We start from the raw sequence: 56470 nt of genomic DNA on the forward strand, positions 1-56470 counted from the left end.
GCGCCGGCCTGACCCTCTACGCCGTCCTCCGCGAACTCCAGACCCTCCTCAGCATCTGGACCGGCGCATGCCACACCTGCAAACGCCCCTACCCCGCACCGACCTAACAAAGCCCTACTAGGAGCGCCCTGAACAACTCGGGCCTACTGCGCGACGCCCAGGCAGCGCCCTCGCCGCGTTGGACGTCCGCACCGATACAACAGCGGTATCGGCGCGAACGTCCGCCTTGCGATGACACCGCCTGGACGCCGCTCGCTACGGCCGGAGTTGTTCAGGACCCTCCTTAGCCGCGCAGCCGGTCACCCCCGGTCCCGGCCCCGCACCGGCTGGCCCGCGCTCTCCCGGCTGCCAGCGCGCGTGCGCATGGGGTCGGGTGCGCCCGCCTCCGGGAACCTGTGCAGGAACTCCTGCTCCAGCGCGAGCATCCGCTCCGTGTGCGCGCGCAGGGCGGACTCGCTCCCGCCGAGGACGGTGTCGTGGCGGGTCTCGTGCAGGTGGGCCAGCTCGCGGCGGAGGGCGTCGTCGGCGAGCCGGTCCGGGGAGATGCCGTGCGATCGATCCGTCATGGGGCAGGGGTGCCCACCCGGCGCGCTCCCATGCGGCAGTATCGAACGGGTGATCGTGCGACTGTCGAACGCGGGCGCCGTCGTGCAGGACCCCGACGACCTCGCCGACCTGCGCCTGAACACCGACCTCGACCCCGACGACCTCCGGAAGGTCCTCGCCACGACGGGCACCGGGGAGCTCTCGGACGACCACACCGCGCTGCTGGACGTGGCCGTGCTGCGGTCGCTCGCCGTGCTGCGACCGACCGCTCCTGGCTGGTCGACCCGGTGGAAGGCCATGATCGAGGACGCCCGTGGCCAGGGCCTGCTCTCGGCCGACGGGCGGTCGGTGCGGGTTCCCGTCAGCCGAGCGCCGCGATGATCCGCTCCGGGGTGAGGGGAAGGTCACGCACCGGAACGCCGAGCGCGTCCCGCACGGCGTTCGCGAGCGCGGCCGCGGTGGGTCCCTGCGCCGCCTCGCCCGCACCGAGGCTCGGCTCGCCGGGCCGGTCCGTGACCTCCACCGTGACCGGCGGCACCTGGCTGAACCGCAGGATCGGATAGCTCGACCAGTCCGTGCTGCTGGGGCCGTCCCGGTCGAAGCGGACCTGCTCCAGGAGCGTCCAGCTCGTGGCCTGCACGGCGCCGCCCTCCATCTGGTTCACCAGCCCGTCGTGGCTGATCACGCGGCCCGCGTCGACGGCGACGACGAGCCGGCGCACGCGCACCTCGTGCGCCGCCTCGATCTCGGCGACCACCGCGCAGTACGCACCGATGCCCTTGTAGCGCGCCACCGCGATGCCGTGCCCGCCGTGCGGCCCGGCGTCCCGCTCGGCCCAGCCGGCGACCGCCGCGGCCCGCTCGAGCACCGCGCGCGCCCGTGGATCGGCCAGGTGCGCCCGCCGGTACGCGAGCGGATCGGCACCGGCCCCGGCCGCGAGCTCGTCCATGAACGACTCGATCGCGAACACGTTGAGGAACGCGCCCAGCGACCGCAGCGCCGACGCGCGCGGTGCGGCCGCCCGGCTGAGGTGGCCGACCACCCGCCGGGCCGGGAACGCGTAGATCGGGTCGGCGTTGCGCAGCGCCCCGCCGGCCGGCAGCGGGGGATCGGCCGCCGGCGCCGTCGCGCGGCCCGCGACGTCGGCCGCGGCCCGCAGGTCGGGGGTTCGGCCGGAGCCGGGCCGGGAGGTGTGCCCCTGGCTCCAGGTCTCGTGCCGCCACGTCCGCACGCACCCGTCGGCGTCGACGCCCGCGGCCAGGTCGGCCACCATCGCGGGCCCGAACGGTGCCGCGCCGAGCTCGTCGGCCCGGCTCCACACCACCTGCACGGGCCGGCCCGGGACGGCCCGCGCGAGCAGCACCGCGTCGAAGGCGGCGTCGTCGGCGCCGTTGTGGCCGTAGCAGCCCGCCCCCTCGACGTGCCGCACGACGACGTCGTCGGGGGACAGGTCCAGCGCACCGGCGATCGCCCGCCGCAGCGGGTGCACGCCCTGGGTGTGGCTCCACACCCGCACCCTGCCGTCGGTCCAGAGCGCGACGCCGCAGCTCGGCGCGACGGAGGCGTGTGCGAGGAACGGCCTGCTGTAGGACGCCCTGACGTCGGTGACCACCCCGCTGGTGGCCGGGCCGGGCTCGTCGATCACCACGGTGTGCTCGGTGGCCGTGTCCCGCAGCCACCGCCGCACGTCGCCGACATCGGGCGCAGGCGCGACGTCCCAGCGCGCCGTCGACGCGAGCGCGGCGGCCGCGCGGACGGCGACCTCCTCGCGCTCGGCGACGACGCCGAGGAAGCCGCCGTCGCGCACGACCGCCGTCACGCCCACCGCCGCGCCCGGATCGACCCCGGTCAGCACGGCCCCCGTCGCGGGCGGACGCACCACCCGCCCGTACAGCTGGCCGGGGAGCCGCAGGTCGTGCACGTAGCGCGGCCTGCCGAGGACCTTGCCCGGGAGGTCGAGCCGGGGCAGGTCGGGGCCGCTCGGGCCCGGCGGCTTCGGCCGGACGTGCCCGTCGGCCGCCCGGTCGAGCAGCCGGGTGGCGTCGAGCTGCCAGTAGCCGATGCCGCTGCCGTCGGGCGCCCGGACGTGCCCGTCCCGCACCACGAGCCGGGCGACGGGGACGTGCAGCCTCGCCGCCGCGGCGGCGACCAGCGCGGCGCGGGCCTCGGCGCACGCCTGCCGCAGCGCGGCGCCCGCGTCGGACAGCGACATGCTCCCGGCCGTGACGCCCCCGTCCGGGCCGCGATCCGTGCGCGCGGCCGGCACCCGCACCCGGGCCGGGTCGACGTCCAGCTCGTGGGCGGCGATCGCGGCGAACGCCGTGAGGACGCCCTGGCCCAGCTCGACCTTCCCGGTCGTCACCACGACCACGCCGGGCTCGGAGAGGTCGAGCCACGCCCCGAGCCGGGGCTTCGCGGCGAGCGCACGCGGGACCCTCACCGGGCCTCCGTCCGCTCGGCGGCGCGCAGCACGGCCCGCACCATCCGGTTGTGCGCCCCGCACCGGCACAGGTTGCGGTCGAGGTGGGCGCGCACGGCCGTCTCCGTGGGCCGCGGCACCGCGGCGAGCAGTGCCGCGGCGTTCACGAGGATCCCCGAGACGCAGTACCCGCACTGCGCGGCCTGCCCCGCGAGGAACTCGTCCTGCAGGGGATGGGGCCTGCCACCGCCGAGACCCTCGACCGTGACGACGTCCCTGCCCGCCACCGACTCGACCGGTGTGTCGCAGGACGGGACCGGCTGCCCGTCGACCAGCACCATGCACGCGCCGCAGTCACCGCTGCCGCAGCCGAACCGGGTGCCGAGCAGGCCGAGGTCGCCGCGCAGGACGTACAGCAGGGGCGTGCCCGGCTCGGCCGGGGTGGTGACCGGGCGACCGTTCGCGCGGAAACCGACGGGGAGGAACCGGTCGTCGACGACGCCGTCCGCGAGCACGGTGTCGACGTCGAGCGGCGGGCCCGCTCCGTGCCGGTTGCGCAGCTCGACGAGCGTGGCGAGCGCCGCCCGGTCGACCCGCCCGTCGGGGACGAGCCCCTCGGCCGGGTCGGTGAGGGTGGCGACGTAGCGGGCCGCCGAGCGCGCGTCGAGCGCCAGCCTGCGGCTCGCGGCGGCCCGTGCGACGTCGCGCAGCTCGCCGGCGACCAGCCGCGCCGCGGTACCGATGAGCACGCCGGCGAGCGCGGCGAACGCGCTGCCGTCGGCATCGACCGCGGGCCCGTGGGCGGCGAGGACCGTGCCGAGGTAGGGGCCGATGGCGGTGGCCCTGGCCAGCCGGCGGGCCCCCGCGGCCTCCGCGCGCAGGTCGCTGCCCGCGTTCAGCACGGTGACCGCGCACCGGCCTGCGAGCAGCGCGTCCGCGCGGCGCGGCGTGGCGCCGAGCGCCTCCACCGGGCAGTCGCCGACCGCGCGCAGGCCCTGGCGGGCCAGCAGCTCGACGGCGACGAACGCGAATCCGGACCCCGGGACGTCGACGGCGAGGGTGCTGCCGCGCAATCCGGGCACCGACCGGCCCGGGGCGGCGAAGAGCGACAGCCCGAGTCCGCGGTCGACGGCGGCGAGGACGCGGACGTCGCCGGTGCGCCCCAGCGGGTTGTCGGCGACGAACCGGTAGGCGAGCACGTTGTCCGGGCTCGTCAGCGCTGCGTCGAGGTCGCCGGCCAGCAGCTCGGCGAACTGGGCGGGCGACGAGGTGGCCGGCACCTCCTCCACGGCCAGCCCGGCCGCGTGCAGCGCGCCGGTGACCCGCGCGACCTCCAGCAGCACGGATGGGCTGAACGTGCCCAGTCGGAGCAGGGTGGTCATACTTCCGCACCTTAGCCGGACCCGATCGAGCCGCAACCGATTGCTGTCCAACCGCCTGCAGGCTCTTGACACGATCGGATGCCACCACCACGATTCGGGATCGCAATCGGTTGCAGTGCTGGAATCGTTGCAGGGCCGGACCCCAGGAGGCGTCGTGCTCACCCGACCCCGCTCCCGGCTGCGCGCGGCCGGGGTCGCCGCCGTCCTCGCCGCGGCCGTCAGCATCGCCCTCGCCGCCTGCGGCACCCCGCCGTCCGAGGGGAACGCCGACGGGCCGGTCACCATCGGGGTCTCGCTGCCGCTCACCGGCGACTTCTCCCAGCCCGGCACCCAGGCCGAGCGCGGTTACCGGGTGTGGCAGGACATCGTCAACGCCCAGGGCGGCCTGCTCGGCCGTCCCGTGGAGCTCAGCATCACCGACGACGCCAGCAGTCAGGACACCACCGTCGCGAACTACACGCGACTCATCACCCAGGAGCGGGTGGACCTGCTGCTCGGCACGTTCTCCTCGCTGCTGAACTTCGCGGCGTCGGCGGTGGCCGAGCGCAACGGGATGCTCTTCGTGGAGCCGGCGGGCGGGGCGCCCACCATGTTCGAGCGCGGTTTCAGGTACCTGTTCTTCGCCCAGCCGGCCACCGCGCCGCGCCAGGCCGAGATCTTCGTGGAGTGGATCGCCTCGCTGCCCCCGGACCAGCGGCCGAAGACCGCCGCCTACCCCGTGCAGGACGACCCGTTCACCACGCCGGTGATCGACACCATGCAGCAGGGCCTCGAGGCGCTGGGCGTGCAGACGGTCTACAGCTCGGTCTACCCGGCCGACACCACCAACTTCCAGCCGGTCGCGAGCGCCATCGCCGCGGCGCGGCCGGACCTCGTGGCCCAGGGCGCGGTGTTCGAGGACGGCGTCGGGCTGGTCCGGTCGCTGCAGCAGTTGGGCTACTCGCCGCCGATCCTCTTCCAGACCTCGGCGCCGAGCAACGCGGGTCAGTACAGCGACGGCGTCGGCGTCGCCAACACCGAGGGCGTCTTCTACACGGTGAGCTGGAACGAGCGCGCGAGCACGCCCCGCAACGCCGACTTCGTGAAGCGCTACGCCGAGATGTACGACGGCGAGACGCCCGCCGAGGACGCCGCCGACGCCTTCGCCGCCGGGCAGGTGCTGCAGGCCGCCGTCACCGCCGTCGGGCGGATCGACCAGACCGTCCTCGCCGACTGGCTGCGCGCCAACCAGGTGGAGACGATCCTCGGCACGCTGAGCTGGGACGACACCGGCGCACCGGAGTCGAAGTTCCTGCTGGCCCAGTGGCAGTCCGGGCAGGTGGAGATCGTCGCGCCCGCCGACCGGGCCACGACCGACCGGATCGTGCATCCCAAGCCGGCGTGGGCTCAGGGTCAGTAGTGCAGCTCGTCCAGGCGATCGTCCTCGGGGTCCTCATCGGCGGGGTCTACGCCCTCATGGCGTCCGGGCTCGCGCTCGTCTTCGGCGTGCTGCACGTGATCAACGTGGCGCACGGCGCGTTCCTGATCCTCGTCGCGATGCTCACGTGGTGGCTGTGGTCGACCACCGGCATCGACCCGATCCTCACGTCGCTGGTCATGACCCCGCTGATGTTCGGGGCCGGGTGGCTGCTGCACCGCACCGTCGTCTCGCGTATCCGGGGCTCGTCGGCGTCGATGTCGGTGCTGCTCACGTTCGGCATCGCGCTCGCCATCGAGGGCGTCCTCAACGTCACGGCGGGCAACAAGTTCCGCTCGGCGACTCCCGCCTACTTCCAGGAGTCGTTCTTCGTCGGCGGGATCGCGCTCCCGAAGCCGCACGTCTACGGCTTCCTGACGGCGCTCGTCGTGCTGGGCCTGCTCTACGTCGTGCTCACGCGCACCTGGACCGGGCGCGCGATCCGGGCCACGGCGCAGAACCCCACCGGCGCCGCGCTCGTCGGGGTCGGCGCGGCCGGCACCGCGGCGCTCGCGTTCGCGATCGGGGCCGCGACCACCGGCGTCGGCGGGTCCATCCTGTCGGTGCTCTACCCGTTCTTCCCGGCGTCGCACTACGACTGGATCTCCCGGCTGCTCGGGATCATCGTGCTCGGCGGGCTGGGCAGCCTCCCCGGCGCCCTGGTCGGCGCGCTCGTCCTCGGGCTCGCGGAGACGCTGACCGCCACCTATGTGTCGTTGCAGTGGTCCACGCTGGTGTTCTACGTCGTGATCATGGCCGTGCTGCTGGTCCGGCCGCAGGGCCTGTTCGGGTCCCGGCTGCGTGAGGACGTGGCGACGTGAGGAGACTCGCGGATCCACGCGTGTTGCTGGTCCTCGCGCTCGTGGCGTACCCGCTGATCCGGCCCTACGACGCCTATCCGCAGGTCGTGCTGCTGATGGCGTTCCTGCTCGCCACCCAGGCCGTCGGCTGGAACATCATCTCCGGCTACGCGGGCTACGTCTCGCTCGGACACAGCGTGTTCCTGGGGCTCGGCTCGTACACGGCCGGGATCGTCGGCGCGCGGACCGGGCTGAACCCGTTCCTGCTGGCGCCGCTGGGCGGGCTCGTGGCGGTCGGGGCGGCGGTGCTGGCCGGGTCGGTGGTGCTGCGCACGCGCGGGCACCCCTTCGTGATCATCACGATCGCGCTGCTGCTCTCCACCCAGGTGATCGCCACCAACTGGGACGCGCTGACGAACGGCTCCGACGGCATCACGCTCGCGCTGCCCACCTGGTCGCGCGACATACTGAACCTCCCCTTCTACTTCGCTTTCCTCCTGCTGATGCTCGCGAGCATCGGGTTCAGCGCCTGGATCCGGCGCACGAAGTTCGGCACCGGCCTCGTCGCGATCCGGGAGGACGAGGGCAAGGCCGCGGCGATCGGCGTCGACACCACCCGCTACAAGATCGCGGCCTACGGCGCGAGCGTGTTCGTCAGCGGGATGGCGGGCGCGGTCTACGCCTACTTCCTGACGTTCCTCAACCCGATCGGCGCGTTCAGCATCCTCGGCAGCGTCACGATCGTGCTCGCGGCGCTCGTCGGCGGCCGGGGCACGCTGTGGGGGCCGGTGATCGGCGCGTTCGTCGTGCAGATCGCGAGCGAGCTGGCCACCGTCTACGGCGGCGGCACGCAGAGCCGGGTGCTCGTCTTCGGGCTCGCGCTGGTGCTGGTGGTGCTGTTCCTGCCGGCGGGGCTGCTGCCCACCGTCGAGGCCTGGTGGCGCCGCCGGCACCCGCAGGAGGTGACCTACACCGACCACGCGGGCGCGCTGGCCAAGCGGCAGCTCACGGTCCGGGCCCCCGCGCCCGAGCGGCCGGCCGGGCCGCTGCTGGAGGTGCGTGGCGCCACCAAGCGCTTCGGCGGCCTGGTCGCCGTGGACGGGGCCGACCTGCGGGTGGACGCGGGCAGCATCACGGCCCTGATCGGGCCCAACGGCTCGGGCAAGACCACCCTGTTCAACCTGGTCACCGGCGCCATGCGGGCCGACGCGGGGGAGGTCTGGTTCGACGGGCGGCGGATCGACCGGCTGCCGCCGTGGCGGCGCGGACACGCCGGGTTGGGACGCACGTTCCAGGTGACGCGGCTGTTCAAGGCGATGACCGTGCTGGAGAACGTCGTGGCCCCGATGCCGGACGCGCGCTGGCGGAGCATGCTCGCCGGCGCGGTGAGCGGCCACGAGGCGGAACGGGCGCGCGAGCTGCTCGCGTTCGTCGGGCTGGAGCGGTTCGCCGACCAGCCTGCGGGCGCGCTCTCGTACGGCCAGCAGAAGCTCGTCGAGCTGGCCCAGGTGCTGATGATGGAGCCGAAGCTCGTGCTGCTCGACGAGCCGGCGGGTGGGGTCAACCCCGGTCTCGTGGCGAGGCTGGCCGAGATCGTGCGCGATCTGAACTCGCAGGGCGTCACGTTCCTCGTCGTGGAGCACAACATCCCGCTGGTGCTCGACCTGTGCGACCCGGTGGTGGTGTTCGAGCGCGGCCGCCCGATCGCGGAGGGCCCGCCATCCGTGATCCGCACCGACCCGGTGGTCCTCGATGCGTACCTGGGCCACGACTGGTCCGACCACGAGGCGGTGCCCCGATGACGCCGCTGCCGTGCCGCAGCAAGGTGGCTGTGCTGCGGCTCCACCGGAGTGAGGCCACCTTGCTGCGATTCGAGAGCGGGGAAGCACCGTGCTGACGCTCGCGGGGGTCACCGCGGGGTACGGCGGGGGCGACGTCCTGCGGGGCGTCGATCTCGTCTGCGCAGCCGGCTCGATCACGTGCATCGTGGGCCCCAACGGTGCCGGGAAGTCCACGGTGCTGCGGGTCGTCTCGGGGCTGTTGCGGCCGCGGGCCGGGGAGGTCGGGTTCAGCGGGCGGCCGATCGGCGGCCTCCCGCCCGAGGAGGTGCTGCGCCGCGGCGTGGCGCAGGTGCCGCAGTCGCAGGCGCTCTTCCCCAGCATGACCGTGCGCGAGAACGTCCTGATGGGCGGCTACCTGATCCGCCGCGACCGGGCCCTGCTGCGCAGCCGCTACCGGGCGATCGAGCGGCGTATCCCGATCGTGGCCGAGCGTGCGGGGGACGCGGCCGGCAACCTGTCGGGCGGCCAGCGGCGGATGGTCGAGATCGCCCGCTGCCTGATGCTCGCGCCCGGCTTGATCCTCTTCGACGAGCCGTCGCTCGGGCTCGATCCGCGCAGCCTCGCCGCTGTGGCCGCGCTGATCCGGGAGCTGAACGCGGAGGGGGCGACCGTGTTGCTGGTCGAGCAGAACGTCCGGCTCGGGCTGGGCCTGGCGAGCCACGGCCTCGTGCTGGAGGGCGGCCAGGTCCGGCTCCACGGCACCGCGGCCGAGGTACTGGCGCACCCCGAGATCGCCGACCTCTACCTCGGCGGGGCGCCACGATGACCGGTGACGAGCGGGTGGCGTCCGCGATCGCGAACTGGGGCCCGCGGTTCACCACGAACGGCGTGGCGGTCGCCGACTTCGAGCGGATCACCCGGCAGGTGCGGGACTGGGACGGCTGGTGCGCCGCCTGGTCGGCCGCGGGCGACGGGCACGAGGCGCTCGGCATCGAGGCACAGGCGGAGGGGCGACTGCTCTCCGCCGGTCAGCACTTCGCGCAGGCGGCCGTCTACCACCACTTCGGCAAGTTCCTGTTCGTGCAGGATCCGGAGCAGATGCGCACGGCGCACACCGCGGCCGTGCGCTGCCTGGACGCCGCGCTGCCGCACCTGCGCCCGCCCGGCCGCAAGGTCGCGATCGCCGGCGGGTACGTCGGGGTGCTGCGGCTGCCGGACGGCGCCGGGCCGCACCCGGCCGTCGTGCTGATCCCAGGCCTGGACTCGGCCAAGGAGGAGTTCCGCTCCACCGAGGCGCTGTTCCTGGAACGGGGTGTGGCCACCTTCAGCGTCGACGGGCCGGGGCAGGGCGAGTCGGAGTACGACACCCCGATCCGCGGCGACTGGGAGGAGCCGGGCGCGGCGATCCTCGACGCGCTCGCCGCGCAACCCGGCGTCGACCCGGAGCGGATGGGCGTGTGGGGTGTGAGCCTGGGCGGCTACTACGCGCCGCGGGTCGCGAGCGGGGACCCGCGCGTGCGGGCGTGCGTGGCGCTCGCCGGACCCTACGACTTCGGGGACTGCTGGGACCGGCTGCCGCCGCTCACCCGCGAGGCGTTCCGGGTGCGATCCCGCTCGGCGGACGACGGTGCGGCGCGCCGGGTCGCGCACACCCTCAGCCTCGCCGGTCGGGCGGAGAAGATCACCTGCCCGCTGCTCGTCGTCACCGGGAAGCGGGACCGACTGATCCCGTGGCAGCACGGCGTCCGGCTCGCCGAGGAGGCGCCCGCGGGCACGCTCCTCCTGTTGGAGGAGGGCAACCACGGCTGCATGAACGTGGCGGCGCAGCACCGCCAGCGCACGGCGGACTGGGTGGCCGCGCAGTTCGGCGAGGGATAGGCCGTGCCGTCAGGACGGCGGTGCCGTCGAGTCCCGCACGACGAGGCGCAGCGGCAGGCTGATCGTCTTCGCGACGGCCGGCGCGCCTTCGATCTGCTCCAGCAGCAGGCGCGCGGCCTCGACGCCGAGCTCGTGGGTGGGCACGTGCACGCTCGTGAGGGCGGGGCGCAGCTCGTCGAGGAACGGCATGTCGTTGAACCCGGTGAGCGAGACGTCCTCCGGGCAGCGCAGCCCGGCGGCCCGGATCGCCCGCAGCGCGCCCAGCGCGATCAGGTCGTTGCCGCCCACCACCGCCGTGGGGCGCTCGCCCGCCTCGGTGAGCAGGGCGACCATCGCGCGTTCGCCGGCGTCGGCGGTGTAGGACTCGCACTCGACGAGCCGGGCGTCGAGCTCGTGGGCGGCCACGGCGTGCCGGTAGGCCTGGCTGCGCCGCAGGCCCGTGGAGAGCCCAGCGGGGCCGGCGAGGTGCACGATCCGGCGGTGGCCCAGCGCGACGAGGTGGTCCACGGCGGCCGTCATGCCCGCCGGGTCGTCGCCGGTGACGAGCGGGTAGAGCGCGTCGTCGGTGCCCCGGTTGACCAGCACGGCGGGGATGCCGCGCTCGTGTGCGGAGACGAGCAGGGGGTGATCGCGGCGTCCCGTGGCCAGGATGAACCCGTCGGCCTGCCGCCCCAGCAGCGCCTCGAAGTGGGCGGCCTCGCGGTCGGGTTCGTTGTCGGTGTTGGCGACGAGCGCGGTGTAGCCACGGGGGAAGAGCACGTTCTCGATGCCGCGGACGACCGGCGGGAAGAGCGGGTTGGTGAGGTCGGGGATGAGCACGCCGACGGTGTGGGTGCGGCTCGTGCGCAGGCTGCGGGCGGTGGCGTTCGGGGTGTAGCCGAGCTGCCGGGCCGCCGCCAGCACCCGGCGGGCGGTGGCCTGGTTGACCTGGCCGCTGGTGAGCGGGTTGAGCGCGCGCGAGGCCGTGGCCTTGTGGACACCGGCCACGCGCGCGACGTCCGACATCGTCGGGCGCTTCGTCATGTCGCCACGGTACCGCAGCAACCGATTCGCATCAGAAGCCCGGCCACCTTCGATTGACAGCCCCTCTGGCTAGGGGCAAAGTCGACCGCAACCGATTGCAGTACGAGCGCGATGGGAGCCCGACCCATGACAGCTGTCCGGATCGGCTGGATCGGCACCGGCCGGATGGGAGCCGCACTCGTCGCGCGGCTGCTCGACGCCGGGTGCGACGTCGCGGTCTACAACCGCACCGCCGCGAAGGCGCAGCCACTCGCCGAGCGGGGCGCCGAGGTCGTCGCCCGGCCCGCCGACCTCGCCGACCGCGACGTCGTCTTCGTGATGGTGGCGGCCTCGGCCGACCTGGAGGAGGTCACCAGCGGCGACGGCGGCGTCCTCACCGCGCCCGACCACGCGCCGGGCGTGCTCGTCGACTCCTCCACGGTGTCGGTGGAGGCCTCCGCGGCCGTCCGGGCAGAGGCGGCCGAGCGCGGCACCGAGTTCCTCGCGGCGCCGGTGAGCGGCAACCCCAAGGTCGTCGCGGCCGGGCAGCTCACGTTCGCCGTGTCCGGGCCGCGGACGGCGTACGACCGGGTGGAGCCGCTGATCGCGCTGCTCGGCCGCGGGTCCACCTACGTCGGCGACGGGGAGGTCGCGAGGCTGGTGAAGATCTGCCACAACGTGCTGCTCGGCGTCGTCACCCAGTGCCTCGCCGAGATCACCGTGCTGGCCGAGAAGGGTGGCACCAGCCGGGCGGCGTTCCTCGAGTTCCTCAACGACTCGGTGCTCGGTTCCACCTTCACCCGGTACAAGTCGCCCGCGTTCGTGAACCTCGACTTCGCCCCGACGTTCACGATGCCGCTGCTGCGCAAGGACTTCGACCTGGGCCTCGACGCCGCCCGCGAGCTGGAGGCGCCGATGCCGGTGGCGTCGGCCGCCGCCCAGCTCGTGGCGTCGGCGGTGGGGGCGGGGCACGTCGACGAGGACTTCGCCGCGCTGCTGCTGGAGCAGGCGCGCCGGGCGGGCATCGCGCTCGAACCGGAGGACGTTGCCGTGGACGACGGGCTGGGGTCGTGAGCCGGCCGATCGCGGCGCCCGGGCACGGTGGCGTCGACTTCGAGACGCGGGTCGACTTCGCCCGCCTGCGCGAGTACCGGCTCGCGCGGGCGCGGGCGGCACTGGAGTCGAGCGAGTGCGGGGCGTTCCTGCTGTTCGACTTCTACAACATCCGCTACACCACGCAGACCTGGATCGGCGGGGCGCTCGGCGACAAGATGACCCGCTACGCGCTGCTCACCCGCGGCGGTTTGCCGGTGCTGTGGGACTTCGGCTCGGCGGCGCGGCACCACCAGCTGTACGCGCCGTGGCTGCGGCCGGAGAACTGCCGGGCGGGCATGCTCGGGCTACGCGGCGCGATCGCGCCCGATGCCGGGCTGATGGAGTCGGCGGTCACCCAGATCGCGGGCATGCTGCGCGACGCGGGCGTGGCCGACGCGCCGGTGGGCGTCGACATCGTGGAGCCGCCGTTCCTGTTCGAGATGCAGCGCCAGGGTCTGCACGTCGTCGACGCCCAGCAGCTGATGCTGGACGCCCGGCAGATCAAGTCGCCCGACGAGATCATGCTGCTGGCCCAGGCCGCCGCGATGGTCGACGGCGTCTACCAGGACATCGTCGAGGCGCTCAAGCCCGGCGTGCGCGAGAACGAGATCGTGGCGCTCGCGAACAAGCGGCTCTACGAGATGGGCGCAGACCAAGTGGAGGCGATCAACGCGGTGTCGGGGGAGCGGTGCAACCCGCACCCGCACAACTTCTCCGACCGCCTGATCCGCCCCGGCGACCAGGCGTTCTTCGACATCATCCAGTCCTACAACGGCTACCGCACCTGCTACTACCGCACGTTCGGCGTCGGCAGCGCCACCGCCGCACAGCACGACGCGTACACCAAGGCGCGGGAGTGGATGGACGCCTCGCTCGAGACGGTCAAGGCGGGCGTCGGCACCGACGAGGTGGCGCGGGTGTGGCCTGCGGCCAGCGAGTTCGGCTTCGCCGACGAGATGGCGGCCTTCGGCCTGCAGTTCGGCCACGGCCTCGGCCTCGGCCTGCACGAGCGGCCGATCATCTCCAGGCTCAACAGCCTGGAACACCCCATCGAGATCCAGACCGGGATGGTCTTCGCGCTGGAGACCTACTGCCCGGCGACGGACGGCTTCTCCGCGGCGAGGATCGAGGAGGAGGTCGTGGTGACGGAGGAGGGCCCGAGGGTGCTGACGCAGTTCCCGGCGCAGGAACTGTTCATCGCGAACAGGTATTAGCCCCGATCGCGGCATAGTGCTCATGTCGGGCCGAACACCTGGGCCGGGGTCGTGCCCAGCACCCTGCGGAAGGTCGCCACGAAGGCGCTGGGAGTGCGGTAGCCCACCCTCGTGGCCACGACACCCACGGGGAGCCCGGTCGCCAGGAGCCGCAGGGCCGCGCGGATGCGCGCCCGCGTGCGCCACTCGCGCAGCCCCCAGCCGGTGGCCTCGTGGAAGAGGCGGTGCAGCGTGCGCGGGCTGGTGCCGGCGAGCCGGGCCAGCGCGTCCACCCCGCGGTCGTCGGCCGGGTCGGCGAGCAGGGCGTCGGCCACCCGGCGGGCGCGCTCGTCGGTGGGCAGGGCGAGCTCGACCGACGCCACCGGGGCGGGCACGAGCTGGTCGAACAACACGGCCTCGGCGCGGGCGCGCTCGCCGTCACTCAGCCCGGCCCGGCCGAGGTGCCCGATCAGCGCGGCGAGCAGCGGGGTCGCGGCGAGGACGGTGGGGTGGTCGAAGCCCGTCGGTGCGCGGGCGGGACGCAGGTAGAGGCTGTGCATCGCGGTGGCGGTGGCAGCGGCGGTCGTGTGCAGGACGCCGGCCGGGATCCAGAGCGCACGCGTGGGCGGGAGTGCCCACGTCGTGTCTTGCGCGGAGATCGACAGCACCCCGCGCTCGGCCCATGCGAGCTGGTGGGTCGGGTGCACGTGCTCGGCGAACCGGTGGCCGCGGGCGAGCGCGAACCGGCCGACGAGCGCGGCGCCCAGCGGCGGGTCGAGAAGGCCGGACGGATGGCCGGAACGCGACACAGGACGGCAGGCTAGCCGGTGCCGGACGGCGCCGCCCGGTCCTAGCCTCCCGGGGGTGCCGATGAACCTGCTGCACCGCCGGATCTGCCGCTCCGACTCGTGGGCCACCCGGATGCACGGTGAGGTGCTGCCGTGGGTGTGCCGGACGGTGCCGCTCGACGGCGACGTCCTCGAGATCGGGCCGGGCTACGGGGTGACCACCCGCTGGCTCACGGAGAAGGGTGGGCGCCTCACCGCCGTGGAGGTGGATCCGGACCTGGCCGCCGGCGTTCGCGCGAGCTTCGGGGACCGCGTCGACGTGCGCACCGGGGACGGGGCGGACCTGCCGTTCCCCGAGGCGTCGTTCGACACGGTCGTCTGCTTCACGATGCTGCACCACGTGCCGTCGCCGCTGCAGCAGGACCGGCTGTTCGCCGAGGCGGCCCGCGTGCTGCGGCCCGGTGGCGTGTTCGCGGGCCTCGACAGCCGGCTCAGCCTGCGGTTCCGGCTGCTGCACGTCGGAGACACGATGACGGTCGTCGACCCGGCCGGTCTGCCCGACCGGCTCCGCGCGGCGGGTCTCGCCGACGTCGAGGTCGACACGGCGCCGAGGGCCTTCTGCTTCCGGGCGGTGCGCTAGATCCAGCCCTGTTCCTGGGCGGTGCGGTAGGCCTCGGCGCGGGTGGGGACGGCGAGCTTCGCGGTGATCGCGGCGAGGTGGTTGCGGACGGTGCCCTGGGACAGGTGCACGCGGCGGGCCACGGCGGCGACCGGGGTGTCGGCGCCCGCCGCCTGCAGGACGTCCAGCTCGCGGGGGGTGAGCGGGCAGGGGCGGGCGGTGAGGGCGTCGGCGGCCAGTGCCGGGTCGACGTAGCGGGCGCCGTGGTGCACCCGCCGGATCACGTCGGCGAGCGTGCCGCCCGGCGAGCCCTTCGGGAGGAACCCCTTGGCGCCGGCGGCGAGCGCGCGCTGCAGGTGCGGCGGGCGGCCGTGCCCGGTGAGGATCACGACCGCACAGGACGGAGCGGCGGTCGCCAGCTCCGCGGCCACCGCGATGCCGTCGAGCCCCGGCATCTCCAGGTCGACCACCGCGACGTCGGGGCGGTGTGCCACGGCCGCGTCGACGGCGCCCCGGCCGTCGCCCGCCTGCGCGACGACCTCCAGATCGGGCTCGAGGCCCAGCAGGGCGGCGATCGCGGTGCGGATCAGCTCCTCGTCGTCGGCGAGCAGGACGCGGATCGCCCCCGGGTTCATCATGGCGTGGGCACCGGTAGGACCGCGTCCAGGGTGAATACCCCGTCCGACACCTCCGTGCGCAGCCGCCCGCCGGATCGCGCGAGCCGGTCGGACAGGCCCTGCAGCCCGGAGCTGTGGGCGTCGGGACGCGCGTCGCCCGCGCCGTCGTTCGCGACGGTGAGCCGCACGTCGTCCGCGTCCCGCACGAGGTCGATCGTGCACCACCGCGCCCGGCTGTGGCGCAGCACGTTCGTGCCGGCCTCGCGCACGGCCGCGGCGAGGCCGGTGGCGACGGCGTCCGGGAGCGGGCCGGGATCGCCGGTCACCGTGCACCGCACCCCCGACGAGCCCAGCACCCGCGCGACGGCCTGCAGCTGGGCACCGAGGTCGACCGCCCGGTAGCCGTGCACGACCTGGCGCATCTCGGCGAGCGCCGCGGCCGCGAACTCGCGCACCTCGCCCGCCTCCCGGCCGGCGCGCTCCGGGTCGACGGCGGCGAGCCGCTGGGCGAGCTCGGCCTTCAGGGCGATCACCGAGAGGTGGTGGCCGAGCAGGTCGTGCACGTCGCGCGCGAACCGCAGCCGCTCCTCGGTGATGGCCAGCCGGGCCCGCGCCTCGCGCCCGTCGCGGGCCTCGAGGACCAGGTGCCACAGCACGACGGGCAGCCCGTGGATCGCGAGCAGGCTCACGCCGATCCCCGCCGTGATCACGGCGAACACGCCGGGGGATCCCCCGGTCGCGGCCCCTGTCACGGCGGACACCGCGGTGGCCAGCACGCTGATCCCCGCCGCGAGGGCGGTGCGCACCAGCAGCGGGACCGACGCGACCACCGAGGCCCCCAGCCACGCCCAGGTGTCCCAGCCCTCCGCGTCCTGTGTCCCGACCGGCGCCGCGAGCGGCACCGAGACGAGCGCGGCCACCAGGAAGGCGACGACGTAGCGGCGGCGCGTCCGCTCGGCGAGGCCCGGGGTGGCCGCGGCGTAGAGCGCCGCCGCCTGCGTGACCGCCACGGCGAGGATCCCGGCGCTGCCGAGCGCCTGCCACAGGGGGCGGGCCTCGAAGCGCACCACCCCGATCCCCGGCCAGATCACCGTGGACGCGACCGCGACCACCAGCGATCCGAGCACGGCCGCCCGCGCCCGGCCGAGGCGGGGGTCGGCTGCTGGCGGCGGGTCGGACGGCACGACGGGATCATGCCCGGTGGTTGCCCCGGTCGTCGCCGGCTACCGCCGTGGCATGGCCACTTCGACCCCCCTCACCGCGCTCGCGCTGAACTGCACGCTGACCCCGTCCCCCGGCGGGTCGAGCACCGAGGTCATGACCGACCAGGTACTCGAGGCGCTCCGCGAGCACGGTGTGGAGGGCCGCAGCGTCCGGGTCGTCGACCTCGACGTGAAGCCCGGCATCGAGGCCGACATGGGTGCGGGTGACGCGTGGCCGGGCATCCGGCAGCAGATGATCGAGGCGGACATCCTGGTCGTCGCGACGCCGACGTGGGTCGGGCACCGCAGCAGCGTCGCGCAGCGGGTGGTGGAGCGGCTCGACGCCGAGCTGTCCGCCACCGACGACGAGGGCAGGCTCGAGACGTTCGGGAAGGTCGCGCTCGCCGTCGTCGTCGGCAACGAGGACGGCGCCCACGCGATCACCGCGGGCCTGTACCAGAGCCTCAACGACGTCGGCTTCACGATCCCGGCCCAGGGCGGGGTGTACTGGAACGGCGAGGCGATGACCACCACCGACTACAAGGACCTCGACGAGACGCCGAAGGCCGTGGCGACGACGACGAAGACCCTCGCCGCCAACGCCGCGCACCTCGCGCGGCTGCTGAAGCAGGACCACTACCCGCCTGCCTAGTGCCCCCCGGGTGGGCGAAGCGCAGGGCGAAGGCCTCGAAGCGGCCCGCCTCCACCCCGCTGGGCGCCCGGACCAGCCCGTCCGGGCCGGGGCGCGGCGGCTCGGGCGGGGCCGGCAGAAGCGCCAGCAACCGGGCCTGCGCCTTGCGGTAGAACCGCAGCTGGGTGTGCCGGCCGAACACCCAGAACCCCATGCGGAACACCGGGTTGCGGATCGGGGCGGGCCGTGAGTACGCGAGGATCCGGAACTCCACCCGCCCGGTCTCCAGCTCCTTGGCCAGCTCGTACGTCAGCCGCCCCTGCTCGAGATGGCCGCGCAGCGTCTGGTACGACCAGCCGGTCGCCCGCTCCGCACCGCGCGGGCCGTCGCGCACCTCGTCATGCCGGGACGTGATGCGCACGCCCAGCAGGAAGCGCAGCACGAGGAACCGGCCCTCGAGCAGCATGTCCCGGCCCACCAGGTCGCCGGGGTGCCGGTACGCGGCGCGCAGGATCGCGGGGTCGCTGAACTCGTAGCTGTCGACGAGCGCCGCCGCGGTCTCGAGCAGCCCGCCCGGCTCGGGCTCGCCGGGCGCCTCGCGGCCCAGCTCCTGGACGCAGCGGTCGACGTGCCAGCCCGCGGTGACCGCGGGCGGTGCCGCCGCCTCGTCGTAGTTGACGGGCAGCTCGCGCAGGGCGGCAACGGCTTCGGCGAGTGGCGGCCGACTCACCGGTCCGCGCTTCGCCGCGCGACGGCGTCGGCGGTGTCCCCGAACATCCACAGCATCGGCGGCCACAGCCCGACGAACAGCGCGCGGCGCTCCGCGTTGCCCCGCTCGTCCTGGTCGACGGTCTTGGCGCGCAGCCAGAGCCCGACGCAGAGGCCGATCGAGCCGAGCGACGCGGCGCGGCAGCCGAGGGCGGCGCGGCTCAGCAGGGCGGCGTTCCGGGGCATGCGCGGCGGGTACCCGAGCCCCCGTGCCGCTACGCTCGCGCTCTCGCCGTGCCCCGGGCGGCGTCGCCCACCGGGCCGCCATCGTGCTGCTGTGGCCGGTCGGCCTGGCCAGGGTGAGCTGGCGCTACATGTGGCGCACCACACCCGTGCACCGCACCGAGACGGCGGCGGACGCGTCGGAACGGCCGTGGGCCGTCCCGGAGGACCTGGTCGACGACGACCTGCAACGCGTCGAGGACGGGGCCGGACCGCTGCTGCACCGTCGTTACGCGGTGTGGATCGCGGGCGCGCCGACCCCGCCGGAGCAGGTGATGGGGCGGTTCTCCGGCGACCCCAACTGCGGCGCGCCGGCCGAGGTCGCGGTGTTCGAGAAGGTCCACGGGACCGACGGGGAGATGTGCGTCGGGGACGAGTTCCTCATCCGGATCCCCGGCCCGTGGGACGGGCCGGTGCGGGTGGTCGGCATGGGACCTGCGTCGTTCCGGCTGGCGACCCTGCGCGGGCACCTGGAGGCGGGGCAGATCGAGTTCCGGTGCCGGGCCGACGGCGGGGAACTGCTGTTCGAGATCGAGTCGTGGGCCCGCTCCGGCGACCGGCTGTCGGACCTGCTGTACACGCGGCTGCGGCTGGCGAAGGAGATCCAGCTGAACCTCTGGGTGGAGACGTGCCTGCGGCTCGCCCGTGACATCGGCGGCACGCCGCGTGGCGGGGTGCGGGTCGAGACCCGGCGGGCGGGCGCCTGACCGGGCGCGGGTGTGGAGGCCGGGGGGCCGGGGTACGCGAGATCCGGAATGCAGCTCGACGAGGTGGAGGTGCACGTCGTCATGGCGCAGCGCGACTACGAGGAGCAGCCGGAGGCACCCGACCTGGGCGCGTCGGTACAGCTCGAGAGCGAGGAACACCTCGGGGCGCCCGCGGGCGACCGGGACGGCCTCGACGCCGGCTACTCGCCACCCGACCGGCCCTACCTCGCCGAGGAGGACGAGGTCACCGCGCGCGGCATGCGGGAGGGCGGCTCGCTCGACGAGCGGCTGCGCGGCGAGCGCGGCGACGAGCCCGTCGACACCGAGCGGTCCGGCCGGATCGAGCTCGCCGGTGAGGGCGCCGCGATGGAGACACCGGACGCGATGGACGGGGTGGACGTCGGGATCGACGGCGGGGCCGCCGGGGCGGAGGAAGCGGCGGTGCACACCACCGACGACCCGGGCGCCCCGGTGGAGACGGAGCCGTCCCTGGCGGGGGCGCCCGAGCTCGAGGACCCGGAGCTGGACGCCGCGCTGGGCGCCGACGCGGAGGCCGACGAGGCCGCGGCGCAGGCCGCGCGCGACGTCCGGGCGGATGGCGATGTGTTCGACCCGGGCCTTCCCGGCGCTCCCGTGAGCGAGCAGGCCGAGGAGCCCGCCGCCGGACGGATCGACCGGGAACCGGACTCCGGAGGAGCCGCCGGGGTCGACGGCACGCGGGACGCCGGGCCCGACGTGTGGAGGTGAGTCCTACTCGGCGCAGCTGCGGGTGATCCGGGCGATCTCGCCGTCGAGGTCCACCCGGTCGGCCTCCGTGCCGACCGGCACCATCTCGAGCGTGGCGTCCACGAAGGACCGCAGCAGGTCACGGTCGACCTCGAGCACCGCGCGCCCGTCGTGGGACCGGATCTCGATCTCGACGATGTCGTAGCCCTGCACCGTGAGCGGGCGCATCCGGACGTCGCCCTCGCCTGCCGTGTCGTCGAGCGCGGCCATCACGAGCTCCCGCCCGATCAGCCACTCGACCCACCGGTCATGTCTCGTCCGTACCGCGAGGGACACTGCGAACGGGTCGTAGGCGCTGTAGCTCCAACGGGTGACGACGGGTGCCGGCTGACCGTGCAGCACCGTGAACATGTCCTGCTGGACCAGATCCTTGCTCATCGCACGGCCTCGCTGCGGTCGGCCGGCGCTTCGCGCAGGCACTGTGAGATCGATTCGCTCGTAAGCTCGCTCATTCGTCCGTTCGCCCCCCTGGGCACTGGGGCCGCCCTCTCTCGTGCGGCGGCGTCACCCTCTGCATCGCAGCATGCCTCAGGAACGCAGCACTCGTGGGGCGACTTCACCCGAACAAGCGAGTAAGTACTTGTTACGGCACGGAGCGTGAACGGCGCCGGCGTGTCCGGGTCACCGGCGCTCCGCCGTCACCACCCAGATGCCGTCGTCCCCGTGGCGCGCCGGTTGGGCGAGGCTGAGGGTGAGCCGCTCACCGTTGGCGTTGCGGACGTCGACGCTGGTGCCGTCGGGGCCCGGGTACGCCTCGGCGTCGGGCCAGTCGTGGGCCGCGGAGGCGTACGCGATCGCCACCTCGGAGGGGTCCAGCAGCCATGGCTGGGCGCCGCGGTCCACCTCCTCCTGCAGCGCGGTGGCCTCGTCCGCGGTTGCCGCGGGCCAGGGCAGCGCCACGTCCTCGGCGGTGGGTGCGGGCGCGGGGCCGCTGGTCGGGGGCTGCGCGCCTGCCCCGGCGGGCGCGCTCGTGCCCGGTGTGGCGGTGAGGGTGCATCCCGCCAGCAGGAACCCGGCGAGCAGTCCAGCGGCGATCCTCCCGACGACCATCGGGCGGGAGGATCGTCGGCCGGTGGAGAGCACGACACCCACCGTATGCCGCGGTGGTGCGATCGGGGGTGGCTCGCGCGCGGCACGTACGGGGGACGGCAGGCGGCGCGTCCCCTCCGTTCGGGGGTGAACCGGTCCGGTGCGAAGGTCATAAGGTCGGCCGTAGGGTCTCGACGGCAGCGCGGCTATTTCGAGGTGAGGTCATGAACCGGTCCGCAGAGAGCTTCTACGCAGCGCGCGAGTTCCTCGTGGCGCACCGCGAGGACTACGACACGGCCTATCGCGACTTCCGCTGGCCCGAGATCGACGAGTTCAACTGGGCGCTCGACCACTTCGACGCCGTCGCCGCCGACCCGCAGCGGGGCGCCGCCCGCGCGCTCTGGATCATCGAGCAGGACGGCAGCGAGGCGCACTGGACCTACCGCGAGCTCTCCGAACGCTCGAACCGGGTGGCCAACTGGCTGCGCGGGCACGGCGTCGCCCGGGGCGACCGGATCATCCTCATGCTCGGCAACCAGGTCGAGCTGTGGGAGACCCTGCTCGCGGCGATGAAGCTCGGCGCGATCGTGATCCCGGCCACCACGCTGCTCACCGCCTCGGACCTGCGCGACCGGCTCGACCGCGGCGGGGCGAAGCACGTCGTCGTCGGTGGCTCCGACGCCGGCAAGTTCGACGACGTCGACGGCGACTACACGCGCATCGCGGTGCGCGGGGCCCCGGACGGATGGCTCGACTACGGCGACGCCGCGTCGGCCCCCGCCGAGTTCACGCCCGACGGCGTCACCCGTGGCTCGGACACCCTGCTGCTCTACTTCACCTCCGGCACCACCGCCAAGCCGAAGCTCGTGGAGCACACCCACGCGTCCTACCCGGTCGGGCACCTGTCCACGATGTACTGGATCGGCCTGCAGCCCGGTGACGTCCACCTCAACATCTCCTCGCCGGGCTGGGCGAAGCACGCCTGGAGCAACGTCTTCGCGCCGTGGATCGCCGAGGCGTGCGTGCTGGTGATGAACTACGCGCGGTTCGACGCCGAGACCGTGCTGGGTGTGCTGGACCGCTGCAACGTCACCAGCTTCTGCGCCCCTCCCACCGTGTGGCGGATGCTCATCCAGGCCGACCTGTCCAGCCTGCCGAACCCGCCCACCAAGGTCGTCGGGGCGGGCGAGCCGCTCAACCCCGAGGTGATCGAGCAGGTCGAGAAGGCGTGGGGCGTCCGCATCCGCGACGGCTTCGGGCAGACCGAGACCACGCTGCAGATCGGCAACCCGCCCGGGCAGGTCGTCAGGCCCGGCTCGATGGGGCGGCCGATCCCCGGCTACCCGATCGTGCTGCTGGACCCCGCCACGGGCGAGCCGGGCGACGAGGGCGAGATCTGCATCGACCTGTCCGACCGTCCGCTCGGGCTGATGGTCGGCTACCAGGGCGACGCGGAGCGCAACGCCGAGGCGATGGCCGGTGGCTACTACCACACCGGCGACGTCGGCTCCCGCGACTCGGACGGCTACATCACCTACGTCGGGCGCTCCGACGACGTCTTCAAGGCCTCGGACTACCGGATCAGCCCGTTCGAGCTCGAGAGCGTGCTCATCGAGCACCCGGCTGTGGCGGAGGCGGCCGTGGTGCCGTCACCCGACCCGGTGCGCCTCGCCGTGCCCAAGGCGTACGTCGTGCTGGCCGCGGGACACGAGCCGACGGAGGAGACGGCCCGGGCGATCCTCGAGTTCGCGCGCGACAACCTGGCGCCCTACAAGCGGATCCGGCGGCTCGAGTTCGCCGCCCTGCCCAAGACGATCTCGGGCAAGATCCGCCGCGTGGAGCTGCGGGGGCGCGAGACCGAGCTGCACTCGGACGGGGCCACCTCGCCGGTCGGGGAGTACACGCTGTGACGGCCGCGCCCAGCGGGCCTCGCCGTCCGACGATCGGTCGTGAGCAATGCTATGACTGATGTCACGCGCGGCCGGGCGTGCGATACCGGCCGTTCGGCGCCCGGTGGCTCGGCCCGGAATAGCTGCTCTGACCTGCGCGTGTTGGACCGGGTGTGACGCAACCTGAGACGCACGGCGGGATCGCCGACGTCATGGCCGGCATGCCCGAGGTGTGGCGCCGGCTGCTCGCCGCGCACCTGCCCGACCGACTGGGCCGCTGCGCGTCCTGCCGTACCGCCAGCGGTTCCGGGGAGCGCTGGCCGTGCTCGCTCCACCAGATCGCCAGCGAGGCGCAGCGCCTGCACGGGTTGCGCCTCGGGCAGGCAGTGGCCGGCGACTGAGGCCGTGGCGCGGGTCTGGGTCCGGTCGGCCGGGCTGCTCCTGGGGGCGCTGGCGGACGCGCTGCTGGGCGACCCCCGCCGGGGGCATCCGGTCGCACTGTTCGGCCGTGCCGCCGCCGCGCTCGAGGCACGCTGCTACGCCGACCGGCGCTCCGCGGGGGCGCTGCACGCGGCCGTGCTCGTCGGGGGGGCCGCCGGGCTGGGGGTGCTCGCCGAGCGGGTCACCGCCGGCCGTCCCGTCGCCGGGGCCGCGCTGACCGGCCTCGTCACGTGGGCGGTGCTCGGCGGCTCGTCGCTCGCCGGGCACGGGGCCGCGCTGGCCCGTGAGCTCGACGCGGGCGACCTCGCGGCGGCCCGCGCCCGCCTGCCCTCGCTCTGCGGTCGCGACCCGGCGGCGCTCGACGCCGCGGGAATGGCCCGCGCGGGCACCGAGTCGATGGCCGAGAACACCTCCGACGCCGTGGTGGCGCCGCTGTTGTGGGGCGCCGTCGCCGGGATGCCGGGCCTGCTCGCGTACCGGGCCGTCAACACCCTCGATGCGATGGTCGGCTACCGGTCCCCGCGCTACCGGCACTTCGGCTGGGCCTCCGCGCGCCTCGACGACGTGGTCAACCTGGCGCCGGCGCGCGTGTCGGCGCTGCTGTTCAGCGGGCTCGCGCCGCTGGTCGGCGGGTCCCCGCGCCGCGCGCTGGACGCGTGGCGCCGCGACGGGCCGGCGCACCCGAGCCCGAACGCCGGCCCGGTGGAAGCGGCCGCCGCCGGTGCGCTCGGCGTCACGCTCGGCGGGCGCACGGTCTACCCGCACGGGGTGGAGGAGCGGCCCCGCCTCGGTGCGGGCCCGCCACCCGGCCCGGCCGACCTCGCCCGCGCGGCCCGCCTGTCGCGGCTCGTCGGGCTCGCCGCCTCGGCCCTTGCCCCAGCCCTTGCCGCGGCCCTCGCGTCATGGGCCGGCCGAGCTGGACGGCTACGCGGACCTCAGGCCGCGTCGGCCAGCGTGTTCCAGAACATCAGCTCGTAGCTCTGGAAGAGCCGGGCGTAGCGGCGGGCCGCGTCCCGGTCGAGGGTGCCGGCGTCGAGCCCCGCCTGCACCACGGCCACCGCGTCGTCGTCCGGAAGGGGAGTGGCGAAGAAGTCGAAGAACGCGCACGCGTCGTCGCCGAACCCGTAGTGCTCGCGCATCCCGCGCGCGATCGCGGCGCAGTACGTTCCCCACGCGCCGAAGTTGGTGGTGAGCGCGACGGCCACCTCGCCCGGGCTCGCGTTCAGCGCCAGCCAGGCGAAGTAGGCGGGGTAGGCCTGGCAGCCGGCGCGCGGCTCGTAGGCCCTGGTGGCGGCGTCGTCGAGGCCTGCGGCCGCGGCCAGCGGAGCGAGCCTGGCCAGCGCCGCCTCCTCCCCGCTCGCGAGCCCGCTGAAGTAGCTACGGGCGGGCGGGCCGTCGCACCGGGCGGCGAGGGTGTGCAGGCTGCGCCAGTCGCTGGGCACGATGTGCATCTCCTCGGCCGCGATCGCCGCGAACACCGAGCGCGGCGCCGTGCCTCCGGCGATGAGCGGCGCCAGCCGGTTCTCCGCGTCCCGCGGCGCGAGCTCGGCCCGCACGGCGTCCAGCAGTTCGCGTGCCGCCGACATCAGCGGCTCCCTTCCCGCTCGTCCTCGCCGGCGAGGGCGCGGCGCAGGGCCGCTCGCCCGGCGCGCCGGTCGGGGCCTGCGCCGCGGCGCTGCAGGAGCTCCAACCGCACGAAGTAGCCGAGCGCGAACAGCGCGATCACGCCGAACGTGAGCCACTGCAGGGCGTAGGAGAAGTTCGTGAACGGTGCGCTGCCGCCCGTGGTGGGGGCGACGGCCAGCGGGCGGAGCACGCCCGGCTGCCCGTCGGCCAGCTGCAGGAACCCGGGCTCGAGGGGAAGGCCGGTGGCGGTGGCGAGCGCGCGGGAGTCGGCGGCGTAGATCTGGCGGTGCCCGTCGGTCTCGATCGCCTCGCGATGCTGTGGGTCGGTCTCGTCCAGCCGGAGGCGGGCGGTGAGCGTGACCGGGCCCGCCGGGGGCGGCGCGTAGTCCGGCACCGTGGCGCCGGATGCGACGGCGACCGAGCCGCGGTTGACGATGAACAGGCGCCCGTCATCGGTGCGGAACGGGGAGAGCACCTCCACTGCGGGCTGCCCGTCGACGACCCGCAGCCGCACGAGCGCCTCCCCGTCCGGCTCGAACGCGCCCGTGACCGTGACCTGCCGCCACTCGTCGGCGGGGGTCACCTGCTCCCCGGGGGGCACCAGCTCGTCGAGCGGGACGGGCGCGGTGGCGGACGCGACGTCGATCGCGCGCTGCTGGGCCTCGCGCTGCTCCTCCCGGCCGAACTGCCACGGGGCGAGCAGCGTGAACGCGGCGACCGCGAACCCGATGACCGCCACGACGAGGGCGATCCACCCGGGACGCAGGAGGAACTTCACGCCCCGACGATACTGGCGACATGCACGGTGCTCTGCTGGTGGCGGGTACGACCTCGGACGCCGGCAAGAGCGCCCTGGTCACCGGGATCTGCCGGCTGCTCGCGCGCCGTGGTGTGTCGGTGGCGCCGTTCAAGGCGCAGAACATGTCGAACAACTCCGTGGTCACGCCGGACGGCGGTGAGATCGGCCGCGCACAGGCGGTGCAGGCGCTCGCGTGCGGGCTCGCGCCGAGCGTCGCGTTCAACCCCGTGCTGCTCAAGCCGGGCAGCGACCGCAGCGCGCAGGTCGTCGTGCGCGGCCGGGTGGACGGCACGGTCAGCGCCCGGTCCTACCAGGGGCGCAAGGCGGCGCTGCTCGACGTCGTCACCGCGAGCCTCGCCGACCTGCGGCGCCGGTTCGACGTGGTGGTCTGCGAGGGGGCCGGCTCGCCCGCGGAGATCAACCTGCGGGGCAGCGACATCGCGAACATGGGCCTCGCGCAGGCCGCCCGCCTGCCGGTCGTGATCGTCGGAGACATCGACCGCGGCGGCGTGCTCGCCCACCTCTTCGGCACGCTCGCCGTGCTCGACCCGGCCGATCAGGCGCGCGTCGCCGGGTTCGTCGTGAACAAGTTCCGCGGGGACCCCGCGCTCCTCGCGCCCGGGCTCGACCAGCTCGCCGCGCTCACCGGCCGGCCCACCCTCGGGGTGCTGCCGTGGGAGGAGCGGCTCTGGCTGGACGCGGAGGACTCGCTCTCCGCGGTGGCCGACGGCGTGCTCGGCCGGCCCGCGCCGCCGCGCGGCTCGCAGTGGCTGCGGGTGGCGGTGGTGCGGTTGCCGCGCATCTCCAACTCCACCGACGCCGAGGCGCTCGCCGCCGAGCCGGGCGTCGCCGTCCGGTACGTGACGGAGCCGTCGCGGCTGGAGGACGCCGACCTGGTCGTGCTGCCCGGCTCGAAGGCCACGGTCAGCGACCTCCGCTGGCTGCGCCGCACCGGGCTCGCGGACGCGGTGGTCGCCCACGCGGCCGCGGGCCGCCCGGTGTTCGGGATCTGCGGGGGCTACCAGATGCTCGGGACGCTGATCCGCGACCCGCACCGCGTGGAGGGCGGCGACGCGGAGGGCCTCGGCCTCCTGGACCTGGAGGTCGCGTTCGACCTGGACAAGCACCTCGGCAACCCGACGGGGACGGCGTGGGGCGAGGCCGTGCGGGGCTACGAGATCCACCACGGCCGGGTGGAGCGCAGCGGGGACCCGCCCCTGCTCGACGGCGAGGGATCGGACACCGGCGTCGTGCTCGGGACCCATTGGCACGGGCTGCTCGAGAACGACGGGTTCCGCCGCGCGCTCCTGCGCCGGGTCGCCGACCGGGCGCGCCGGACCGGGTTCGTCCCGGCCCCGGACACGTCCTTCGCCGCGCACCGGGCGGCCCAGCTCGACCTGCTCGCGGACCTCGTGGAGACGCACCTCGACATCCGCGCACTTGAGCATGTCATCAATCACGGTGCGGCCGCGGACCTCCCGGTCGTGACCACCGGTCTGGCAGGCTCGGTGCCGTGAGCGGTCCGCAGTTCCCCTTCTCCGCCCTCGTGGGCCACGCCGACCTGCGCCTCGCGCTGCTGCTCAACGCCGTGCACCCGGGCGTCGGCGGGGTGCTGGTGCGCGGGGAGAAGGGCACCGCGAAGTCCACGGCCGTGCGCGCGCTCGCCGCGCTCCTGCCCGCGCTGGACGTGGTGCCCGGCTGCCGCTTCGGCTGCGCCCCCGGCGCGCCCGACCCGGCGTGCCCGGACGGGCCGCACCCCGCCGTCGCCGCGGCCGAGATCCGCCCGGCCCGGCTCGTCGAGCTGCCGGTGGGCGCCACCGAGGACCGGCTCGTCGGCTCGCTGGACCTGGAGCGCGCGCTGTCCGAGGGCGTCCGCGCCTACCAGCCCGGCCTGCTCGCCGACGCGCACCGCGGCGTGCTGTACGTCGACGAGGTCAACCTCCTGCACGACCACCTCGTGGACCTGCTGCTCGACGCCGCCGCCATGGGCCGCGCCCACGTGGAGCGCGACGGGGTCTCGGTCTCGCACGCCGCGCGGTTCCTGCTGGTCGGCACCATGAACCCGGAGGAGGGGGAGCTGCGCCCGCAGCTGCTCGACCGCTTCGGGCTCACCGTCGAGGTGCGGGCGGCGCGCGACGTCGAGACCCGCGTGGAGGTCGTGCGCCGCAGGCTCGCGTTCGAGGCCGACCCGGCCGGCTTCGCCGCCGCATGGCGGGACGAGGAGACCGCCACGGCCCGCCGGATCGCCGAGGCCCGCGACCGGGTCGGCGCCGTCGCGCTCCCGGACGCCGAGCTGCGCCGCATCGCCGCCGTCTGCGCCGCCTTCGACGTCGACGGCATGCGCGCCGATCTCGTCATAGCCCGTGCCGCCGTCGCCCATGCGGCCTGGCGCGGCGCCGATGCGGTCGCCGAGGAGGACGTGCGCGTCGGCGCCCGGCTCGCGCTGCCGCACCGGCGCCGCCGCGACCCGTTCGACGAGCCCGGCATGGACGAGCAGGCGCTCGACGATGCGCTGCGCGAGGCCGCCGAGGAGGAGCCACCGGACGGCCCGGACGACGGGGGACCCGGCGGCGGGGGCGCCCCCGACCCGGGGGAGGGCCCCGCGTCCGGCTCGGACTCCGACCCCGGGGGCGCACCCCGCCCGGCGGGCGACGGCCGGGCCCGGGCCGCGCCGCCCGCGTCGGCGCCGTTCCGCGCCCGGCTCCTGCAGGTACCGGGGATCGGAGAGGGGGCGCCGGGCCGCCGGTCCCGGGCCCGCACCGACACCGGGAGGGTGGTCCGTGCGTCCGGCGCGGCCCCGCGGCGCGCGGCCGACCTGCACCTGCCGGCCACGATCGCCGCGGCCGCCCCCCACCAGAACCGCCGCGGTCGTACCGGCGCCGGCCTGCGCCTGCACCCGGCCGACCTGCGCAGCGCCGAGCGCGAGGGCCGGGAGGGCAACCTCGTGCTCTTCGCCGTGGACGCCTCCGGCTCGATGGCCGCCCGGCAGCGGATGGCGGCCGTGAGCGGCGCGGTGCTCTCGCTGCTCCGCGACGCCTACCAGCGCCGGGACAAGGTCGGGCTGGTGTCGTTCCGGGCGGGCGGGGCCGAGCTGGTGCTGCCGCCGACGTCGAGCGTGCCCGCCGCCCAGGCCCGGCTCGGCCAGCTGCGCACGGGTGGCCGCACTCCACTGGCCGACGGGTTGTTGCGGGCGCGGGCCGTGCTGCGCGTCGAGCGGCTGCGCGACCCCCGGCGGCGCGCGCTGCTCGTGCTGCTCACCGACGGCCGCGCCACCGTGGCGGCCCGTCCCGGGGGCGATCCGGTGGCCGACGCCTGCCGGGCCGCTGGCCTGCTCGCCGCCGATGGGGTGGCGACGATCGTGGTCGACTGCGAGAGCGGCCCCGTCCGCCTGGGCCTCGCCGCGCGCGTGGCCGCGGCGGCGGGCGGCGAGGCGATGGGTCTCGCCGACCTGTCGGCCGACCAGGTGGCCGGCGTCGTCCGGGTGGCCCGGGCCGCATGAGGCTCACGGCCCGACGGAGGAGGGGAACATGCCACAGGGGCAGGTCACGGCCGTGCCCGACGACGGGCTCACCACCCGCCAGCGCCGCAACCGGCCGCTGGTCGTCGTGCACACCGGCGAGATGAAGGGCAAGTCCACCGCCGCGTTCGGGCTGGCCCTGCGCGGCTGGAACCAGGGCTGGTCGATCGGGGTGTTCCAGTTCGTGAAGTCGGCCAAGTGGAAGGTCGGCGAGGAGGCCGCGTTCCGCGCGCTCGGCCGCGTGCACGAGCAGACCGGCGAGGGCGGGCCCGTCGAATGGCACAAGATGGGTGAGGGGTGGTCCTGGACGCGCAAGAAGGGCTCCGAGGACGACCACGCCGCCGCGGCCGCCGAGGGATGGGCGGAGATCCGCCGCCGCATCGAGGCGCAGGCGCACGACCTGTACGTGCTCGACGAGTTCACCTACCCCGTGAAGTGGGGCTGGGTGGACGTGCGCGAGGTCGTCGAGGTGCTGTCCGCCCGGCCGGGACGCCAGCACGTCGTGATCACCGGCCGCGACGCGGCGCCCGAGCTGATCGAGGCCGCCGACCTCGTCATGCAGACCACGAAGGTCAAGCACCCGATGGATGCGGGCCAGAAGGGCCAGCGGGGCATCGAGTGGTGAGTCAGACCAGGAGGTCGCCGTACTCGTCGGGGTGCTTCTCGATGTACCCCTTCACGAACGGGCACACCGCACGCACCTTGCGGCCGTGCGCGCGCACGTCGTCCAGCGCCCCGCGCACGAGCGCGCTGCCCACCCCCTTGCCCTCGAAGCCGGGCATGACCTCGGTGTGGATGAACGTCACGATCCGTTCCGACGCGCGGTACTCGGCGATGCCGGCCAGCTCGCCGTCGATGCGGGCCTCGTAGCGGCGCTGGTCGGGGGCATCCGTGACGTCCATGGCGATCACGCTAGCCGCCCCGGGCCTCCGCGCGTGAGGTTGCGCCGCAGGAGTAGACAGAGCGGATGGAGTACACGCGACTCGGTTCGACCGGCCTGCAGGTCTCGCGGATCTGTCTCGGCATGATGAGCTACGGCTCGCCGAGCTGGCGGGAGTGGGTCCTCGACATCGACGCCTCCCGGCCGCTCGTGCGCAGCGCCGTGGACGCCGGGGTCACCTTCTTCGACACCGCCGACGTCTACTCGGTCGGCGTGAGCGAGGAGGTCACCGGCGCGCTGCTGGGCGAGTTCTTCCCGCGCCGGGACGACTACGTGCTAGCCACCAAGGTGCACGGCGTGATGAGCGACCGGCCCAACGACCGTGGGCTGTCGCGCAAGCACATCATGGCGAGCATCGACGGGTCGCTGAAGCGGCTGGGCACCGACCACGTCGACCTGTACCAGATCCACCGCTGGGACCCGAACACGCCGATCGAGGAGACGATGGAGGCGCTGCACGACGTCGTGCGGGCGGGCAAGGCCCGCTACATCGGCGCGTCCAGCATGTACGCGTGGCAGTTCGCGAAGGCGCAGCACACGGCCGACCTGGGCGGCTGGACGCGCTTCGTCGCGATGCAGGACCACTACAACCTGATCTACCGCGAGGAGGAGCGGGAGATGCACCCGCTCTGCCTCGACCAGGGCGTCGGCGTGATCCCGTGGAGCCCGCTGGCCCGTGGCCGGCTCGCGCGGCTGCCGGAGGAGCGCACCACCACCCGCTCGTCGAGCGACCCGATCGCCGACCGCATGTACACCGAGTCCGACGACGCGGTCGTGCAGGCGGTCGCCGACGTCGCCAAGTCCCGCGGCCTGCCGCTCGCGCAGGTCGCGCTCGCGTGGATGCTGCACAAGGAGGCGGTCTCGGCGCCGATCGTCGGGGCCACCAAGCCCGGCCACGTCGAGGACGCGGTCGCCGCGGTCGACGTGGAGCTCACGGACTCCGAGATCGCCGCGCTGGAGGCCCCGTACGTGCCGCACCCGGTGCTCGGGCACACGTGAGCGGGCTCGCGAGCTCGCCATCAGCGCAGTGACCCGGGCGGTGGTGGTGGCCGCGCCCGCGTCGGGCAGCGGCAAGACCACCGTCGCCACCGGGCTCATGGCCGCGTTGCGGCGGCGCGGCACGGCCGTGGCGCCGTTCAAGGTCGGGCCGGACTACATCGACCCCGGGTACCACACGCTCGCCGCGGGCCGGCCCGGCCGCAACCTCGACCCGGTGCTCGTCGGCGCCGACCGGATCGCCCCGCTGGCCCGCCACGGGTCGGCCGGCGCGGACATCGCCGTTGTCGAGGGCGTGATGGGGCTGTTCGACGGGCGGATTCCCGACGGGGCCGGCTCCACCGCCGAGGTGGCCGGGCTGCTCGGGGCCCCGCTGCTGCTGGTGGTCGACTGCCGGGGGCTGTCCCGCAGCCTGGCCGCGCTCCTGCACGGGTTCCGCTCCTTCGACCCCGCCCTGCGGATCGGCGGGGTCGTGCTGAACCGGGTGGGGAGCGCGCGGCACGAGGAGGTGCTGCGTGCCGCCGCCGACGAGGCCGGCCTGCCGGTGCTCGGCGCCCTCCCCCGCCGCGACGCGCTCGCCGTCCCGTCCCGGCACCTCGGGCTCGTCACGGCGGCCGAGCACGGCGCCGCGGCCGTCGGCGCCGTCGACGCGATGGCCGAGCTGGTGGCTGCGCACGTCGACCTGGACGCCGTGGTCGCGCTGGCGGCGCCGCTGCCGGCCGGGCCGGTGTGGTCGCCCGCGGACGCCGTCCGGGCCGATGAGCCGCCCGAGCGGTCCGTGGTCGCCGTGCTCGGCGGGCCTGCGTTCACGTTCGGGTACGCCGAGCACGTCGAGCTGCTGGCCGCCGCGGGTGCGGAGCCGGTCGTCGTCGACCCGCTGCGCGACGCCGCCCTCCCGCCCGGCACCGGTGCGCTGGTGCTGCCCGGCGGCTTCCCGGAGGAGCACGTCGCGCAGCTGGCGGCCAACGCGCCGCTGCTGGCCGCGGTGCGGGAGCTGGCGGCCTCCGGGGCGCCGGTGCACGCCGAGTGCGGTGGGCTGCTGTACCTGTGCGAGACGCTCGACGGCACCCCGATGTGCGGGGCGCTGCCGGCCGCGGCGACCCGTGCCGAGCGGCTCACCCTGGGCTACCGGGACGCCGTCGCCCTCACCGACTCGGTGCTGCACCCGGTCGGGGCGCGGGTGTCCGGGCACGAGTTCCACCGCTGGTCGGTCACCCCACGGGCCGGCGACTCCGCGGCCTGGGGATGGCGCGGGGCGGGGCCGGAGGGATTCGTCGCCCGCGGCGTGCACGCGTCGTTCCTGCACACCCACCCGGCCGCCGAACCGGGCGCGGTGACGCGCTTCGTCCGGCGCGCCTCCGGCCGCTCGGTGCATCGTGACACCGCGTTGCCCCACTGATCCCAGATCAGTCGATGCGGTCCGGACACCCGCTTGCTACCGTTCGGTAACCGACGCTCGATGGGGAGGTCGCCGTGCAGAACACGCTCACTCCTCGCTCCCGCCGCCGCCCCCCACCCCGGGTCGGCCTCGTGCTCGGCGCAGGTGGACTGCTCGGGTCGGCCTGGACGGCCGGCGTGCTCACCCTCCTCGCAGAACGCCTCGACCGGCCACTCGGCGACCTCGACCTCGTGCTCGGCACCAGTGCCGGCGCGGTGCTGGGTGCGGCGCTGCGGTGCGGCATGGACGCACCGGAGCTGCTCGCCCACCAGCGCGGCGCCGACCCCGCCGACGCCCCCGACCGCAGGCCGGACGAGCTGCCGGAGCTGCGCACGATCGAGCAGGAGTCCGGCGACGGGCGGCTCCCGGTACCGCTGCCGCGGCTCGGCTCGCCCCGGCTGCTGGCCCTCGCCGCCGTCTCGCCGTGCCGGATGAACCCCGTGGTGGCGGCGTCCGGCCTGCTGCCGCTGGGGCGGCGGCGGATGACCTCGCTCGTGCGGATGGTGGACGTCCTCCAGGCGCGTGGCGGTGCGCCTGCGGGCGGCTGGGTGGGCGGCAGGCCGCTGTGGGTGGTGGCGGTCGACTACGACGCGGGGCGCCGCGTGGTGTTCGGGCGCACCGGGGCTCCCGCGGCGACCGTGGCCGACGCGGTGCTCGCGTCGTGCGCGATCCCGGGCTGGTTCGCGCCGCAGCTGATCGGCGGCCGGCGCTACGTGGACGGCGGCGTCGCCTCGGCCACCTCGCTCGCGCTGCTCGCCCGGCCCGGCGCGCCGGTGCTGGACGAGGTGTACGTCCTCGCGCCGATGGCCAGCTACGACTACGACCGCCCGACCGACCCGGTCGCGGTGGTCGAGCGGCGGGTGCGCCGCCTGCTCACCCGCTGGCTGGACGCCGAGGTGCGGGCGGTGCGCGCGCTGGGCACGCGCGTCACCGTGCTGACCCCCGGGCCCGACGACCTGCGGGCCATGGGCGGCAACCTGATGAACCCGCGGCGCAGGCTCCAGGTCCTCGACACCGCCCTGACGACGTCGGCAGGCGCGCTGGACGCCGGCCGCAGCACGGCCGCCTGAGCGCGCGGACGTCGCGAGTTCCGGGTTGCGCTCCACGAACGGGCGCAGCGCCCGCTCGTACGGCGCTGCGAGCCCTGCGGCCGGCGTGATGCTTGGGGAGTGCGCAAGGTCGCACTCCGCCCCGCCCGGATGGACTCCGCACCGTCCCGCGGCACAGACTGACCGGCGTGGAGCGCGGGAGGGTGTCGTTCGTGGGGGCCGGGCCGGGCGCGGCCGACCTCATCACGCTGCGCGGTGCGCGGCGCATCGCCGAGGCCGACGTGGTGATCTGGGCCGCGAGCCTCGTGATGGCCGAGACCGTCACGGAGCACGCACGGGCCGACGCCGAGCTGGTCGACTCGTCGCAGATCGCGCACGAGGACGTACTCGCGCTCTACCGGAGGGCCGCCGCCGGCGGCCTGAAGGTCGCGCGCGTGCACTCCGGCGACCCGTCGCTGTGGGGCGCGGTGCAGGAGCAGTACGACGCGGCCGAGGAGCTCGGGCTCGAGGTGGAGATCGTGCCCGGCGTGTCGGCGTTCGGGGCGGCTGCGGCGGTCGCTGGCCGGGAGCTGACCATCCCGGAGGTCGCGCAGTCGGTGGTGCTCACGCGGCTGGAGGGCGGCAAGACGCCGATGCCGCCGGGGGAGAAGCTGCGCGAGTTCGCCCGGCACGGGACCACGATGGCGATCTTCCTCTCCGCGGCGCGCTCGGCGCAGATGGTCGCCGAGCTGCGCGCGGGCGGCTACGCCGACGACACCCCGGTGGTCATCGCGCACCGCACCAGCTGGCCCGACGAGCTGACCCTGCGCTGCCGGCTCGACGAGGTCGAGCACGTCTGCAAGCAGCACAAGCTCTGGCGCCACACCCTGTTCCTGGTCGGCGCGGCGCTGGATGCGGGCGGGACGAGAAGCCATCTCTACCACCCCGGGCATTTCCACACGTTCCGCAAGCCGGACAGGGCGGCCCGGCAGGCCCTGCGCGCCGCGCGCGCCGCGTCCCGCCCGGCCCCGTGAACCCCGCCCCCGACCGACGAACGGCACTCCCGTCGGTACCTGGACGGCGAGAGTGCCGTTCGTCGGGGAGCGGGGCGCGCGTCACCGTGGTCGGGGTCGATGGCGGCGGCCTCCCCCCGGGTGCCGACGCCGCGCTCGCCTGCGCCGACGTGGTCCTCGGGGCCGCTCGGCACCTCGATGCCGTTCCCGTTCCAGCCGCGGCCTCGCGGGTGGTGCTCGGGCCCGTCGAGGCGGGGCTGGAGGTCCTCGTCGGGCGGCGGGCCGTGGTGCTGGCCAGCGGCGACCCCGGCTTCTTCGGGATCGTCCGGTTGCTGCGCGAACGCGGGCACGAGCCTGCCGTGCTGCCGGCGCGCTCCAGCGTCCAGCTCCTGTTCGCCCGGCTGGGGCGCTCGTGGGACGACGTCGCCGTCGTCAGCGCGCACGGGCGCGCGCTCGGTCCCGCCGTCAACGTCTGCCGCGCGCGGCCGGCCGTCGCGGTGCTCACCGCGCCCGGGGCGGGGCCCGCGGAGATCGGCGCCGCGCTGGAGGGCTGGCCGCGCACGCTCGTCGTCGCCGAGGACCTCGGTGGTCCGGACGAGCGGCTCACGACCCTGACCGCCGCCGAGGCAGCGACGCGCGACTGGCACCCGCTCACCGTCGTGCTGTGCCTGCGCGACCCCGACGCCGTGCCCGGCCGGGGCTGGCACGCGGGCGGCGAGCCCGTCCCGCCCGGCGACGGGTGGGCGCTGCCGGACGACGCGTTCGAGCACCGCGCCGGCATGGTCACGAAGGCCGAGGTCCGCGCGCTGGTGCTGGCCCGGCTCGCGCCGCGCCCCGGCGCGCTCGTGTGGGACGTGGGCGCGGGATCCGGGTCGGTCGCGGTCGAGTGCGCCCGGCTGCGCGCCGCCGCGCTCGCCGCCGAGCGGCTGGCCGACGACGGCGCGCGGATCGCCGCCAACGCCGCCGCCCACGGCGTGGACGTCCGCGTCGTGGCGGGGGACGCGCCCGCCGTGCACGCCGGCCTCCCGCGCCCGGACGCCGTGTTCGTCGGCGGCGGTGGGCCGGAGGTGGTCGCGGCCGCCACCGGTGCCGAGCGCGTCGTCGTGGCGCTCGCGGCCCTGGACCGGATCGCGCCCACCCGCGCCGCGCTGCACACCGCAGGCCTGGCCGTCGACGGGGTGCAGCTCGCGGCGTCCCGGTTCGCCGACCTGCCCGACGGGAGCGTCCGGCTGGCGGCCACCAACCCGATCACGATCCTGTGGGGGACCCGCCGATGATCGCCCTGTTCGCCGTCACCGACGCCGGGCGGCGCGCCGCCGCCGAGGTGGCGCCCGCGCTCGAGGCGGACGTGCACCCGCTCGACGCGCTGCCCGCGCTGTGGCCCCGCCTCGACGGCGCGGTGTTCTTCCTGGCCACCGGCGCCACCGTGCGGCTGGTCGCTCCGCTACTGCGCGACAAGCGCTCCGACCCCGGCGTCGTCTGCGTCGACGAGGCCCGCCGCTTCGCCGTGGCGCTCACCGGAGGGCACGAGGGCGGGGCCAACGCCCTCGCCGAACGGGTCGGCGCGCTGCTCGGCGCCCAGCCGGTGGTCACCACGGCTTCCGATGCCGCCGGCAGTACCGGCATGGACGAGCTGGCCGCCGCCCTCGACGCTGCGGTGGACGGCGACGCGGCCGCGGCGGGCCGCGCCCTCCTGGACGGCACGGCGGTGGTGGAGAACCCGCTGGGAATGCCGCTGCCGCCCGTCCTGCAACGCCAGCATGGTGGCCATACTGGCGTAACACGGCAGCAAAGCCACCATGCTGACGTTCGGATCGTCGTCACCGACCGCATCGGCGAGGACTCCGTCGTCCGGGTTGTTCCGCGCACCCTCGTCGTCGGGGTCGGGTCCGCGCGGGGAGTGTCTGCGGCTGCCGTCGCCGACACGCTGTGGCGCATCGAGACCTCTCACGGGTTCGACCTGCGTGCGGTGCGCGCGTACGCCAGCGTCGATCTCAAGGCCGACGAGGCCGGGATCCTCGCCGCCATCGCGCCCGCCGAGCTGCGGACGTACCCGGCCGAAGTGCTGGCGGCGGTCGCCGTGCCGAACCCCAGCGAGGTGGTGCGGGCCGAGGTCGGCACCCCGAGCGTCGCCGAGGCCGCCGCCCTGCACGCGGCCGCCGAGCTGGGCGGCGGGGCGCCGGTCGAGCTGGTCGTCGAGAAGATCAAGGGCGAGAACGTGACGGTCGCGGCCGCGCGGATCCGGCCCCGTGGCCGGCTCGCGATCGTCGGGCTCGGCCCGGGCGCCGCCGACCTGCGCGCGCCCCGCGCCGAGGCCGAGCTGCGCCGTGCCTCCGTCGTGGTGGGGCTCGACCAGTACGTCGAGCAGGTCCGCCACCTGCTCCGCCCGGGTACGGAGGTCCACGCGAGCGGCCTGGGTGACGAGGAGCAGCGCGCCGCCGACGCCGTGGCGCTCGCCGCGAAGGGCCGCGCGGTCGCGCTGATCGGCTCCGGGGACGCGGGTGTCTACGCGATGGCGAGCCCCGCGCTGCAGCAGGCCGGGGCCGACATCGAGGTCGTCGGCGTCCCGGGTGTCACGGCCGCCCTCGCCGCCGCCGCGCTGCTCGGCGCGCCGCTCGGGCACGACCACGTGCTGATCTCGCTGTCGGACCTGCACACGCCGTGGCCGGTGATCGAGCGCCGGGTCGCCGCGGCCGCGGAGGCCGACCTCGTCACCTGCTTCTACAACCCGCGCAGCCGCGACCGGCACTGGCAGCTCGGCGCCGCACTGGACGCGTTCCGCGCGCACCGCCCGCCGTCCACGCCCGTGGGCGCAGTGCGGCAGGCGAGCCGGACCGGCCAGCGGGTGTGGACGGCGCCGCTGTCCGAGTTCGACCCGGCCGAGGTGGACATGCTCACGACCGTGGTCGTCGGGTCGTCGGCTACGCGGATGGTGGCGGGGCGGATGGTGACCCCGCGGGGTTATCGCTGGAGCTGAGTGGTATCAGCGCGATACCATGAAGCCATGGCGATGACACTGCGACTCACCGATGAGGAGACCGAGGCCCTGCGCGCCCAGGCGGAGGTCGAATCGCGTTCGATGCAGGAGGTGGCCCGAGCCGCGCTGCGGGAGTACGTCGCTCGCCGGGGCAACGCGCGGCTCGTGGACGAGGAGCTGCAGTACGTCGTCACCACCTACCAGGAGGCGCTTCGCCGTCTCGGCGATTCGTGATCCGCTACCTCTCGCTCGACGATCTCCTGCGCATCGTCGATGCGGCGGTCGAGGGTGACGCGATCGTGCGTGACATCGGGCTCCTCGAGTCGGCGCTCGGCCGGCCGCGGGCCACGGTCTTCGGAAGCGACGCCTACCCGCGCCTGCACCTGAAGGCCGCTGCGTTGCTGCACTCGCTCGCGCGTAACCACGCACTCGTCGACGGCAACAGGCGGCTGGCCTGGGCGGCGACCGCCGTGTTCCTCGGCATCAACGGACATCGGGTCGTCACCGGCCAGGACGACGTGGTCGACCTGGTCCTGGCCGTCGCCGCAGGCACCCTCGACGACCTGGAGAAGATCGCGGCGCAGCTCGCGGCCTGGTCGCCGGCACGCTGATCGGGTGCGGCCCCGACGCCGCCACCCGTCCCGCGTGGAGCGGGACGGGTGGTGACGGGGGCTACCGCCGAGGTTGATCTCACCCGGCGGCGGCCGGGGCGAGACCGGTCCCGGCCGGGTTCCTCCGGCGCGTGGTGAGGACGACGAGCAGCGAGGTCGCCGTGAGCGCCACGCCGAACCAGGTGACGCTCCGGACGCCGAGGTTGTCGACGAGCAACCCGCCGATGAGCGCCGCGATCGCGATCGACGTGTTGTACGCGAGCGTGTTCAGCGACATGGCGGCCTCGAAGGTGTCGGGCGCCGCGGCCTGCGTCATGTTGAGCTGGCACAGCTGCACCACGCCGAAGGAGATCCCCCAGAGGGCCAGCAGGACGATCGCGCCGACCTGCCCGGCACCGATGACGAGCAGCACCAGCAACGACCCCACGAGCCCGGCGCCGCCGACGAGGAAGCCGGCCCTCGGGTTCCTGGCCACCGTGAACCCGGCCACCCAGTTCCCGATCGCGCCTCCGGCGCCGAAGACCATCAGGGCCGCGGTGATGAAGGCGGGCGTCGCGGACGCGCCGCTCTCCAGGACGGGGCGCACGAACGTGTACGCGCCGAAGTGGCCGAGCACGAACAGCACGACGACGACCAGCACCAGGCGCAGTCGCGTGTTGGCCAGCGGCAGCCGGAAGACGTCCCGCACCGGGACCGCGCTTCCCGACGGCAGGGACGGGACCGCGGCGGCGACCGCGATGAGCACCAGCACGCCGAGGCCGGCCCAGATGAGGAAGGTCGTCCGCCAGCTGGTGAGGCTCTCCAGGACCGTTCCCAGGGGTATGCCCACGACCGTGGCGATCGAGATGCCCGACATGACGACCGCGGCCGCGCGGCCCGCGTGGCGTTCCGGGACGATGCGCATCGCCATGCTCACGCCGATGGCCCAGAACACGCCGCTGGCGAACCCCATGACGAGCCGCGTGGCCAGGACCAGCGGGTAGTTCGGGGATACGGCGGTGACCACGTTCCCCAGCGTCAGCACCACCAGCAGCGTGCACAGCAGCGCGCGGCGGTCCACGCGCCTGGTCCAGGCCACGAGGAACGGCACACCCAGCCCGGCCGAGATGCCGTACAGGGTGACCATCAGCCCGGCCGCCCCCAGCGTCGTGCCCAGGCTCGAGCTCAGCGGGGTGAGCAGTCCGACGGGCATCAGTTCCGTGGTGAGGAAGACGAACAGGCTGGCGGTGATCGCCGAGACCCCCGACCACGGGTGCTTCTCGAGTGTTTCCATCGTGTCCTCTGATCGTTTCGCATGTTCGGGTCCCGGGATCCCGTCGCCATTCCACGTGCCGACGATCGATGAGTCCAACACATGCTCGTCATGCCATCGATCTCGTTGGAAGATGGACCGGTGGAGTTCCAGCAGCTGCGCTACGTCATCGCCGTCGCGGAGACCGGCAGCTTCACCCGCGCCGCGCAGCGGTGCCTGGTCGTCCAGTCCGCGCTCAGCCACCAGATCGCGCGCCTGGAGCGGGAGGTCGGGGCGCGGCTCTTCGAGCGGACCAGCCGCCGCGTCCGGCTGACACCGGCGGGTGCGGCGTTCCTCCCCGCGGCCCGGCAGTGCCTGGACGCCGCGGAGCGCGCGGCCGCCGAGGTCGCCGCTGCGGTCGGCGAGGTGCGCGGGCGGCTCGCCGTGGGTGTGATCTCCACCGTCGCCGCGGTCGATGTCCCGGGCGCGCTGCGGGAGTTCCGCGGGCGCTACCCGCAGGTGCGTATCGGTCTGCTCCAGAGCAGGAGCGAGGAGCTCGTCGAGCAGGTCTCGCAGGGATCGATCGATGTGGCCTTCCTCGGGCTCCCGACGTCGGCGCGCCCCCGCGGGGTCGAGTCCCGGGAGCTCGCCCACGACCGCCACGTCGCCGTGATCGCGCCCGGCCACCCGCTCGCCGGGGAACCGGCGGTCGACCTGCGCAGGCTCTCCTCCGAGGTGTTCGTGGACCTGCCGGCCGGAACCGCCGGGCGCCTCGAGTCCGACGAGGCCTTCGCGGCCGCCGGTCTCACCCGGGAGGTCGCCTTCGAGGTGACCACCGCGGACCTGATCGCCCGACTGGTCGAGCAGGGCCTCGGCGTCGCCATGCTCCCGTCCGCCTACGCGCCGCAGCTGACCGGCGTCACCACGGTCGAGGTCGTCGACGCCCCGGCCCGGGTCGAGCACGTCATCTGGAGCAGGGACGGCCGCACCCCGGCGACGACCGCCTTCCTCGACGTCCTCGGCATCCCGGCCGAGACCGGGCCGGGGCAGGGCGGGTCGATGCGACATCGCGCACGGGACGGGGGAACCGGGCGTCCGCCGGGTTAGGCTCGGCCGGCTGCGCGGGAACCCGGTGCGAACCCGGGGCGGTCCCGCCACTGTCACCCGCGAGCCCGCCACCTGCGGGCCCGCAGGAAGCCAGACCTCGCGCAGCGCCCACCACCGACCCCGTCCGGGCGTGGACACCCGGGGAGGAGCACCGTGAACGCGCGCGCTGCCGTGCATCCGATCGAGCAGGAGTCCTACGCGATCCTGCGCACCAGGCTCGACACCTCCGACCTGCCCCCGCTCACCCGCGCGGTCGTCGAGCGCGTGGTGCACACGAGCGCCGACACGACGTGGGCAGGGGACCTGGTCGCCGCGGAGGACGCCCTGCGCGCGGGCCGCGAGGCGTTGCTCGCCGGGGCGCCGCTGGTCACCGACGTCCGGATGGTGGCCGCCGGGGTCACCGCGCGGCCCGCGGTGGTCGCGCTCGACCTCGCCCGGGACGCGGAGCCCGGGCTGACCCGGTCCGCGGCGGGCGTCCGCGCCGCCGTCGCGCGGCACCCGGACGGGGCGGTGTGGGCGATCGGGAACGCGCCGACGGCGCTGGCCGAGCTCGTGCGCTGCGCGGCGGCCGGCCTGGTGCGCACGGCACTCGTGGTCGGCCTGCCGGTCGGGTTCGTGGGGGCGGTGGCGGCGAAGGGCGCGCTGCGGGCGTCCGGGCTGCCGGCCGTCAGCAACCGCAGCGAGCGGGGCGGGGCCGCCGTGGCTGCCGCCGCCGTCAACGCGCTCCTCTACGCCGGGGAGGCCCGGTGAGAGCGCCGCTGCTCCTCGTCGGCCACGGCACGGTCGACGCCACCGGGGTCGAGGAGTTCGTCGCGTTCACCGGCCGGATGCGCGGGCTGCTCGCCACGGACGGCGGGGTGGACGTGGCGGGCGGGTTCATCGAGCTGTCGGCGCCCACCGTCCACGAGGCCTGGACGGAGCTGGCCGAGCGCGGGGGCACGACGATGGCGGCCGTGCCGATGGTGCTGGTCGCTGCGGGCCACGCGAAGGGCGACATCCCGGCGGCCCTGCAGCGGGAGGTCGTGCGCGACCCGGCCACCGCGTACGTCTTCGGCCGCCCGCTCGGGCCGCACCCGCTCCTGCAGCAGGTCGTGGCCGCGCGGGTCGCCGAGGTCGCCCCGGCCGAGGACACGGCCGTCCTGCTCGTCGGCCGCGGTTCCACCGACCCCGACGCCAACGCGGAGGTCTGCAAGGTCGCGCGGCTGCTGCAGGAGGGGCGCGGGTACGAGTTCGTCGAGCCCGCCTTCGTGTCGCTGACCGGCCCGGACGTGCCGGGCGGGCTCGCCCGCTGCCGGGCGCTAGGGGCGCGGCGGGTCGTGGTGGCTCCCTACTTCCTCTTCGACGGGGTGCTGCCGCGCCGGGTGGGCGAGCAGGCCCGCGCGTTCGCCGCGCAGCACCCGGACGTCGACGTGCGCGTGGCCCGGCACATCGGCGACTGCCCCGAGCTCGCGGAGCTGGTGCTGGAGCGCTACCACGAGGCGCTGCACGGCGACATCAGGATGAACTGCGACACCTGCGCCTACCGCGTGCTGCTCCCCGGTTTCGAGGACAAGCTCGGCGCCGCGCAGACGCCGCACCACCACCCGGACGACCCCTCCCACGGGCACGGTCACGGGCACGGACACGTCGTCGCGGGATGATGGCGCACGTGGACCCCTATCTCGTCGGGCTCGACCTGACCGGCCGCCGCGTCGTCGTGGTGGGCGGGGGCGGCGTCGCGCAACGCCGCCTGGGCGGCCTGCTCGCCGCGGGGGCCGATGTCGAGGTCGTCGCGCCGGAGGTCACGCCGGCCGTCGAGGCGATGGCCTCCGCGGGCGAGGTGCGCTGGACCGCACGCGGCTACCGCGCCGGTGACCTGGACAGCGCCTGGTACGCCATCGCGTGCACCGACGACCCGGCGGTGAACGCGCAGGTGGGCGCGGAGGCGCAGGAGCGGCGGGTGTTCTGCGTGCGGGCCGACGACGCCCCGCGGGGCAGCGCGGTCACCCCGGCGGTCGGGCGCCACGGTGCGCTCACCGTCGGTGTGCTCGCCGGGCGCAACCCGCGCCGCTCGGCGGCGGTGCGCACCGCGCTGGTCGAGGCCCTGCACGCCGGGGTCGTCGACGACGCGGCGGAGCCGGTGCGGCCGGGCGTCGCGCTCGTCGGCGGTGGGCCGGGCGACCCGGAGCTGATCACGGTGCGCGGGCGGCGGCTGCTGTCGCGCGCCGACGTGGTGGTCACCGACCGGCTCGGCCCCCGCGACCTGCTCGACACGCTCGCCCCGCACGTCGAGGTCGTCGACGCGTCCAAGATCCCGTACGGGCGCGCGATGAACCAGGCCCGGATCAACGAGCTGCTCGTCGAGCACGCCCGCGCGGGCAAGTTCGTGGTGCGGCTCAAGGGCGGGGACCCCTACGTCTTCGGCCGCGGCTTCGAGGAGGCCCTCGCCTGCGCCGAGGCGGGGGTGGCCGTCACCGTGGTGCCCGGTGTGACGAGCGCGTTCGCCGCCCCGGCCGTCGCCGACGTACCGGTGAGCCACCGCGGCGTCGCGCACGAGATCGTGGTGGTGTCCGGGCACGTCGCGCCGGACGACCCGCGCAGCCTCGTCGACTGGCCCGCGCTCGCGCGGCTGCGCGGCACGGTCGTGCTGCTCATGGCCGTGGAGCGGATCGGTGCGTTCGCCACGGCCCTGATCGACGGCGGCCGCCCCGCCGACACGCCCGTCGCCGTGGTGCAGGACGGCACGATGCGCATCCAGCGCTCGCTGCGCGCCACCCTCGCCACCGTGGCGGACGAGGTGCGCGCGCAGGGGATCAACCCGCCCGCCGTGGTCGTGGTGGGGCCGGTGGCCGGCCTGGCCGAGTGGGAGGTGACCACGCGTGGTACCTGATCCCCTGTGGCCGACCCTGCAGACTCGCTGCTCGACCTGACCGTCCGCGACCTGCTCGACTCGGTCGCCGCCCGCACGCCGGCGCCCGGGGGAGGCGGGGTCGCCGCGCTGGTCACCGCGATGGCCGCCGGCCTCACCGCGATGGCCGCCCGGTTCGGCGATGGCGCGGTGGCCGAGCGCGCCGACGAGCTGCGCGCCGTCGCGGCGCCCCTGGCCGACGCCGACGCCGCCGCGTACGGGGGCTTCCTGGCGGCCGTGCGCCGTCCCCGCGACGACCCCGGCCGCGCGGAGGCCGTCGCGCGGGCCCGGGCCGACACGATCGCCGTTCCCGTGGTGATCGCCGACGTGGCGGGCGAGGTCGCCGGGCTCGCGGCCGATCTCGTGCTGAACGGCAACCCGCACCTGCGCGGTGACGCGGCCGCGGCCGTGCACCTCGCGGCGGCGGCGGCGGCGACGGCGGCCGAGCTGCTCGCCGCCAACGCCAAGGGTGAGCAGGGAATCGCCGAGCGCGACCGCGCCCGCGAGATCGCCGCGACGGCCCGGGGCCTCGCCGACCAGGTAGACCGCGACTGACCGTTCGACCCGAGCCGGCCCGACGGCCGGCACACGGAGGGCTTGACGCCGCCGAAGTCGAACTGGGCGCTGCCGATCGAGACCCCGCCGTTCGTCGGGATCCCGCTCGTCACCGACATCGTCTTCACCTACGGCGGCATCGCCACCGACGCGGGCGCCCGTGGTCGACGGCTCGGGGAACGCGCTGCCCGGGCTCTACGCCGCGGGGAGTGCACACCCGCGTTCGGTGGACGGGCCCGATGCGCTCGTGCACCGGTTCGCCCGCCTGCTCCTGCAGGACCACCGCCCGGCCATCGGGACGATGCTCACCGGGACCTGGACCGCCGACCGCATCGCCGACGCGTTCGAGAACCGGCTCGGCGACGAGCTCGAACCCATCGGCTTCGGCGGCCACCTCGTCCGGCCAGGGGGCTGATCCCCCGACCCGGCGGGGTCGCCATCCTCACGGCGCGTTGACCGCCGGACCCACCGTGTGTTCCAGTTCTCCGCGACGGCAGTGCAGGAAGCCGGTGCGAGTCCGGCGCGGTCCCGCCACTGTCACCGGGGAGCACCCCGGGAGCCAGACACTCGCTGCCGTCACGACTCCGCCGAGCAGAGGGCGCGGACCCTCGGGAGGAACGCCGATGACGCAGCCCGTGCTGCTGCTCTCCACCGCCGACACCGAGCTGCTGGCCGCCCGGGGGTCCGGGGCCCTCTACCGGACGGCGAACCCGGCGCGTATCGAACCGGAAGGGCTGCCGGCCCTGCTCGACGGGGTCGCCGTCGTCGTGCTGCGGCTGCTGGGTGGTCGCCGCGCGTGGCCGGAGGGGGTGGACGCGCTGGTGGCGTCCGGGCTGCCGGTCGTGCTGCTGGGCGGGGAGGCCGCGCCGGACGCGGAGCTGATGGCCGCCTCCACCGTGCCGGCCGGCGTCGCGTCCGAGGCACTGGCCTACCTCGCAGCGGGCGGCACCGCGAACCTGCGGGAGCTGCACCGGTTCCTGTCCGACACCGTGCTGCTCACCGGCGAGGGGTTCGACCCGCCCGCCGCGATGCCCGATTTCGGCGTGCACGGCGCCCGCGTGCAGGACCCGGCGAAGCCGACCGTCGGCGTCGTCTTCTACCGGGCCCACGAGCTCTCGGGGAACAGCGCGTTCGTCGACGAGCTGTGCGACGCGATCGAGGCCCGGGGCGCGAACGCGCTGCCCGTGTACTGCGGCTCGCTGCGCGGGGCGCAGCCGGAGCTGATGGATCTGCTGGGCGAGGCCGACGCGCTGGTCGCCACCGTGCTGGCGGCGGGCGGCACGATCGCGGCCGGTGCGAGCGCGGGCGGCGAGGAGGACTCGTGGGACGCGGGCGCGCTCGCGACCCTCGACGTCCCCGTCCTGCAAGGCCTGTGCCTCACGACCTCGCGGGCCACCTGGGCGGAGTCCGATGCCGCGCTCTCCCCGATGGACGCGGCGATGCAGGTGGCGATCCCCGAGTTCGACGGCCGCCTGATCACGGTGCCGTTCTCGTTCAAGGAGACCGAACCGGGCGACGACATCCCGGTCTACCGCGCCGACCCCGAGCGCGCCGCCCGGCTGGCCGGCCTCGCCGTGCGGCACGCCCGGCTGCACGCCACGCCGGTGGCCTCCCGGAAGCTGGCCGTGGTGCTGTCGAGCTACCCGACCAAGCACTCCCGGGTGGGCAACGCCGTCGGGCTGGACACGCCCGCGTCGGCCGTCGTGCTGCTGAGGGCGCTGCGGGACGCGGGCTACGCGGTCGGCGACTTCCCGGAGGACTCCGACCAGCTGATCCACTCGCTCATCGCCGCGGGCGGGCACGACGTCGAGTGGCTCACGGAGGAGCAGCTGGCGGCCGCCCCGGCCCGGGTCGCGCTCGCCGCCTACCGCCGCTGGTTCGACGCCCGGCCGGCCGCTCTCACCGACGGCATGCGGGAGCACTGGGGCGAGCCGCCGGGATCGCTGTACGTGGACGGGGACGAGATCGTGCTGGCGGCGCTGCAGTTCGGCAACGTCGTGCTGATGATCCAGCCGCCGCGCGGGTTCGGCGAGAACCCGGTGGCGATCTACCACGATCCGGACCTGCCACCCTCGCACCACTACCTCGCCGCCTACCGCTGGCTGGACGAGGAGTTCGGCGCCGACGCGGTGATCCACCTCGGCAAGCACGGCACCCTCGAGTGGCTGCCCGGCAAGGGCCTCGGCCTGGCCGCCGAGGACGGCCCGGACGCGGTGCTCGGCGAGCTGCCGCTGGTCTACCCGTTTATCGTCAACGACCCCGGCGAGGGCACACAGGCCAAGCGCCGCGGCCACGCCGTCGTGGTCGACCACCTGGTGCCGCCGATGGCCCGCGCCGACACCTACGGCGAGATGGCCAAGCTCGAGCAGCTGCTCGACGAGTACGCCACCGTGCAGGCGATGGACCCGGCGAAGCTGCCCGCACTGCGCACGCAGATCTGGGAGGTCGTCACCGCGGCGCAGCTGCACCACGACCTGCACGTCGACGCCGCACCCGGCGAGGACTCCTTCGACGACTTCGTCCTCCACATCGACGGCTACCTCTGCGAGGTCAAGGACGTCCAGATCCGCGACGGCCTGCACGTCCTCGGCGGCCCGCCCGAGGGCGAGGCCCAGGTGAACCTGGTGCTGTCGATCCTGCGGGCGAGCCAGGTGTGGGGCGGCAAGGCGGCGCTCCCGGGCCTCCGCGCCGCACTGGCGACGTGGGCGGGCCTGGACGAGCAGGCCCTGTTGGCGGCCCCCGGGGAACGTCAGCAAAGCCACTTTCCTGACGCTGGGCGTCAGCAGAGCCACTTTGCTGACACCCCGGAGGGGGCACGCCTCCTCGCCGTCGCCCCCGGCCCCGCCGTCACCGGGGCCGATCTCGTCGACGTCCTCGAGGGCGTCGCCCGGGCCCTCGTCACCCGCCTGCAGGAGCGCGGATGGGCCGAGCCCGCCGCGGTCTGCGCCGAACTGCTGGGGGAGGAGATCCCCTCCGTCGTGGCGGTCCTCGGCTTCGGCTGCCGCGAGGTCGTGCCGCGGCTGGAGCGCACCACCGACGAGATCGCCGCCGTCCTGCACGCCCTCGACGGCGGGTACGTCCCGGCCGGGCCGTCCGGCTCGCCGACACGCGGACTGGTCAACGTGCTGCCGACCGGGCGGAACTTCTACTCCGTCGACCCCAAGGCGATCCCGTCGCGCAGCGCGTGGGAGGTCGGGTCGGCCCTCGCGGAGTCGCTCGTCGCGCGCCACCTCGCCGACACGGGGTCGTACCCGAGCAGCGTCGGGCTCACCGTCTGGGGCACGAGCGCGATGCGCACCCAGGGCGACGACCTCGCCGAGATCCTCGCGCTGATCGGCTGCCGCCCGGTGTGGGACGACGCGTCGCGGCGCGTCACCGGCGTCGAGATCGTGCCGCTCGACGAGCTGGGCCGGCCCCGCATCGACGTGACCGTCCGGATCTCCGGGTTCTTCCGCGACGCGTTCCCGCACGTCATCGGCCTGCTCGACGACGCGATCCGGGCCGTCGCCGAGCTGGACGAGCCCGCGGACCGCAACTTCCTCCGAGCCCACGTGGAGGAGGACACCGCGGAGCACGGCGACCGCCGCCGTGCCACGTCGCGGATCTTCGGCTCCAAGCCCGGCGCGTACGGGGCGGGCCTGCTCCCGCTGATCGACGCCCGCAACTGGCGAAGCGACGCCGACCTCGCCGAGGTCTACGCCGTCTGGGGCGGCTACGCCTACGGCCGTGGCCTCGACGGGCGCGAGGCGCGTGCCGACATGGAGCAGTCGTTCCGGCGGATCGCGGTCGCCGCGAAGAACCAGGACACCCGCGAGCACGACATCGTCGACTCCGACGACTACTTCCAGTACCACGGCGGCATGGTCGCGATGGTCCGTGCGCTCACCGGCCGCTCGCCCGCGGCGTACGTGGGCGACTCCGCGGTGCCGCAGGCGGTCCGGACGCGCACGCTCGCCGAGGAGACCAAGCGCGTCTTCCGCGCCCGCGTCGTGAACCCGAAGTGGATCGCGGCGATGCAGCGCCACGGGTACAAGGGGGCCTTCGAGCTGGCCGCCACCGTCGACTACCTGTTCGGCTACGACGCCACGGCCGGTGTCGTCGACGACTGGATGTACGGGCAGCTCGCCGAGAGCTACGTGTTCGACGAGACCAACCGGGCGTTCATGCAGCAGTCCAACCCGTGGGCGCTGCGCGGGATCACCGAGCGGCTCCTGGAGGCGGCCGACCGCGGCATGTGGGCCAAGCCCGACGACGCCGTGCTCGACCGGCTCCGCCAGACCTACCTCGACCTCGAGGGCGACCTGGAGGGTTCGGAATGAACACACTCGTCGGAGTGGGCGTCGGGCCGGGCGACCCGGAGCTCGTCACGGTCAAGGCGGCGAACCTGCTGGCCAAGGCCGACGTCGTCTTCGTGCCGGTCGCCGACTCGGGCGAGACCGGGCGCGCCGAGCAGACCGTCCTCTACTACGCCGAGGCGTGGCGGGTGGAGCGCGTGGTCTTCGCGCTGCACGACCGGGAGCACACCGAGCGTCGCGAGCGGGCGTGGGACGCCGCGGCGGCGCAGGTCGCCGCCTGGTTCGCCGCGCGTCCCGACGGCACCGCCGTGTTCGCGACGATCGGCGATCCCTGCGTCTACTCGACGTTCAGCTACCTGGCCGCGTCCGTCCGGGCGGTGCTGGGCGAGCTGGACGTGCAGCTCGTTCCCGGGATCACGGCCATGCAGGACCTCGCCGCCCGATCCGGGACGCCTCTCGTGGAGGGCCGGGAGCCGCTCGCCCTGTTCCCCATGACGGCCGGCCCGCAGCGGTTCCGTGAGGCGCTCGAACGCGGCGACGCCGTGGCCGCGTACAAGTTCGGCCGGATGCTGCCCGAGACGCTCGCCGCGCTCCGCGCGACCGGGCGGCTCGACGAGGCCGTGTACGGCGCGGGTCTCGGCCTGCCCGAGGAGGACATCCGTCCCGCCGCCGACCTGGACCCGGCCCAGCAGGGCCCCTACCTCGCCACGCTGATCGTCCCGCCGAAGCGCACCGGTCGCGGCCATGGCCTGCGCTGACCCACGACCGTTCTACGAGGTCGTGCACTCCCGCCGGGACATCCGGTCCGGGTTCCGTCCCGACCCCGTCGACGACGCCCTGCTCACCCGGGTCCTGGAGGCCGCCCACGCGGCGCCGTCGGTCGGGTTCTCGCAGCCGTGGGACTTCCTCGTGCTGCGCGACCGCGCGGTCCGCGAGCGGGTGCACGCGCACGTCACCGCGGCCCGCGCGGCCTACGCCGGATCGCTGCCTGCCGCACGGGCGGCCGCGTTCCGCGACGTGAAGGTCGAGGCGATCCTCGAGACACCGCTGAACATCGCCGTGACGTGCGACGCCACGCGCGGCGGCCGGCACGTCCTCGGCCGCTACACCCAGCCGCGGACGGCGCCGTACTCGGTGGTGGGCGCCGTGCAGAACCTCTGGCTGGCCGCCCGGGCGGAGGGCCTCGGCGTCGGCTGGGTCAGCTTCGGCGCCGAGCGGGCGCTCGCCGCGCTGCTGGGCCTGCCGCCCCACCTGGAGCTGGTCGCCTACCTCTGCGTCGGCCACGTCGACGAGTTCCCGGACGAGCCGGAGCTGGCCACCGCGGGCTGGGCGCGCCGTCGCCCGCTGCGCTGGGCCGTCCACCACGACACCTACGGACGCCGCGGCCTGCCCGGGGAGGAACCGATGGACCTGCTCGCCGAGACCGTCGCCGCGATCACGCCCCCGGATGCCGCCGCGCGCGCCGCCGCCGTCGAGCGCCTCGACCGCATGACGAAGCCGCGCGGCGCGCTCGGCAGGGTCGAGGACGTCGCCGTGACGCTCGCCGGGATCACCGGGACCTGCCCGCCGCCGGTGCCCGAGCCCGCGGCGGTGGCCGTGTTCGCCGGCGACCACGGCGTGCACGCGCAGGGCGTGACGCCGTGGCCGCAGGAGGTCACGGCGCAGATGGTGGCGAACTTCCTCGCCGGGGGAGCGGTCGTGAACGCCTTCGCCCGGCGGCTCGGCGCCGAGGTCTGCGTGGTGGACGTCGGCGTGGCCGCGCCGCTGGACCCGGCGCCGGGCCTGCTCCCGCGCCGCATCGCCGACAGCACCGCCGACCTCGCCGCCGGCCCCGCGCTCACGCGCGAGCAGGCCCGTGCCGCGGTCGAGGTGGGGATCGAGACGGCGCGGGACCTCGTCGCCGCCGGGAACCGCTGCCTCGTCACCGGCGACATGGGCATCGCCAACACCACCGCCGCCGCGGCCCTGATCAGCGCTTTCACCGGCGCCGACGCCGGCGAGGTCACCGGCCGCGGCACCGGTATCGACGACGAGACGCTCGCCCGCAAGACGTCCGTGGTGGCGACGGCGCTGGCCCGGCACCGGCCGGACCGCGCCGACCCGCTCGGCGTGCTCGCCGCGGTCGGCGGGCTGGAGCACGCGGCGCTGGCCGGGTTCCTGCTCGCCGGCGCGGCCCTGCGCGTGCCGGTGCTGCTCGACGGTGTGAACGCAGGCGCCGCCGCCCTCGCCGCGGCCGCCCTCGCCCCGGACGCGCGGGCGTACTGGGTGGCCGGGCACCGCTCCGCCGAGCCGGGGCACACCCGCGCCCTCGCGCACCTGCACCTCGACCCGCTGCTCGACCTCGGCATGCGCCTCGGCGAGGGCACCGGCGCACTGCTGGCCCTCCCGCTCCTGCAGAGCGCCGCCCAGGCCCTCCAGGACGTCGCCACCTTCGACGCCGCGGGCGTCACCGACAAGTCCGGCTGACGCCGCGGCCGCCGGAGCCGCGGAGGCCGGGCTGACAGGGTCGGCCAGGCCTGCCCAGGCGGGCACCACCGGAGGCCGGTCTCGCGGAACTCGATCGAATCGCCGATCGGGGGAGATGGTCGCCGCGGGTCAGGAGCGGGGGACGACGGTGGGCGCTGCCGGCGGTGGCGTCACCGCGGCGCGGCGCCACACGGCGGGCCACGACACGCGCACGAGCTGCACCGCCAGGGCCGCCACCACGGCGACGTGGAACCCGAGCACCATCCGCTGGAGGACGCCGCCCACGTCGACGGGGCCGTAGATGCCCGGCACGACGTCGTCCAGCCGGCTGCAGACGTAGGCCGCGGCCAGCACGGCGGCGGCGATCGAGAGCGTGCGGACCGTGGAGACGACGGGCGCCCACTCCGGCTTCTCGGCGAGCCGGACCCCGGCCGCGACGCCGGCGAACGACAGCAGCGCGAGGATGCCGGCACCCGCGAACTGGTGCACCCAGCCGGCGAAGGTCAGGATCCGCGGACCGTCGTCGGCCGGGAAGACCGCGGCGAGCACGAGGCAGAGCGCCCACACCGCGAGCAGCACGGTGGGCCGGCCCGCCATCCGGACGCCCGACCTGGCCAGCCCGGCCAGCACGGCGAGGGTCCCGACGGCGAGCGCCACCGCGGCGGAGAAGAACAGCTGCTCGCCGCCCTCGACGAAGGCGTAGTAGCTGAGCGGCACCGAGACCGGGTTGACCTCGTGGAAGTGGGTGAACCCGAGGTAGATCATGATGACGGTCGAGCGGGCCAGTGCGAGGATCGCGATCACCGCGAAGACCAGCGGCGCCACACCCCACCGGCCCGATCGCTGCACGCCCTCCATGATCGCCCCCCGTCGCCCTGCCCGCGATCAAGGAACGCGGCGAGCCGGGTGATCTGTTCCCGGGAGGTCAGCGCGCGAGGCCCACCGGTTCCGGGGCGGTGGTCTCCAGCGCCTCGACGAGGTGCTCCACGGTGATCGAGCCGCGGTAGATCTCGCCGTTGACGAACAGCGTTGGCGTGCCGCGCACGCCGCTGCGGACGCCGGAGTTGAAGTCGGCCTCGACCCGGTCCTCGACGAAGCGGGTGGCCGGCCACAGGACCTTCTCCGGCGGGACGCCGATCTCCTCCGCGTAGCGGCGCAGGTCCTCCTGCCGCAGCCGCGGTTCGTCGCCCGAGTAGAGCTTGGCGTGCATGGGCCAGAACTGCCCCTTGAGCGCCGCGCCCTCCGCGGCGACGGCCGCCGACAGGGCGTACGGGTGCAGCTCGGCCAGCGGGAAGTGCCGGAACACGAAGACGAGCCGGTCGCCGAGGCGCTGGCGGACCTCCTCGATGATCGGGTAGGCGCGCCGGCAGTACGGGCACTCGAAATCGCCGTACTCGACGAGGGTGAGCTCCGCGCCGAGCACGCCCAGGAGGTGGTCGTAGCTGCCGATCCGGGGCTGGAGAGGAATGGTGGCCTCCCTGACATGCTGATCGGGGTGGCGGCCGCCGATGGCAGGATCGCGCCGTGACGGTGACAACTCTAGCCGAGCGCGGCGACCTCAGTCGGGCCGCGCGCGACTTCCTGCGCACCGAATCCGGTTCGGCCGTGCTGCTCCTCACGGCCGCCGTGCTGGCGCTGGCCTGGGCGAACCTCGGTTGGGGCTACGAGGAGTTCTGGCACACCCCGGTCGCGTTGACCTTCGGGGACGTGGCGCTCGCGCTCGACCTCCGGCACTGGGTGAACGACGGCCTCATGGTGATGTTCTTCTTCAGCGTCGGGCTGGAGATATCCCGGGAGATGGTGCTCGGCGAGCTGCGCGGGATCCGGGCCCTGGCCGCCCCCGCGATCGCCGCGATCGGTGGGCTCACCGTGCCCGCGCTGCTGTTCCTGCTGTTCAACGCGGGGGGCCCGGCATCGGGGGCGTGGGGTATCGCGATCTCCACCGACACCGCCGTGGTGATCGGCGTGCTGGCGCTCGTCGGCCCGCGCTGCCCCGACCAGCTGCGCGTGTTCCTGCTCGCGCTCGCGATCGTCGACGACATCGGCGCCGTCGCCGCGATCGCGATTTTCTACACCGAGGAGGTGCAGGTCACCTCGCTCGTGCTGTCGGTCGTGCTGTTCCTGGCCCTGCTCGGGCTGCGGTTCGCTCCGTTCTGGCGCACCCCGATCTACGTGCTCATCGGCGTGTTCATGTGGCTCACGGTGCTGGACTCCGGGGTGCACCCCAGTGTGGTCGGGGTGGCCATGGGCCTGCTCGTCAACGCCTACGCCCCGCGCCCGCGGGACGTGATGCGCGCCCAGGTGCTGGGCAGCAGCTTCCTGCTCGACCCCAGCCCGGAGCGGGCGATGGCAGCACAGGCGGCGGTCACGGAGGCGGTGTCGCCCAACGAGCGGCTGCAGCTGCGCATCCAGCCGTGGAGCAGCTACGTGATCGTGCCGGTCTTCGTGCTCGCGAACGCCGGTGTCGTGCTCACGGGAGAGACCCTCGCGGCGGCCTTCGCCTCGCCGCTCACGTGGGGCATCATCGTCGGGCTCACGGTCGGGAAGCTGGTCGGCGTCACGGCCGGCACCTGGGTGGCGCTGCGCACCGGCCTCGGCCGCGTGCCCGACACCCTCCGCTGGGGCCAGCTGTTCGGCGGCGCCGGGCTCGCCGGCATCGGGTTCACCGTGGCGCTGTTCGTCACCGAGCTCGCCCTGACCGACGAGGCGCTCGTGACCGACGCGAAGATCGGCATCCTCACGGGCTCGTTGCTCGCGGGCCTGATCGGCTGGCTGATCTTCCGCCTGGCAGGCGAACGAGGAGGCCAATGCGCACCGAGCGGCCTCCCAGTGCTGCCACCCCGCCCCTGGCGCCCGCCCGCGTGAGCACCACGGAGCCACAACGCTGCTTCGTCGCCAGACAGAACCATGGCTCCACAGTGCTGTTCAGGCGAGGCTTGCGAGTGGGTCGGCCCTCGTCAGGGCGGCATCGTCCTCGGCGAACGTGCGCGCCCTTCCCGGTCCCGTGCTGCGGGTCTCGAACCGGATCGTGACGCGGCCGTGGCCGGCGCCCTGCACCCATCCGTGCCCGTGCTCGGGATGGGCGACGTCGTCTCCCGGGCGCCACGGGCGGTCGGCCGCCGGATCGTCCGCGGGCTGCGCGGGCTCGGCCGCCTCGACGGGTACGGGAGCGGGCTCGGCGGCGGGCTCGAAGAGCGCGGGCGGGGGATCGTCGGTGAGCCCGGCGAGGGAGACGCCGATCAGGCGCACGCCGCCCTCCGGCACGGCGGCGCGCGCGAGCCGCTGCGCGACGGCGGTGAGCGCGCCGAGGTCGGTGCTCGCGATCGCGGCCGTCTCCGACCGGCTGGAGGTGGTGAAGTCGGCGCTGCGCACCTTCACGGTGACGGTGCGCGCCGCCCGCCCGGACGCGACCAGCCTCCGGTGGGCGGCCTCGGCCATTCGCGCCACGGCGTCGTGCACCGCGGCCATCGCGGTGAGGTCGGTGTCGAACGTGGTCTCGGCGCTGACCTGCTTGGCGGCGCCGCGCGGCGCGACCGGCCGGTCGTCGATGCCGCGGGCGAGCCGGTGCAGCTCGGTGCCGATGGCGCTGCCGAGCAGGCCGTGGACCTCGCGCAGGTCCATCGCGGCGAGCTCGCCGATCGTGCGCACACCGAGCTTGTGCAGCCCGGCCTCGGCCACCGGCCCGACGCCCCACAGCGAGCGGACGGGCAGCGGCGCGAGCACCTCCCGCTCCTCCTCGGGCGCGACGACACGCAGGCCGTCGGGTTTCGCGAGCTCCGAGGCGATCTTCGCGAGCTGCTTGCCCGACCCCGCGCCGACCGACGCCGGCAGCCCGGTGGCCGCACGGACGTCGGCCCGCAGCCGGACGCCGAACCGCTCGACGTCGGCCGCCGACGCCCCGGCCAGCGCGGGCGGTTCGAGGAAGGCCTCGTCGATCGACACCGGCTCCAGCACCGGCGAGGCGTCGGCGAGCACGGCCATGACGCGCGCGCTCAGCTCCTTGTACAGCGCGAACCGCGCCGGCAGCACCACCGCGTGCGGGCAGAGCCTGCGCGCCTGGCCCATCGGCATGGCCGACCGCGCGCCGAACACCCTGGCCTGGTAGCTGGCACCGGCCACCACCGCCCGTGGCCCGAGGCCGCCGACCAGCACGGGCCGCTCGCGCAGCGTGGGGCGCGTGAGCTGTTCGGACGCGGCGAAGAACGCATCCATGTCCAGGTGCAGGACCCAGCGTGCGCCCACCTGACCCATTCTTCCTGGACGGACCGACGGTCCCCGCCGTACCGTGCTGGAAACGTGGCCACCGCAGAGATCAGCCCGAAGACCGACAGCGTCGAGATCACCAGCGTCGAGATCACCAGCGCCGCGGAACTGGAAGCGCTCGTCGGCGCCCCCCTCAAGGCGGTCGCGGAGAAGGTCCGCCCGTCGCTCGACGCGATCGACCGGTTGTGGCTCGAGCATTCACCGCTCTGCCTGGTCGGCACCGGTGACGCGGAGGGCAACCTCGACGTCTCGCCGAAGGGCGACCCCGCCGGGCAGCTCGCCCACGTGATCGACGACCGGACGCTCGCGATCCCGGACCGCCCCGGCAACCGCCGGGTCGACGGCTACCACAACATCCTCGCCAACCCGCACGTCGGCCTGCTCTTCCTCGTCCCCGGGCGCAGCGACACGCTGCGGGTGAACGGGCGGGCGCGGATCCTGCGCGACGCCCCCTACTTCGACGAGATGGTGGTGAAGGGGCACCGGCCGCTCCTCGCGCTGGAGGTCGCGATCGACGAGGTCTTCTACCACTGCGCGAAGGCGTTCATGCGGTCGAAGCTGTGGCAGCCGGAGACGTGGGACCACGAGGCGATCCCGTCGACGGCGCGCATCTCGAGGGCCCTCGTGAACAAGGACGCCCCGCTCGAGGAGCTCGAGAGGTACTACGGGCCCGCATACGCGGAGAAGCTCTACCGCGCCTGACCGGCGAGCAGCGCGTCCCCGCGCTCCTCGACGATCGCCGGGCGCTCGCCGGTGCCGGCGACGGCGGCGTGGTACCCGGAGGCCGGGCACAGGTCGGCGAGCCACAGCGGGTCGCGCGGCGCGTCCTCCCCGGTCCAGTCGAGCACGCCCGACGGCCCGAGCGTGATCGCCGACATCGGCGTGGCCAGGCCGGTGCCCACCGCCTTGAGCAGCGCCTCCTTGCGCGTCCAGAGGGTGAAGAAGGCCTGCGCGTCGGGCGCGGTCTCCCGCGGCGAGCAGACGTGGGCGGACATCGCGGGCAGGTCGGTGAGCTCACGGGCCTGCTCGACGTCGAGGCCGACGTCGCCGCCGGGGTGCACGGCGACGCCGACGAGGTCGCCCGCGTGCGTGAGGGAGAACCCGGGGCCGCCCGGGAGCACGGGCTTGCCGTGCTGCGCGCCGCAGCGGCAGGTGCGGTCGAACACCAGCGCGGCCGCCGCCGTGCCGACGGCGTCGGCGAGCACCAGCCGCACCAGCGCGTGCGCGGCGAGGTAACGGGCCCGGTCGGCGGCGCGGCGGAAGCGGTCGAGCCGGTCGCGTTCGTGGCCGTCCAGCAGCGCGACCAGCCCCGGTGCGACCTCGGGCGGCAGCGGGGCGGCCCACCACACGGCGGTCACGGACGCGGCTCGGTCAGGGCTTCCGGGCGACGCCGGCGTACGCGTCGATCGGCTCGGCCCGGCTGACGTCGAGGTCGTCAGGGCGCCACTGGGTGAGCGGCACGAGCCCGGG

The 56470-nt window shown here is 75.0% G+C and carries 56 protein-coding genes, 1 pseudogene and 2 riboswitches (1 of these 59 cut by a window edge); of the genes and pseudogenes, 37 read left to right on the plus strand and 20 right to left on the minus strand.

The window, feature by feature from the left end; genetic code table 11:
• Positions 1-299: 299 nt before the first annotated feature.
• Complete coding sequence (locus tag ABEA81_RS33780) at positions 300-566, minus strand: DUF6158 family protein (RefSeq protein ID WP_345610837.1); 267 nt, start codon at positions 564-566, stop codon at positions 300-302.
• 49 nt (positions 567-615) lie between these two features.
• Between ABEA81_RS33780 and ABEA81_RS33785 the strand changes: the two genes are divergently transcribed.
• Entirely contained in the window at positions 616-927 is a 312-nt protein-coding gene (locus tag ABEA81_RS33785; protein WP_345610839.1) for a hypothetical protein, read from the plus strand.
• Here ABEA81_RS33785 and ABEA81_RS33790 read toward each other — a convergent pair.
• Positions 908-2986, minus strand: coding sequence for a xanthine dehydrogenase family protein molybdopterin-binding subunit (locus tag ABEA81_RS33790; protein ID WP_345610840.1), 2079 nt, complete (start codon positions 2984-2986; stop codon positions 908-910). The genes ABEA81_RS33785 and ABEA81_RS33790 overlap by 20 nt on opposite strands.
• Positions 2983-4347, minus strand: coding sequence for a 2Fe-2S iron-sulfur cluster-binding protein (locus tag ABEA81_RS33795; RefSeq protein ID WP_345610842.1), 1365 nt, complete (start codon positions 4345-4347; stop codon positions 2983-2985). Before ABEA81_RS33795 ends, ABEA81_RS33790 begins: the two co-directional genes overlap by 4 nt.
• 154 nt (positions 4348-4501) lie before the next feature.
• Here ABEA81_RS33795 and ABEA81_RS33800 point away from each other — a divergent pair, with 154 nt between their 5' ends.
• The 5 genes from ABEA81_RS33800 to ABEA81_RS33820 all read left to right on the plus strand — a co-directional run bounded on the left by ABEA81_RS33800 (position 4502) and on the right by ABEA81_RS33820 (position 10262).
• Complete coding sequence (locus tag ABEA81_RS33800) at positions 4502-5746, plus strand: amino acid ABC transporter substrate-binding protein (protein ID WP_345610844.1); 1245 nt, start codon at positions 4502-4504, stop codon at positions 5744-5746.
• Positions 5746-6624, plus strand: coding sequence for a branched-chain amino acid ABC transporter permease (locus ABEA81_RS33805; RefSeq protein WP_345610846.1), 879 nt, complete (start codon positions 5746-5748; stop codon positions 6622-6624). Before ABEA81_RS33800 ends, ABEA81_RS33805 begins: the two co-directional genes overlap by 1 nt.
• A 20-nt stretch (positions 6625-6644) precedes the next feature.
• Positions 6645-8405, plus strand: coding sequence for a branched-chain amino acid ABC transporter ATP-binding protein/permease (locus ABEA81_RS33810; RefSeq protein ID WP_345610848.1), 1761 nt, complete (start codon positions 6645-6647; stop codon positions 8403-8405).
• Between the two features lie 88 nt (positions 8406-8493).
• The gene (locus tag ABEA81_RS33815) at positions 8494-9210 is read left to right on the plus strand and encodes an ABC transporter ATP-binding protein (protein WP_345610849.1); all 717 of its coding nucleotides are present in this window, start codon (positions 8494-8496) and stop codon (positions 9208-9210) included.
• Positions 9207-10262, plus strand: a complete 1056-nt coding sequence (locus tag ABEA81_RS33820) for an alpha/beta hydrolase family protein (RefSeq protein ID WP_345610851.1) — start codon at positions 9207-9209, stop codon at positions 10260-10262. The genes ABEA81_RS33815 and ABEA81_RS33820 overlap by 4 nt, the downstream gene beginning before the upstream one ends.
• 9 nt (positions 10263-10271) lie before the next feature.
• Here ABEA81_RS33820 and ABEA81_RS33825 read toward each other — a convergent pair whose 3' ends face one another.
• On the minus strand, positions 10272-11285 hold the full coding sequence (locus ABEA81_RS33825) for a LacI family DNA-binding transcriptional regulator (RefSeq protein WP_345610853.1): 1014 nt from the start codon (positions 11283-11285) through the stop codon (positions 10272-10274).
• 111 nt (positions 11286-11396) lie between these two features.
• On the opposite strand from ABEA81_RS33825, the gene ABEA81_RS33830 reads away from it, so the two are divergent.
• Both ABEA81_RS33830 and ABEA81_RS33835 read left to right on the plus strand, forming a co-directional pair.
• On the plus strand, positions 11397-12338 hold the full coding sequence (locus tag ABEA81_RS33830; RefSeq protein WP_345610855.1) for an NAD(P)-dependent oxidoreductase: 942 nt from the start codon (positions 11397-11399) through the stop codon (positions 12336-12338).
• Positions 12335-13573, plus strand: a complete 1239-nt coding sequence (locus ABEA81_RS33835) for a M24 family metallopeptidase (RefSeq protein ID WP_345610856.1) — start codon at positions 12335-12337, stop codon at positions 13571-13573. Before ABEA81_RS33830 ends, ABEA81_RS33835 begins: the two co-directional genes overlap by 4 nt.
• A 20-nt stretch (positions 13574-13593) precedes the next feature.
• Here ABEA81_RS33835 and ABEA81_RS33840 read toward each other — a convergent pair whose 3' ends face one another.
• A complete protein-coding gene (locus ABEA81_RS33840; RefSeq protein ID WP_345610858.1) occupies positions 13594-14361 on the minus strand; it encodes an AraC family transcriptional regulator in 768 nt (255 codons plus the stop codon).
• 61 nt (positions 14362-14422) lie between these two features.
• Here ABEA81_RS33840 and ABEA81_RS33845 point away from each other — a divergent pair, with 61 nt between their 5' ends.
• The gene (locus tag ABEA81_RS33845) at positions 14423-14980 is read left to right on the plus strand and encodes a class I SAM-dependent methyltransferase (RefSeq protein WP_345610979.1); all 558 of its coding nucleotides are present in this window, start codon (positions 14423-14425) and stop codon (positions 14978-14980) included.
• On the opposite strand, the gene ABEA81_RS33850 is transcribed toward ABEA81_RS33845, so the two are convergent.
• Together ABEA81_RS33850 and ABEA81_RS33855 are read right to left on the minus strand one after the other, a co-directional pair.
• Entirely contained in the window at positions 14977-15597 is a 621-nt protein-coding gene (locus tag ABEA81_RS33850; protein WP_345610860.1) for a response regulator transcription factor, read from the minus strand. The genes ABEA81_RS33845 and ABEA81_RS33850 overlap by 4 nt on opposite strands.
• Positions 15594-16760, minus strand: a complete 1167-nt coding sequence (locus ABEA81_RS33855; RefSeq protein WP_345610862.1) for a sensor histidine kinase — start codon at positions 16758-16760, stop codon at positions 15594-15596. The genes ABEA81_RS33850 and ABEA81_RS33855 overlap by 4 nt, the downstream gene beginning before the upstream one ends.
• A gap of 52 nt (positions 16761-16812) precedes the next feature.
• Here ABEA81_RS33855 and ABEA81_RS33860 point away from each other — a divergent pair, with 52 nt between their 5' ends.
• A complete protein-coding gene (locus ABEA81_RS33860; RefSeq protein WP_345610864.1) occupies positions 16813-17430 on the plus strand; it encodes a flavodoxin family protein in 618 nt (205 codons plus the stop codon).
• 154 nt (positions 17431-17584) lie between these two features.
• Here ABEA81_RS33860 and ABEA81_RS33865 read toward each other — a convergent pair.
• Positions 17585-18205 (minus strand): annotated as a pseudogene (locus tag ABEA81_RS33865) (DUF1990 family protein); the annotation flags it as partial.
• Positions 18136-18363 (minus strand): hypothetical protein, encoded by a 228-nt coding sequence (locus ABEA81_RS33870; RefSeq protein ID WP_345610866.1) that lies wholly within the window; start codon positions 18361-18363, stop codon positions 18136-18138. The gene ABEA81_RS33870 and the pseudogene ABEA81_RS33865, both read right to left, overlap by 70 nt.
• Before the next feature lie 23 nt (positions 18364-18386).
• Here ABEA81_RS33870 and ABEA81_RS33875 point away from each other — a divergent pair, with 23 nt between their 5' ends.
• Entirely contained in the window at positions 18387-19106 is a 720-nt protein-coding gene (locus ABEA81_RS33875) for a DUF1990 family protein (protein ID WP_345610867.1), read from the plus strand.
• 48 nt (positions 19107-19154) lie between these two features.
• Positions 19155-19853 carry a DUF5709 domain-containing protein gene (locus tag ABEA81_RS33880; RefSeq protein ID WP_345610868.1) on the plus strand — a complete coding sequence of 233 codons (699 nt, stop codon included), beginning with the start codon at positions 19155-19157 and terminating at the stop codon, positions 19851-19853.
• A 3-nt stretch (positions 19854-19856) separates the two neighbouring features.
• Here ABEA81_RS33880 and ABEA81_RS33885 read toward each other — a convergent pair whose 3' ends face one another.
• Both ABEA81_RS33885 and ABEA81_RS33890 read right to left on the minus strand, forming a co-directional pair.
• Positions 19857-20270, minus strand: coding sequence for an SsgA family sporulation/cell division regulator (locus ABEA81_RS33885; protein WP_345610870.1), 414 nt, complete (start codon positions 20268-20270; stop codon positions 19857-19859).
• A gap of 243 nt (positions 20271-20513) precedes the next feature.
• Positions 20514-20942 (minus strand): hypothetical protein, encoded by a 429-nt coding sequence (locus ABEA81_RS33890; protein ID WP_345610871.1) that lies wholly within the window; start codon positions 20940-20942, stop codon positions 20514-20516.
• 203 nt (positions 20943-21145) lie between these two features.
• On the opposite strand from ABEA81_RS33890, the gene ABEA81_RS33895 reads away from it, so the two are divergent.
• The 3 genes from ABEA81_RS33895 to ABEA81_RS33905 all read left to right on the plus strand — a co-directional run bounded on the left by ABEA81_RS33895 (position 21146) and on the right by ABEA81_RS33905 (position 24229).
• The gene (locus ABEA81_RS33895; RefSeq protein ID WP_345610873.1) at positions 21146-22831 is read left to right on the plus strand and encodes an AMP-binding protein; all 1686 of its coding nucleotides are present in this window, start codon (positions 21146-21148) and stop codon (positions 22829-22831) included.
• A 152-nt stretch (positions 22832-22983) separates the two neighbouring features.
• Entirely contained in the window at positions 22984-23211 is a 228-nt protein-coding gene (locus ABEA81_RS33900; protein WP_345610875.1) for a hypothetical protein, read from the plus strand.
• Positions 23212-23215: 4 nt separating this feature from the next.
• Positions 23216-24229: a cobalamin biosynthesis protein gene (locus ABEA81_RS33905; protein ID WP_345610877.1), complete on the plus strand. Its 1014-nt coding sequence runs from the start codon at positions 23216-23218 to the stop codon at positions 24227-24229.
• On the opposite strand, the gene ABEA81_RS33910 is transcribed toward ABEA81_RS33905, so the two are convergent.
• Positions 24187-24837, minus strand: coding sequence for a thiaminase II/PqqC family protein (locus ABEA81_RS33910; protein ID WP_459077163.1), 651 nt, complete (start codon positions 24835-24837; stop codon positions 24187-24189). The genes ABEA81_RS33905 and ABEA81_RS33910 overlap by 43 nt on opposite strands.
• Positions 24837-25655, minus strand: coding sequence for an SURF1 family cytochrome oxidase biogenesis protein (locus tag ABEA81_RS33915; protein ID WP_345610878.1), 819 nt, complete (start codon positions 25653-25655; stop codon positions 24837-24839). Before ABEA81_RS33915 ends, ABEA81_RS33910 begins: the two co-directional genes overlap by 1 nt.
• Before the next feature lie 20 nt (positions 25656-25675).
• Here ABEA81_RS33915 and ABEA81_RS33920 point away from each other — a divergent pair, with 20 nt between their 5' ends.
• The 3 genes from ABEA81_RS33920 to cobO are packed head-to-tail and all read left to right on the plus strand — an operon-like array spanning position 25676 to position 29818.
• Positions 25676-27193 carry a cobyric acid synthase gene (locus ABEA81_RS33920; protein ID WP_345610880.1) on the plus strand — a complete coding sequence of 506 codons (1518 nt, stop codon included), beginning with the start codon at positions 25676-25678 and terminating at the stop codon, positions 27191-27193.
• Positions 27190-29175, plus strand: a complete 1986-nt coding sequence (locus ABEA81_RS33925; protein WP_345610881.1) for a putative cobaltochelatase — start codon at positions 27190-27192, stop codon at positions 29173-29175. The genes ABEA81_RS33920 and ABEA81_RS33925 overlap by 4 nt, the downstream gene beginning before the upstream one ends.
• A 28-nt stretch (positions 29176-29203) precedes the next feature.
• The gene (gene cobO, locus ABEA81_RS33930; protein WP_345610882.1) at positions 29204-29818 is read left to right on the plus strand and encodes a cob(I)yrinic acid a,c-diamide adenosyltransferase; all 615 of its coding nucleotides are present in this window, start codon (positions 29204-29206) and stop codon (positions 29816-29818) included.
• Position 29819: 1 nt separating this feature from the next.
• Here cobO and ABEA81_RS33935 read toward each other — a convergent pair whose 3' ends face one another.
• Positions 29820-30095 (minus strand): GNAT family N-acetyltransferase, encoded by a 276-nt coding sequence (locus ABEA81_RS33935; protein ID WP_345610884.1) that lies wholly within the window; start codon positions 30093-30095, stop codon positions 29820-29822.
• Positions 30096-30160: 65 nt separating this feature from the next.
• Between ABEA81_RS33935 and ABEA81_RS33940 the strand changes: the two genes are divergently transcribed.
• From ABEA81_RS33940 to ABEA81_RS33975, 8 genes are all read left to right on the plus strand, one after another.
• Positions 30161-31132, plus strand: a complete 972-nt coding sequence (locus ABEA81_RS33940; RefSeq protein ID WP_345610885.1) for an aldo/keto reductase — start codon at positions 30161-30163, stop codon at positions 31130-31132.
• A 28-nt stretch (positions 31133-31160) separates the two neighbouring features.
• Positions 31161-32528, plus strand: coding sequence for a cobyrinate a,c-diamide synthase (locus ABEA81_RS33945; protein ID WP_345610886.1), 1368 nt, complete (start codon positions 31161-31163; stop codon positions 32526-32528).
• A 74-nt stretch (positions 32529-32602) separates the two neighbouring features.
• The gene (locus ABEA81_RS33950) at positions 32603-33637 is read left to right on the plus strand and encodes a patatin-like phospholipase family protein (RefSeq protein WP_345610888.1); all 1035 of its coding nucleotides are present in this window, start codon (positions 32603-32605) and stop codon (positions 33635-33637) included.
• A 167-nt stretch (positions 33638-33804) separates the two neighbouring features.
• Positions 33805-34629 (plus strand): precorrin-4 C(11)-methyltransferase, encoded by an 825-nt coding sequence (gene cobM / locus ABEA81_RS33955; RefSeq protein ID WP_345610889.1) that lies wholly within the window; start codon positions 33805-33807, stop codon positions 34627-34629.
• 86 nt (positions 34630-34715) lie between these two features.
• Positions 34716-35885, plus strand: coding sequence for a precorrin-6y C5,15-methyltransferase (decarboxylating) subunit CbiE (gene cbiE, locus ABEA81_RS33960; protein ID WP_345610892.1), 1170 nt, complete (start codon positions 34716-34718; stop codon positions 35883-35885).
• The gene (gene cobJ, locus ABEA81_RS33965; RefSeq protein WP_345610894.1) at positions 35882-37585 is read left to right on the plus strand and encodes a precorrin-3B C(17)-methyltransferase; all 1704 of its coding nucleotides are present in this window, start codon (positions 35882-35884) and stop codon (positions 37583-37585) included. Before cbiE ends, cobJ begins: the two co-directional genes overlap by 4 nt.
• A gap of 27 nt (positions 37586-37612) precedes the next feature.
• Positions 37613-37819 (plus strand): hypothetical protein, encoded by a 207-nt coding sequence (locus tag ABEA81_RS33970; protein WP_345610895.1) that lies wholly within the window; start codon positions 37613-37615, stop codon positions 37817-37819.
• Positions 37816-38196, plus strand: coding sequence for a type II toxin-antitoxin system death-on-curing family toxin (locus tag ABEA81_RS33975; protein WP_345610896.1), 381 nt, complete (start codon positions 37816-37818; stop codon positions 38194-38196). Before ABEA81_RS33970 ends, ABEA81_RS33975 begins: the two co-directional genes overlap by 4 nt.
• Before the next feature lie 79 nt (positions 38197-38275).
• On the opposite strand, the gene ABEA81_RS33980 is transcribed toward ABEA81_RS33975, so the two are convergent.
• Positions 38276-39469 carry an MFS transporter gene (locus tag ABEA81_RS33980; RefSeq protein WP_345610898.1) on the minus strand — a complete coding sequence of 398 codons (1194 nt, stop codon included), beginning with the start codon at positions 39467-39469 and terminating at the stop codon, positions 38276-38278.
• Between the two features lie 120 nt (positions 39470-39589).
• Between ABEA81_RS33980 and ABEA81_RS33985 the strand changes: the two genes are divergently transcribed.
• From ABEA81_RS33985 to cobT, 9 genes are all read left to right on the plus strand, one after another.
• Entirely contained in the window at positions 39590-40534 is a 945-nt protein-coding gene (locus ABEA81_RS33985; protein WP_345610899.1) for a LysR family transcriptional regulator, read from the plus strand.
• A 16-nt stretch (positions 40535-40550) separates the two neighbouring features.
• Positions 40551-40607, plus strand: a riboswitch (cobalamin riboswitch).
• Between the two features lie 80 nt (positions 40608-40687).
• Positions 40688-41284: a precorrin-8X methylmutase gene (locus ABEA81_RS33990; RefSeq protein ID WP_345610901.1), complete on the plus strand. Its 597-nt coding sequence runs from the start codon at positions 40688-40690 to the stop codon at positions 41282-41284.
• Positions 41281-42174: a sirohydrochlorin chelatase gene (locus tag ABEA81_RS33995; protein ID WP_345610903.1), complete on the plus strand. Its 894-nt coding sequence runs from the start codon at positions 41281-41283 to the stop codon at positions 42172-42174. The genes ABEA81_RS33990 and ABEA81_RS33995 overlap by 4 nt, the downstream gene beginning before the upstream one ends.
• Entirely contained in the window at positions 42174-43403 is a 1230-nt protein-coding gene (gene cobA / locus ABEA81_RS34000; protein ID WP_345610983.1) for a uroporphyrinogen-III C-methyltransferase, read from the plus strand. The genes ABEA81_RS33995 and cobA overlap by 1 nt, the downstream gene beginning before the upstream one ends.
• Positions 43404-43409: 6 nt before the next feature.
• Positions 43410-43976 carry a cyclodeaminase/cyclohydrolase family protein gene (locus ABEA81_RS34005; RefSeq protein WP_345610904.1) on the plus strand — a complete coding sequence of 189 codons (567 nt, stop codon included), beginning with the start codon at positions 43410-43412 and terminating at the stop codon, positions 43974-43976.
• A gap of 160 nt (positions 43977-44136) precedes the next feature.
• Entirely contained in the window at positions 44137-44391 is a 255-nt protein-coding gene (locus ABEA81_RS34010) for a hypothetical protein (RefSeq protein ID WP_345610905.1), read from the plus strand.
• A gap of 59 nt (positions 44392-44450) precedes the next feature.
• A riboswitch (cobalamin riboswitch) is annotated at positions 44451-44565 on the plus strand.
• A 34-nt stretch (positions 44566-44599) separates the two neighbouring features.
• On the plus strand, positions 44600-48295 hold the full coding sequence (gene cobN / locus ABEA81_RS34015) for a cobaltochelatase subunit CobN (protein WP_345610907.1): 3696 nt from the start codon (positions 44600-44602) through the stop codon (positions 48293-48295).
• Complete coding sequence (gene cobI, locus ABEA81_RS34020; RefSeq protein WP_345610908.1) at positions 48292-49029, plus strand: precorrin-2 C(20)-methyltransferase; 738 nt, start codon at positions 48292-48294, stop codon at positions 49027-49029. Before cobN ends, cobI begins: the two co-directional genes overlap by 4 nt.
• Entirely contained in the window at positions 49016-50737 is a 1722-nt protein-coding gene (cobT, locus tag ABEA81_RS34025) for a nicotinate-nucleotide--dimethylbenzimidazole phosphoribosyltransferase (protein WP_345610909.1), read from the plus strand. Before cobI ends, cobT begins: the two co-directional genes overlap by 14 nt.
• A gap of 129 nt (positions 50738-50866) precedes the next feature.
• Here cobT and ABEA81_RS34030 read toward each other — a convergent pair whose 3' ends face one another.
• Together ABEA81_RS34030 and ABEA81_RS34035 are read right to left on the minus strand one after the other, a co-directional pair.
• A complete protein-coding gene (locus tag ABEA81_RS34030) occupies positions 50867-51586 on the minus strand; it encodes a DUF998 domain-containing protein (RefSeq protein WP_345610911.1) in 720 nt (239 codons plus the stop codon).
• Positions 51587-51662: 76 nt separating this feature from the next.
• Entirely contained in the window at positions 51663-52274 is a 612-nt protein-coding gene (locus ABEA81_RS34035) for a DsbA family protein (RefSeq protein WP_345610913.1), read from the minus strand.
• On the opposite strand from ABEA81_RS34035, the gene nhaA reads away from it, so the two are divergent.
• Entirely contained in the window at positions 52262-53602 is a 1341-nt protein-coding gene (nhaA, locus tag ABEA81_RS34040; protein ID WP_345610914.1) for a Na+/H+ antiporter NhaA, read from the plus strand. The genes ABEA81_RS34035 and nhaA overlap by 13 nt on opposite strands.
• A gap of 60 nt (positions 53603-53662) precedes the next feature.
• On the opposite strand, the gene ABEA81_RS34045 is transcribed toward nhaA, so the two are convergent.
• Positions 53663-54979 carry a DNA polymerase IV gene (locus tag ABEA81_RS34045; protein WP_345610915.1) on the minus strand — a complete coding sequence of 439 codons (1317 nt, stop codon included), beginning with the start codon at positions 54977-54979 and terminating at the stop codon, positions 53663-53665.
• Positions 54980-55033: 54 nt separating this feature from the next.
• On the opposite strand from ABEA81_RS34045, the gene ABEA81_RS34050 reads away from it, so the two are divergent.
• Positions 55034-55702, plus strand: a complete 669-nt coding sequence (locus tag ABEA81_RS34050) for a pyridoxamine 5'-phosphate oxidase family protein (RefSeq protein ID WP_345610917.1) — start codon at positions 55034-55036, stop codon at positions 55700-55702.
• Here ABEA81_RS34050 and ABEA81_RS34055 read toward each other — a convergent pair.
• Together ABEA81_RS34055 and ABEA81_RS34060 are read right to left on the minus strand one after the other, a co-directional pair.
• Positions 55690-56358, minus strand: coding sequence for a 4'-phosphopantetheinyl transferase family protein (locus ABEA81_RS34055; protein ID WP_345610918.1), 669 nt, complete (start codon positions 56356-56358; stop codon positions 55690-55692). The two genes, ABEA81_RS34050 and ABEA81_RS34055, sit on opposite strands and share 13 nt — an antisense overlap.
• A 13-nt stretch (positions 56359-56371) precedes the next feature.
• A protein-coding gene (locus ABEA81_RS34060; RefSeq protein WP_345610919.1) for an SAM-dependent methyltransferase crosses the window boundary here: on the minus strand, positions 56372-56470 show its 3' portion. Its footprint extends 696 nt past the window's final position; only the last 99 of its 795 coding nucleotides appear in the window; its start codon lies off the right edge, out of view; it ends in the stop codon at positions 56372-56374.

The organism is Pseudonocardia adelaidensis (assembly GCF_039543345.1).
GTDB lineage: Bacteria > Actinomycetota > Actinomycetes > Mycobacteriales > Pseudonocardiaceae > Pseudonocardia > Pseudonocardia adelaidensis.

Excerpts from the sequence above, each read along its gene's own strand:
- ABEA81_RS33940 (WP_345610885.1), top strand. The coding sequence starts at position 30,161 with ATGGAGTACACGCGACTCGGTTCGACCGGCCTGCAGGTCTCGCGGATC.
- cobN (WP_345610907.1), top strand. The coding sequence starts at position 44,600 with ATGACGCAGCCCGTGCTGCTGCTCTCCACCGCCGACACCGAGCTGCTG.
- ABEA81_RS33830 (WP_345610855.1), top strand. The coding sequence starts at position 11,397 with ATGGGAGCCCGACCCATGACAGCTGTCCGGATCGGCTGGATCGGCACC.
- ABEA81_RS33845 (WP_345610979.1), top strand. The coding sequence starts at position 14,423 with ATGAACCTGCTGCACCGCCGGATCTGCCGCTCCGACTCGTGGGCCACC.
- ABEA81_RS33980 (WP_345610898.1), bottom strand. The coding sequence starts at position 39,469 with ATGGAAACACTCGAGAAGCACCCGTGGTCGGGGGTCTCGGCGATCACC.
- ABEA81_RS33890 (WP_345610871.1), bottom strand. The coding sequence starts at position 20,942 with ATGGTCGTCGGGAGGATCGCCGCTGGACTGCTCGCCGGGTTCCTGCTG.
- ABEA81_RS33820 (WP_345610851.1), top strand. The coding sequence starts at position 9,207 with ATGACCGGTGACGAGCGGGTGGCGTCCGCGATCGCGAACTGGGGCCCG.
- ABEA81_RS33970 (WP_345610895.1), top strand. The coding sequence starts at position 37,613 with ATGGCGATGACACTGCGACTCACCGATGAGGAGACCGAGGCCCTGCGC.
- ABEA81_RS33850 (WP_345610860.1), bottom strand. The coding sequence starts at position 15,597 with ATGATGAACCCGGGGGCGATCCGCGTCCTGCTCGCCGACGACGAGGAG.
- ABEA81_RS33885 (WP_345610870.1), bottom strand. The coding sequence starts at position 20,270 with ATGAGCAAGGATCTGGTCCAGCAGGACATGTTCACGGTGCTGCACGGT.
- ABEA81_RS33910 (WP_459077163.1), bottom strand. The coding sequence starts at position 24,837 with ATGTCGGCGGCACGCGAACTGCTGGACGCCGTGCGGGCCGAGCTCGCG.
- cobJ (WP_345610894.1), top strand. The coding sequence starts at position 35,882 with ATGATCGCCCTGTTCGCCGTCACCGACGCCGGGCGGCGCGCCGCCGCC.
- ABEA81_RS33795 (WP_345610842.1), bottom strand. The coding sequence starts at position 4,347 with ATGACCACCCTGCTCCGACTGGGCACGTTCAGCCCATCCGTGCTGCTG.
- ABEA81_RS33880 (WP_345610868.1), top strand. The coding sequence starts at position 19,155 with ATGCAGCTCGACGAGGTGGAGGTGCACGTCGTCATGGCGCAGCGCGAC.
- ABEA81_RS33780 (WP_345610837.1), bottom strand. The coding sequence starts at position 566 with ATGACGGATCGATCGCACGGCATCTCCCCGGACCGGCTCGCCGACGAC.
- cobA (WP_345610983.1), top strand. The coding sequence starts at position 42,174 with ATGGCGCACGTGGACCCCTATCTCGTCGGGCTCGACCTGACCGGCCGC.
- ABEA81_RS33860 (WP_345610864.1), top strand. The coding sequence starts at position 16,813 with ATGGCCACTTCGACCCCCCTCACCGCGCTCGCGCTGAACTGCACGCTG.
- ABEA81_RS33920 (WP_345610880.1), top strand. The coding sequence starts at position 25,676 with ATGCACGGTGCTCTGCTGGTGGCGGGTACGACCTCGGACGCCGGCAAG.
- ABEA81_RS33825 (WP_345610853.1), bottom strand. The coding sequence starts at position 11,285 with ATGACGAAGCGCCCGACGATGTCGGACGTCGCGCGCGTGGCCGGTGTC.
- ABEA81_RS33870 (WP_345610866.1), bottom strand. The coding sequence starts at position 18,363 with ATGCCCCGGAACGCCGCCCTGCTGAGCCGCGCCGCCCTCGGCTGCCGC.
- cobT (WP_345610909.1), top strand. The coding sequence starts at position 49,016 with ATGGCCTGCGCTGACCCACGACCGTTCTACGAGGTCGTGCACTCCCGC.
- ABEA81_RS33935 (WP_345610884.1), bottom strand. The coding sequence starts at position 30,095 with ATGGACGTCACGGATGCCCCCGACCAGCGCCGCTACGAGGCCCGCATC.
- cobI (WP_345610908.1), top strand. The coding sequence starts at position 48,292 with ATGAACACACTCGTCGGAGTGGGCGTCGGGCCGGGCGACCCGGAGCTC.
- ABEA81_RS33895 (WP_345610873.1), top strand. The coding sequence starts at position 21,146 with ATGAACCGGTCCGCAGAGAGCTTCTACGCAGCGCGCGAGTTCCTCGTG.
- cobO (WP_345610882.1), top strand. The coding sequence starts at position 29,204 with ATGCCACAGGGGCAGGTCACGGCCGTGCCCGACGACGGGCTCACCACC.